The organism is Mycobacterium sp. (genome assembly GCF_052145595.1).
Lineage (GTDB): Bacteria > Actinomycetota > Actinomycetes > Mycobacteriales > Mycobacteriaceae > Mycobacterium.
Genome location: NZ_JBKQOI010000198.1, coordinates 1 through 57,671, shown reverse-complemented (window position 1 = coordinate 57,671; position 57,671 = coordinate 1). Strand labels below are relative to the sequence as shown.

Annotated in this window: 44 protein-coding genes and 4 pseudogenes (1 of these 48 running past the window's edge); 27 read left to right on the top strand and 21 right to left on the bottom strand. The window is 67.2% G+C overall.

Going from position 1 to position 57,671, the window contains the following annotated elements:
• From eccCa to ACLP4W_RS18115, 7 genes and pseudogenes are all read right to left on the bottom strand, one after another.
• Positions 1 to 2,340: pseudogene (eccCa, locus tag ACLP4W_RS18145) on the bottom strand (type VII secretion protein EccCa) (it extends 1,645 nt beyond the left edge of the window).
• The gene (eccB, locus tag ACLP4W_RS18140) at positions 2,337 to 3,965 is read right to left on the bottom strand and encodes a type VII secretion protein EccB (protein WP_442388231.1); all 1,629 of its coding nucleotides are present in this window, start codon (positions 3,963 to 3,965) and stop codon (positions 2,337 to 2,339) included. The pseudogene eccCa and the gene eccB overlap by 4 nt, the downstream one beginning before the upstream one ends.
• Complete coding sequence (gene eccA, locus ACLP4W_RS18135; protein ID WP_442388229.1) at positions 3,962 to 5,824, bottom strand: type VII secretion AAA-ATPase EccA; 1,863 nt, start codon at positions 5,822 to 5,824, stop codon at positions 3,962 to 3,964. The genes eccB and eccA overlap by 4 nt, the downstream gene beginning before the upstream one ends.
• Positions 5,825 to 6,023: 199 nt before the next feature.
• Complete coding sequence (locus ACLP4W_RS18130; protein ID WP_442388227.1) at positions 6,024 to 7,544, bottom strand: PPE family protein; 1,521 nt, start codon at positions 7,542 to 7,544, stop codon at positions 6,024 to 6,026.
• A 143-nt stretch (positions 7,545 to 7,687) separates the two neighbouring features.
• Positions 7,688 to 8,596, bottom strand: a complete 909-nt coding sequence (locus ACLP4W_RS18125) for a class I SAM-dependent methyltransferase (protein WP_442388225.1) — start codon at positions 8,594 to 8,596, stop codon at positions 7,688 to 7,690.
• Positions 8,597 to 8,606: 10 nt separating this feature from the next.
• Complete coding sequence (locus tag ACLP4W_RS18120) at positions 8,607 to 10,184, bottom strand: PPE family protein (protein ID WP_442388223.1); 1,578 nt, start codon at positions 10,182 to 10,184, stop codon at positions 8,607 to 8,609.
• A gap of 107 nt (positions 10,185 to 10,291) precedes the next feature.
• Positions 10,292 to 11,212, bottom strand: coding sequence for an oxygenase MpaB family protein (locus tag ACLP4W_RS18115; RefSeq protein WP_442388221.1), 921 nt, complete (start codon positions 11,210 to 11,212; stop codon positions 10,292 to 10,294).
• 82 nt (positions 11,213 to 11,294) lie between these two features.
• Here ACLP4W_RS18115 and ACLP4W_RS18110 point away from each other — a divergent pair, with 82 nt between their 5' ends.
• A complete protein-coding gene (locus ACLP4W_RS18110; protein WP_442388286.1) occupies positions 11,295 to 11,999 on the top strand; it encodes a TetR/AcrR family transcriptional regulator in 705 nt (234 codons plus the stop codon).
• On the opposite strand, the gene ACLP4W_RS18105 is transcribed toward ACLP4W_RS18110, so the two are convergent.
• Together ACLP4W_RS18105 and ACLP4W_RS18100 are read right to left on the bottom strand one after the other, a co-directional pair.
• Complete coding sequence (locus ACLP4W_RS18105; RefSeq protein WP_442388219.1) at positions 11,932 to 12,480, bottom strand: hypothetical protein; 549 nt, start codon at positions 12,478 to 12,480, stop codon at positions 11,932 to 11,934. The genes ACLP4W_RS18110 and ACLP4W_RS18105 overlap by 68 nt on opposite strands.
• Positions 12,481 to 12,516: 36 nt before the next feature.
• Positions 12,517 to 13,098 (bottom strand): VOC family protein, encoded by a 582-nt coding sequence (locus ACLP4W_RS18100; RefSeq protein ID WP_442388217.1) that lies wholly within the window; start codon positions 13,096 to 13,098, stop codon positions 12,517 to 12,519.
• A 71-nt stretch (positions 13,099 to 13,169) separates the two neighbouring features.
• Between ACLP4W_RS18100 and ACLP4W_RS18095 the strand changes: the two are divergent.
• From ACLP4W_RS18095 to ACLP4W_RS18080, 4 genes and pseudogenes are all read left to right on the top strand, one after another.
• Positions 13,170 to 13,298, top strand: a pseudogene (locus ACLP4W_RS18095) (TetR/AcrR family transcriptional regulator); the annotation flags it as partial.
• The gene (locus ACLP4W_RS18090) at positions 13,295 to 14,425 is read left to right on the top strand and encodes an alpha/beta hydrolase (protein WP_442388216.1); all 1,131 of its coding nucleotides are present in this window, start codon (positions 13,295 to 13,297) and stop codon (positions 14,423 to 14,425) included. The pseudogene ACLP4W_RS18095 and the gene ACLP4W_RS18090, both read left to right, overlap by 4 nt.
• Complete coding sequence (locus ACLP4W_RS18085) at positions 14,422 to 15,384, top strand: 2-hydroxyacid dehydrogenase (protein ID WP_442388284.1); 963 nt, start codon at positions 14,422 to 14,424, stop codon at positions 15,382 to 15,384. Before ACLP4W_RS18090 ends, ACLP4W_RS18085 begins: the two co-directional genes overlap by 4 nt.
• A 49-nt stretch (positions 15,385 to 15,433) precedes the next feature.
• Positions 15,434 to 17,641, top strand: coding sequence for an acyl-CoA dehydrogenase (locus tag ACLP4W_RS18080; protein ID WP_442388214.1), 2,208 nt, complete (start codon positions 15,434 to 15,436; stop codon positions 17,639 to 17,641).
• A gap of 82 nt (positions 17,642 to 17,723) precedes the next feature.
• Here the strand turns inward: ACLP4W_RS18080 and ACLP4W_RS18075 are convergent, their stop codons facing one another.
• On the bottom strand, positions 17,724 to 18,260 hold the full coding sequence (locus ACLP4W_RS18075) for a hypothetical protein (protein ID WP_442388212.1): 537 nt from the start codon (positions 18,258 to 18,260) through the stop codon (positions 17,724 to 17,726).
• A gap of 587 nt (positions 18,261 to 18,847) precedes the next feature.
• Here ACLP4W_RS18075 and ACLP4W_RS18070 point away from each other — a divergent pair.
• Positions 18,848 to 19,183, top strand: a complete 336-nt coding sequence (locus ACLP4W_RS18070; RefSeq protein ID WP_442388211.1) for an ATPase — start codon at positions 18,848 to 18,850, stop codon at positions 19,181 to 19,183.
• Between the two features lies 1 nt (position 19,184).
• Here the strand turns inward: ACLP4W_RS18070 and fadD2 are convergent, their stop codons facing one another.
• Positions 19,185 to 20,876, bottom strand: coding sequence for a long-chain-fatty-acid--CoA ligase FadD2 (gene fadD2, locus ACLP4W_RS18065; protein ID WP_442388209.1), 1,692 nt, complete (start codon positions 20,874 to 20,876; stop codon positions 19,185 to 19,187).
• Between the two features lie 66 nt (positions 20,877 to 20,942).
• On the opposite strand from fadD2, the gene ACLP4W_RS18060 reads away from it, so the two are divergent.
• Entirely contained in the window at positions 20,943 to 22,220 is a 1,278-nt protein-coding gene (locus tag ACLP4W_RS18060; RefSeq protein WP_442388207.1) for a DNA polymerase domain-containing protein, read from the top strand.
• Here ACLP4W_RS18060 and ACLP4W_RS18055 read toward each other — a convergent pair.
• Entirely contained in the window at positions 22,217 to 23,665 is a 1,449-nt protein-coding gene (locus ACLP4W_RS18055; RefSeq protein ID WP_442388282.1) for an MFS transporter, read from the bottom strand. The two genes, ACLP4W_RS18060 and ACLP4W_RS18055, sit on opposite strands and share 4 nt — an antisense overlap.
• Positions 23,666 to 23,801: 136 nt before the next feature.
• Here ACLP4W_RS18055 and ACLP4W_RS18050 point away from each other — a divergent pair, with 136 nt between their 5' ends.
• From ACLP4W_RS18050 to ACLP4W_RS18010, 9 genes are all read left to right on the top strand, one after another.
• A complete protein-coding gene (locus tag ACLP4W_RS18050) occupies positions 23,802 to 24,386 on the top strand; it encodes an acyl-CoA-like ligand-binding transcription factor (RefSeq protein WP_442388280.1) in 585 nt (194 codons plus the stop codon).
• A 56-nt stretch (positions 24,387 to 24,442) separates the two neighbouring features.
• Positions 24,443 to 25,435, top strand: a complete 993-nt coding sequence (locus ACLP4W_RS18045; protein ID WP_442388206.1) for an ABC transporter substrate-binding protein — start codon at positions 24,443 to 24,445, stop codon at positions 25,433 to 25,435.
• 140 nt (positions 25,436 to 25,575) lie between these two features.
• Positions 25,576 to 26,250, top strand: a complete 675-nt coding sequence (locus tag ACLP4W_RS18040) for a 5-oxoprolinase subunit B family protein (protein WP_442388204.1) — start codon at positions 25,576 to 25,578, stop codon at positions 26,248 to 26,250.
• Positions 26,251 to 26,286: 36 nt separating this feature from the next.
• The gene (locus tag ACLP4W_RS18035; protein WP_442388278.1) at positions 26,287 to 27,201 is read left to right on the top strand and encodes a 5-oxoprolinase/urea amidolyase family protein; all 915 of its coding nucleotides are present in this window, start codon (positions 26,287 to 26,289) and stop codon (positions 27,199 to 27,201) included.
• A 35-nt stretch (positions 27,202 to 27,236) separates the two neighbouring features.
• A complete protein-coding gene (locus tag ACLP4W_RS18030) occupies positions 27,237 to 27,782 on the top strand; it encodes a GNAT family N-acetyltransferase (protein ID WP_442388202.1) in 546 nt (181 codons plus the stop codon).
• 608 nt (positions 27,783 to 28,390) lie between these two features.
• Positions 28,391 to 29,788: a nitrate/nitrite transporter gene (locus tag ACLP4W_RS18025; RefSeq protein WP_442388200.1), complete on the top strand. Its 1,398-nt coding sequence runs from the start codon at positions 28,391 to 28,393 to the stop codon at positions 29,786 to 29,788.
• A gap of 77 nt (positions 29,789 to 29,865) precedes the next feature.
• Entirely contained in the window at positions 29,866 to 31,017 is a 1,152-nt protein-coding gene (locus tag ACLP4W_RS18020) for a uroporphyrinogen-III synthase (RefSeq protein ID WP_442388199.1), read from the top strand.
• The gene (locus ACLP4W_RS18015; protein ID WP_442388197.1) at positions 31,008 to 31,796 is read left to right on the top strand and encodes a sirohydrochlorin chelatase; all 789 of its coding nucleotides are present in this window, start codon (positions 31,008 to 31,010) and stop codon (positions 31,794 to 31,796) included. The genes ACLP4W_RS18020 and ACLP4W_RS18015 overlap by 10 nt, the downstream gene beginning before the upstream one ends.
• Before the next feature lie 31 nt (positions 31,797 to 31,827).
• The gene (locus tag ACLP4W_RS18010; protein ID WP_442388195.1) at positions 31,828 to 32,280 is read left to right on the top strand and encodes a TetR/AcrR family transcriptional regulator; all 453 of its coding nucleotides are present in this window, start codon (positions 31,828 to 31,830) and stop codon (positions 32,278 to 32,280) included.
• Here ACLP4W_RS18010 and nirD read toward each other — a convergent pair.
• Positions 32,270 to 32,632 (bottom strand): nitrite reductase small subunit NirD, encoded by a 363-nt coding sequence (nirD, locus tag ACLP4W_RS18005; RefSeq protein ID WP_442388193.1) that lies wholly within the window; start codon positions 32,630 to 32,632, stop codon positions 32,270 to 32,272. The genes ACLP4W_RS18010 and nirD overlap by 11 nt on opposite strands.
• A 14-nt stretch (positions 32,633 to 32,646) precedes the next feature.
• Positions 32,647 to 35,208, bottom strand: a complete 2,562-nt coding sequence (nirB, locus tag ACLP4W_RS18000) for a nitrite reductase large subunit NirB (RefSeq protein WP_442388191.1) — start codon at positions 35,206 to 35,208, stop codon at positions 32,647 to 32,649.
• 224 nt (positions 35,209 to 35,432) lie between these two features.
• Between nirB and ACLP4W_RS17995 the strand changes: the two are divergent.
• A pseudogene (locus ACLP4W_RS17995) lies at positions 35,433 to 35,877 on the top strand (Hsp20/alpha crystallin family protein).
• Between the two features lie 103 nt (positions 35,878 to 35,980).
• Here ACLP4W_RS17995 and ACLP4W_RS17990 read toward each other — a convergent pair.
• The gene (locus tag ACLP4W_RS17990) at positions 35,981 to 36,739 is read right to left on the bottom strand and encodes an isocitrate lyase/PEP mutase family protein (RefSeq protein ID WP_442388190.1); all 759 of its coding nucleotides are present in this window, start codon (positions 36,737 to 36,739) and stop codon (positions 35,981 to 35,983) included.
• A 60-nt stretch (positions 36,740 to 36,799) separates the two neighbouring features.
• Between ACLP4W_RS17990 and ACLP4W_RS17985 the strand changes: the two genes are divergently transcribed.
• The 4 genes from ACLP4W_RS17985 to ACLP4W_RS17970 all read left to right on the top strand — a co-directional run bounded on the left by ACLP4W_RS17985 (position 36,800) and on the right by ACLP4W_RS17970 (position 40,725).
• The gene (locus ACLP4W_RS17985) at positions 36,800 to 37,105 is read left to right on the top strand and encodes a hypothetical protein (RefSeq protein WP_442388188.1); all 306 of its coding nucleotides are present in this window, start codon (positions 36,800 to 36,802) and stop codon (positions 37,103 to 37,105) included.
• Positions 37,106 to 37,184: 79 nt separating this feature from the next.
• Complete coding sequence (locus ACLP4W_RS17980) at positions 37,185 to 38,006, top strand: hypothetical protein (RefSeq protein ID WP_442388186.1); 822 nt, start codon at positions 37,185 to 37,187, stop codon at positions 38,004 to 38,006.
• A gap of 43 nt (positions 38,007 to 38,049) precedes the next feature.
• Entirely contained in the window at positions 38,050 to 39,978 is a 1,929-nt protein-coding gene (locus ACLP4W_RS17975) for a fumarate reductase/succinate dehydrogenase flavoprotein subunit (RefSeq protein ID WP_442388184.1), read from the top strand.
• Positions 39,979 to 40,725 (top strand): succinate dehydrogenase/fumarate reductase iron-sulfur subunit, encoded by a 747-nt coding sequence (locus ACLP4W_RS17970; RefSeq protein ID WP_442388182.1) that lies wholly within the window; start codon positions 39,979 to 39,981, stop codon positions 40,723 to 40,725. It abuts the gene before it with no gap.
• A 25-nt stretch (positions 40,726 to 40,750) separates the two neighbouring features.
• Here the strand turns inward: ACLP4W_RS17970 and ACLP4W_RS17965 are convergent, their stop codons facing one another.
• Both ACLP4W_RS17965 and ACLP4W_RS17960 read right to left on the bottom strand, forming a co-directional pair.
• Complete coding sequence (locus ACLP4W_RS17965) at positions 40,751 to 41,239, bottom strand: flavin reductase family protein (protein WP_442388180.1); 489 nt, start codon at positions 41,237 to 41,239, stop codon at positions 40,751 to 40,753.
• Between the two features lie 75 nt (positions 41,240 to 41,314).
• Positions 41,315 to 42,307: pseudogene (locus ACLP4W_RS17960) on the bottom strand (isopenicillin N synthase family dioxygenase); the annotation flags it as partial.
• Between the two features lie 241 nt (positions 42,308 to 42,548).
• On the opposite strand from ACLP4W_RS17960, the gene ACLP4W_RS17955 reads away from it, so the two are divergent.
• On the top strand, positions 42,549 to 44,384 hold the full coding sequence (locus tag ACLP4W_RS17955; RefSeq protein ID WP_442388179.1) for an acyl-CoA dehydrogenase: 1,836 nt from the start codon (positions 42,549 to 42,551) through the stop codon (positions 44,382 to 44,384).
• Positions 44,385 to 44,718: 334 nt separating this feature from the next.
• Here the strand turns inward: ACLP4W_RS17955 and ACLP4W_RS17950 are convergent, their stop codons facing one another.
• Positions 44,719 to 46,050 (bottom strand): acetyl-CoA C-acetyltransferase, encoded by a 1,332-nt coding sequence (locus ACLP4W_RS17950; RefSeq protein WP_442388177.1) that lies wholly within the window; start codon positions 46,048 to 46,050, stop codon positions 44,719 to 44,721.
• Positions 46,051 to 46,202: 152 nt separating this feature from the next.
• Between ACLP4W_RS17950 and ACLP4W_RS17945 the strand changes: the two genes are divergently transcribed.
• Positions 46,203 to 47,567: a 3-oxoacyl-ACP reductase gene (locus ACLP4W_RS17945; RefSeq protein ID WP_442388175.1), complete on the top strand. Its 1,365-nt coding sequence runs from the start codon at positions 46,203 to 46,205 to the stop codon at positions 47,565 to 47,567.
• 10 nt (positions 47,568 to 47,577) lie between these two features.
• On the top strand, positions 47,578 to 48,420 hold the full coding sequence (locus ACLP4W_RS17940; protein ID WP_442388173.1) for a MaoC/PaaZ C-terminal domain-containing protein: 843 nt from the start codon (positions 47,578 to 47,580) through the stop codon (positions 48,418 to 48,420).
• 11 nt (positions 48,421 to 48,431) lie between these two features.
• On the opposite strand, the gene ACLP4W_RS17935 is transcribed toward ACLP4W_RS17940, so the two are convergent.
• The 3 genes from ACLP4W_RS17935 to ACLP4W_RS17925 all read right to left on the bottom strand — a co-directional run bounded on the left by ACLP4W_RS17935 (position 48,432) and on the right by ACLP4W_RS17925 (position 51,552).
• Positions 48,432 to 49,664, bottom strand: a complete 1,233-nt coding sequence (locus ACLP4W_RS17935; RefSeq protein ID WP_442388276.1) for a chloride channel protein — start codon at positions 49,662 to 49,664, stop codon at positions 48,432 to 48,434.
• A gap of 38 nt (positions 49,665 to 49,702) precedes the next feature.
• Positions 49,703 to 50,344, bottom strand: coding sequence for a TetR/AcrR family transcriptional regulator (locus ACLP4W_RS17930; protein ID WP_442388171.1), 642 nt, complete (start codon positions 50,342 to 50,344; stop codon positions 49,703 to 49,705).
• 65 nt (positions 50,345 to 50,409) lie between these two features.
• Positions 50,410 to 51,552, bottom strand: a complete 1,143-nt coding sequence (locus tag ACLP4W_RS17925) for a glycoside hydrolase family 3 N-terminal domain-containing protein (RefSeq protein WP_442388169.1) — start codon at positions 51,550 to 51,552, stop codon at positions 50,410 to 50,412.
• Between the two features lie 147 nt (positions 51,553 to 51,699).
• Here ACLP4W_RS17925 and ACLP4W_RS17920 point away from each other — a divergent pair, with 147 nt between their 5' ends.
• The 3 genes from ACLP4W_RS17920 to ACLP4W_RS17910 form a co-directional block, all read left to right on the top strand.
• Complete coding sequence (locus tag ACLP4W_RS17920; protein WP_065443914.1) at positions 51,700 to 51,873, top strand: DUF2613 domain-containing protein; 174 nt, start codon at positions 51,700 to 51,702, stop codon at positions 51,871 to 51,873.
• Positions 51,874 to 51,928: 55 nt separating this feature from the next.
• Positions 51,929 to 56,158 (top strand): alpha-(1->3)-arabinofuranosyltransferase domain-containing protein, encoded by a 4,230-nt coding sequence (locus ACLP4W_RS17915; RefSeq protein ID WP_442388274.1) that lies wholly within the window; start codon positions 51,929 to 51,931, stop codon positions 56,156 to 56,158.
• A gap of 85 nt (positions 56,159 to 56,243) precedes the next feature.
• Positions 56,244 to 57,671: lipase maturation factor family protein (locus ACLP4W_RS17910; RefSeq protein WP_442388272.1), on the top strand; the 1,428-nt coding region annotated here is incomplete at its 3' end.

Sequence of the window (57,671 nt, the reverse complement as noted above, 5' to 3'; positions counted from 1 at the left end):
GATCGGTTTGTCCAGCGGGGGCAGCCACAGCTGCGGTGCCCTCGGCCCGTAGCGTGCCAGCTGTTCGCCGATGGTCGCGATCAGCTTGCGCGGCGGGCTGGCCATCTCCTCATCCTCACCGGTGGACAGCACGGTGCCCTGATCGGGCTCCACCCTGTCGGCCGTGAACAGCTTAGGCTCCGGAATGGAGTGCACCACAAGGGACTTGGTGGTTCGCGGAGGTTCGTAGATGCCGTCGACATAGGTGCTGCGGAACTTGATCGGGGTGGCACCGGGGGCCGGCACCAGGAAGCCCCCGCCCTTGTGCTCCTTGCCGGATTCGATGTGATAGGCGTCCTCCCCGCCGATGATCTGGCGGGAGACGCTGGGACTGGCCACCTTCAACCCGATGCGATAGGAGGTGTTCTTGTCGATGTCCTTGATCTTGCCCACATCCAGCGTCTGGGACGCGAACAGGATGTGGATGCGGAACGAGCGGCCCTTGCGGGCCACGTAGTCGAACAGCTCCGCGTATTCCGGGTGGTCGGCCAGCATCAGGGTGAACTCGTCGGCGACCACGAACAGCGTTGGGAGCGGCGGCAGGTCGTGTCCCGCGGTGACGGCGTTCTCGTACTCAGTCACCGAGTTGAACGCGCTGCCCTGGACCCGGCGACCCGCCTCGCGCAGCAGCGTCTCGCGCCGGGCCACCTCGCCGCGCAGCGTGTCGGCGAACCGGTCGGCCAGCGATTTCTTCTCGGCCATGTTGGAGATCACCGCGACAACCTGCGGGAAGTTCCGGAAGCTGTCCGCGCCGGCCTCGCCCTTGAAGTCGGCGTAGATGACGATCAACCGGTCCGCCGAATGGGTTGTCAACAGCGACAACAGGATCGACATCAGGGTCTGCGACTTCCCGGAACCGGTCATACCGATCATCAGGCCGTGCGGACCCATCCCGCCCTCGGCTTCGTCCTTCAGGTCGAACATGAGCGGCTCGCCGGTCGCGGTGACACCGATCGGAACACGCAACTCGTCGTCGCGGCGCCGTGGCGCCCACAGCGCTGGTACGTCCAGTTGCGACGCGTCCGGGATGCCCAGCAGCGTGGTAAAGGTCGCGCCGCGGGTGGCCGCCGAGCGCAACCCGGCATGGGTCGGGTTGGAGTCCCACCGCGACAGTTGACGGGCCAGGTGGGCGGCCTCGTCGGCGCCGAGTCGATCCGCGTTGTCGAGGTAGGGCTGCCAGCCGCCGGTCTGCCAACGTTCGATGGCGCCGCGCGCAACGCGCAGGACCGGCTTTTCGGGATCCGAATACTGTTCGCGGTGCGGGGGTGTGGCCGAGCGGTGCACGACGGTGACTCCGGCCCGGCCCACCGCCAGCGCCGAGGCATTCAGGTCGTAGTCGGGGTCGTCGACGACGATCAGCAGGTGCCGCAGCGCATCGGCGGGCGCACCGGTGAACACCGGGCGGTCGGCGAGCGCGGAGCCCAGCAGCGCGACCAGGTCGTCGGGGTTCGTCGACAGGAAGCGGGCCGGGCCGACACCATCCACCTCGCCGGGAATGTCGACGTGCGGCAACCACTTCAGCCAGGACCAGTCCGGACTCTCCAGATCGCGGGTGGCCAGCGCCAACCCAAGCACCGTCGGGTCGTGCCAGGTCACCGCCTGAGCGATCCAGGCACGCAACGCCGCCCGCACCTCCGGCGCCTCGCCAAGCACCGTGATACGCGAGACCTTGGTCAGGTCGATTCCGGTCGGCACGTCGCGGACGGTGCGCTGGGTGTCCAGCAGGCCGCGTAATGCGCTGTGCGACACCGGTTCCAGGTCGATCTCGGCTGCGGTGTCGTTAACCCGCAGCGCGGTGGCCAGGGGCACCTGGTGACGGCCGGCCCGCAGCACCAGGAAGTCGGGGTCGTGCGGGTCGCGCTCCCACTGACGGCGGGATCCGGGCACCGTGGCCAATGCCGTCGGATCGGGGTGGGACCACTGCGCGGTCGCGCGCTGCTCGGCGGCCTGGGTCCGGATGTTGTCCCGCACCACCGACAGGTAGCGCAGATAGTCGGCGCGTTCGGCGTCGACCTCCTCGGTGCGCGTCTTGTTGTCGTTGCCGCGATACATCGCCGTCGCAGCCAGCAACAGCACGAACGGGAAGAACAGCGTCTGCGGGGAGATCAGCCGCATCCCGGTGGCGAACAGCGCGACCACCATGCCGACGATCAGGATCACCAGCACATAGGGCATCGCCCGCCGCAGAAACGACGGCGGAATCACCCGCGGCAGCTCGGGCGGCGGCTCGATGGTGATGGTCCCCTTGCGAGTGACCGGTGGCGCCAGCCGTCGGCGGGCCTCGAAAATGAGTCGGCTCATCGGGGCGCCCCCTCGGCTTCCCGTTCGGCTGAAGCCACGCGGCCGGGCTTGCTGTCGGGTGCTAGGCCGTCGTGTGCCAGCAGCGCGTCGGCGCGCGATAACGTCGGCCCATTCGCAAAGAGTGACAACACCGACCACGGGATGGCGACCGGAGGCTGGCCCAGACCAAGGGCCTCAACCGTTTTGCCGTGCCCGCCCGCTTCGGGTCCGTTGTCGGCCTCGTTGTCGATGCCGTAGCGGACCCCGGTGTCAGACACCCAGAACAACGACCCGGTGGCCGGTGAGCCCGCACCGCCGCCCACGCTCTGGGTGAAGTACCCGGTGCCCGGCGCCAGGGCGACGCGGGTGGCCGTTCCCTGCGAGCCACCGCCGACCAGGTCGACGGTATGGATCGAATCGGGCACCGGCAGAACCGAGCCGGCCAGCAGGCTCAGCGAGCTGGTGGCGGCCCCGGCCGGCTTGCTCCAGTGAGCGCAGGTGACAGGATCCTTGGCCGCATCGATCAGGGCGACCTGCTGGTCGGGGTAGTGGGTGGTGTCCAGCATCCGCGATGCCGGCAGCTTGGCCACCTCATCGGCGCCCAGCCGCGGCGGTTGGTCCAGGCCATAGGAATTGGTGTTGCGCAGGATCGCGGCAAGCACCGGGGAGATGGGCTGCAGGCCGTCCGGCAACACCGCGTAGTAGCGCACTGCGCCCAAAGAACGTTGGTCCAAGGCGTAGGACAGCACTACCGCCCCGATCGGCGCCGACACCGAAAAATTCGCCGGGGCACCAGCATTCGGGATGCCCGGTGCCGTCAGGGCCGGCCCTCCGGGTATCGCGTTGAACAGCCCCGACGCGATGGGCCGTGGCGTGGGCACGTCCGAGGCTCCCAGACCCAAAGCGTTGGTGACCGCGTGGTTGGCCAGGTCGATCTGGCTACGCTTGCCGTCCCACAGCAGCCAGGTGCCGCTGCCGTTGTCCACCAGGACCGCCTGCCCGGATCCGAGCGCGGCCGCGCGTGCGCCGCTGCCGTCGGGCGGCCCCGCGATCACCGCGACGCCCGTGCTGTGCGCGGACCGCGCGGTTCCGCTCACGGCGTCGCATACCGTCCAGTTCGCGTCGTGCGAGGCGTTCTGCACCATGCGCTCCGGCGCACCCGGGATGCCGATCAGGTTGCCGCGCGGAAACCGGTCCAGCTCACTGCTTTTCACCGTGGTGGGATTGACCGGCCGGCCGACGATCAACCGCGCCGAGGTCAGGTTGAGCACCGGGTGCAGGTCGTCGCCGACCCGTACGTACAGCGCGGCGGTGGACCGGTCGGCAAGCACCGCGTTGTTTCCCGCCGAGCCGGCGGGCCGGATCATTGAGAACACGAAGCAGCCCGCCAGGCCGGTGACCAGGATGAGCGCGCCCATCAGCACCGCGCGCGACTGGGTGCGCAGCGGGTCGACGAGCATCCTGGTGTCGTGCAGCGCGATACCGGAGGCGATCCGGCGCATCACGAAGCGCCAGCCGGTCACCTGATGGCGGGTGACGAAACCGCGGCGATAGACCACCTTGTCGGGGTTATCGTTGGCCGGAGTTCGTGAGGCAAACGAACGTCGCGCTCCGTCCCACTCGCGGTCCGTCTGACTATTGGTCATGCCGGCACCGACAGCCCGAGACCACGCAGCAGCGGCTCCACCGACTTCTCGACGTCCTGGTCGGTGATCGTCATCAGTTCCTCGTCACTGAATTCGCCGGTTCCGGCGTGTTCCGAATGGTCGAGCCGGAATTCGCGTTCCTCTTCGGAGCGTTCGACGATGTTGCGGACGAACCGGCCGTTGCCGGCGATGTCGAGGCTGCGCCGCGAGATCCCATTGGCGTCGGGTGTCGACTCCGCGGCCAACCTCGAGAACAGCGCCTCCATGTGGTCGAGCGCGTCGGGTTCGAAGAGGCTGTCGCGTTGCTCGGCCATCTTGTGTGCGATCTCCGCCAGCTCCGCCGGCGTGTAGGAGGGGAAGTCGATGTTGCGGGTGAACCGCGACCGCAAGCCCTCGTTGGTGTCCAGGAACTTGTCCAGGTCCGCCCGGTAGCCGGCGATGATGACCACCAGCCGGTCGCGATCGTTTTCCATGCGGGCCAATAGGGTGTCGATGGCCACCAGCCCGAAGTCGTTCTTGGCGCCGGTGGCCACCAGGGCGTAGGCCTCGTCGAGGAACAGCACTCCGTCCAGCGCGCTGTCGATGATCGCGTTGGTCTTGGCCTCGGTCTCGCCGATGTGCTGACCGATGAGGTCGGCGCGGTGCACCTCTTTGATGTTCTCCCGCTTCAAAAGGCCTAGGCCGCAATAGATCTTGGCGACGACGCGAGCAATGGTGGTCTTACCGGTACCGGGCGGCCCGGCGAACACAAGATGGTGGGTGCGCTGCGCCACCGTGAGCCCACGCTGCTTGCGCACCAGCTCCATGGCGACCGAACTCTTCAGCCGGGAAACCTGGTTCTTGACCTCGTCCAGTCCGATGAATTCGGCGAGCTGGCGTTCGGCCTCGTGCAGCAGCGCGGCCTTGCGCTCGTGGGCCGCGGGGTCGACGAAGTCCTCCGCGCTGGGCTCGGTGCCGGTGTCCCAGGGATCGGAGCGGGCCTCGATGCGGGCCGCCGTGGTCGTCACAATCCCGAAACTGGTATCGGACAGGGCCTGCTCGATCTGCTCGTTCTCGGGGTGAGCCGCGTACAGATCCTGCAGCACCTCGCTCGCCGACTCCTCGTCGACGTGCGCGCGCAGCACCAGTGCCTTGGCCAGCGCGCCGTCGACCGCCGCCACCGCGACGGGGCCCTCGGGTTCCTCGAGATACGACAGCGCCGGGGCGAACATGGCCAGCCGGGCGAGCGCGGTGCCCAGGGTGATCTTTGCCGCGTGCGAGAAGGTGTCGTCGAGATCGGAGTCATTGACGATCGGGGTCAGCAGCTTGACGACGTCCGACCAGCGCTCGGCGCGGTAGTTGATGACGACGGCGACCCAGCGGGCTTCGCGCCAGCTCGGGCGGCGTTCGAGGAGGCCGGTCACGATCCGGTTGGCGTCGGCAAATCGTCCGGCGCCCCCCGTCGAAGCCAGCGCGGCCGCATAGGCGAGGTGGAAATCGTCCGGGTGGGTGGCGCGGAACTGCAGGTACAGGCCCGTGTCGTAGCGGAAGCCCAGGGCTCCCGGTGCCAGTTCCACCTGGCGCTGCAATCTGCCGGCCGCGGTCGCGGTGCGCGAAACGGCCTCGAGCACTCGGAGGGAGACGTCGCCGGCGGCGGCCAGGCCGGTCCAGGCGTCGCACTGGTCGTGTGCGATTCGGGTCAGCGCGGTGAAACCCGAGCGAGCGGCGGCCAGGTCGGCTGGACGCTGGCGCTCGTAGACCGCGATGCCGAGCGCGCGGCAACAGGTAGCGAACCGGCTCACAACGTCGCCGTCAACCCTGCCGTCCAACCGAGAATCGACAGGCGCAGCCCCGAGCATGCCGATGTCACCGCGTTCCACGGTCGCTCGTTCTCCTGTATATAGTGTCGCCTAACCTAACCCGCCTGAAGTTAGCATTGCATAAGCTAAGTGTCGAGGCTCCACGAGCCCGTCGGCTCACGACTCGGCCCCCCTTTCGGTGGCATTTCCGAGGCACTGACCAGGGTGTTCTGGGCGATCATCCGGCGTCTTTCCGGCGGGGTTCACTACGCAGCGGAGCTTACTGAAAATCGTTATCATTTTCAAAATTCTGTGGTCGGCGTTCGTGGTCCCAGGTGCCAGGCACCATGGGCACCGACGGCCCGCCGCCGAATCCGTCGCCGGCCAGCGCTACCAACCCGGCCGCCTCGGCGGCGTCCCTGCGCGCCGTGCCGGCGAACCCCAGCGGCCCGGCCCCCTGACCCGATGCGGCCGCCGAGGTGACCAACTTTCCCGGGTCAACGAATCGGTCGGGGTGTGCACCGCCGCCGGCATCCATGAACTCGTAGCGGTAACCGCGGTGTTGGTCGGCCATCGCCACCCGGCGCCGCCGCCGCGCCCTTTCCTCTTGTCGTCCTGCCGCCGCGGCCGTCGCGGCGGCAGCGGCGATATCGGGCTCCTGCGCCTTTCGCCGTGCGCTGGCACTCATATCCGTGCTCGACCCGATGCCGGGGCCTCCCACCAGGTAGGGGAAGGCGCCTCCCGCGATACCGGCGGGCGGTGGTGGTGGGGCTCCGGCAGCCGGCGCAGTCACCGGCGCGGGAGCCGAAGCCGAGGCGGGGGTCGGGGCGGGTGCCGGGGCGGCGGCAGCAGCGCTCGGGAGCGGAGAGCTGACAGCCGCCGGCACGCTGGGCACCTCGGGCATTGGTGCAGCCCCCACCGGGACCGCCGTGGGCTGAATCCCGGACAGCCCACTCAAACCCGCGAAGCCGCCCAGGAAACCGACGTTGGCGCCCGGCAGCGTGAGCGCCAACGCCTGAACCTCGGGGGCGAAGGCCTGATACGCCTCGGCCGCGTGGCCAACCTCATCGGCCACCAGCGCCGGAATGTCGGACTGCAGCTGCGATATTGACTGCGACGGATTCTCGGGAAATTCTTTTAAATCCCTTCCCAGGGTTCGGAAAATCTCGAGAAACCGGTTTTCCCACCAACTCAGCTGGTACGGGTTGCCGGCGTCGTTGTCGATGATGCCGCCGCCGCTATCGCCGCTGCCCTCGTCGGCGGCGTGCAGGATCTGTGGCGCCGGTTCGGTCTGCGGCGCCGAGGCCACCGCCGCGCCGGCGACCGTCTGATAGGTGCCCATCGTGGTGGCCGCCTGGATCCACATCCGGACGTAGTCGGCCTCGTTGAGCGCAATGGGAATGGTGTTGATCCCGAAGAAGTTCGTAGCCACCAGTACCGCATGAATCGCGTGGTTGGCGGCCAGCTCCGGCAGGGTCGGCATCGCGGCCAGCGCCGTGGTATAGGCGGTCGCCGCGGTCTCGTGCCGGGCAGCCGCCGAAGCGCTGTTGGCGCTGGCCCGCATCAGCCACGCCAGGTAGGGCGCGTGCGCGGCCACGTACTGCGCGGCGGTGGGCCCTTCCCACGCCCCGGCCTGCACCGCACCCAGGATCGCGGTGAGCTCGTCCGCCGCGGAGGCGTATGCGGCACTCAGCGAATTCCATCCCGCGGCGGCGGCCAACAGGCCACCCGGTCCGGGGCCGCCGCTGAGCTGAGCTGAATGGATCTCCGGGGGTAACGCCATCCACACCGGCGCGGTCATAGCAGCGACTCCTTACCGATCGGCTGGATTCAACGGCCGCCGAGGCTGTTGGGCGGCGAAACAAGCACGCAGGTAGTAGTCGGCCGACGGCTTAAGAAAGTTCCCCGAAGGAGGGTGTTTGGCGGTGCCGAGCTAGGTGCTGATCAGGCCTTGACCGCGCTGACCAGGGTGTTGCGGGCGATCATCGGCCCGGCTTCGGTTTCCGGTCCGGGCACCGGCCGGCCCACCTGGTGCAGGTAATCGGTCAGCGGGGTGCCGACCGCGGTCCAGCCCCGCCGGCCGAACCATTCGGTGGCCGGCGCGCACTGCTCGTTGTAAACCAACTGGAAGAAGGGACGCTCTTCGGTGCCGTTGGCCATCGCGGCGCGTTCTTCTTCTCGCTTGGCCTCGAATTCGTCCTGCTCAAGGGGGGCGCCATCCTCGATCGCGACATGGCTGCCGTGGCCGGCCAGGCCGTCGACGCCGGTGAACAGTTGCTCCTGGGCGCTGGCCGGAAGATAGATCAGCAGGCCCTCGGCGATCCATGCCGACGGCTTGGCCGCATCGAAACCACTGTCCCGCAAGGCTTGTGGCCAGTCCTCCCGTAGATCGACATCGATCTCGCGACGCTCGGCGCGCGGCTGGGCCCCGTGGCCGGCGAGCACCTCACGCTTGAAGTCCAGCACCTGCGGACGATCCAGCTCGAAGATCGTGGTCGCGGCCGGCCAGTCCAGCCGGTAAGCGCGGGAGTCCAGGCCCGCGGCCAAGATGACCACCTGCCGCACGCCCGCGTCGGCCGCCCGGCGGAAATATTCGTCGAAGTACTTCGTGCGAGCGCCCTGGAAGTTGACGAAATGCACGCCGAAGTCGTCGGACTTCAGCGGGTGGCCGGGTTCCTTGCCGTCGAGGACGTCGGCCGCTGGACCGCCCACGGCGCGGCAGAACAGCTCCGCGTACGGGTCGACGGCCAACGGGTCGGGTTTCTGCGCCTCAAGGGCTCGCGCGGTCGCTACGAACAGCGCCGTTGAACCGACACTTGTTGTGATGTCCCAGGTATCGCCTTCACTTCGCACCCAACCGACATTACGCCGACGGCCCAAGGGCACCCGAGTCCCAGGTGCCCGGCAACATCGGCATCCGGGGGCCGCCCCCGAACTCGCCACCGGCAAGTGTGGTCAAGCCCGCCGCCTCGGCGACCGTTTCCCTGGGTGCCGTGCCGGCAAACCCCAGACTCCCCGCGCCCCGACCTGACGCCGCCGTCGACGCGGGCTCGTCCCAGTCCGGGTCGACGTCGACGTTCATCTCCATGAACTCATCGCCGTGTCCCCGCCGCCGCGCCCGTTGGCGCCGCCGCGCCCGTACCTCCTCCCGCGCGGCCGCGGCGACCGCCGCCGCAGCGGTATCGGGTTCCGGTGCTTTCCTTTTGGCGGCCGAACTCGCGCTGGCGCTCATCCCTGACCCAAACCCGATGCCGGGTGGAGCGAAGATATAGGGGGCCACAAAACCGGCGCCGGCGGCGACCGGCGGCGCCGGCGGCGCGGGGCCGGCCACCGTGCTCGCGGTGGGGCTGGCCCCGGGCGCGGGTGCCGAGGCGGGTACTGCGGCCGACGCGGCGATCGGGGCCGACCCGGCCACCGGCAACATGGCGGGCGTGGCCGCAACGGGCGCCGGCGCCGGTACGACCACCGGCTGGGGCGGTGCGGCCAGCCCGGCCAGCCCCGCGAAGCCGCCCCCGGCACCGAAGGGGGCAACCGCCGCGCCAGCCGCGACCGCCCACACCTCCGGCTGGCTTGCCAGGTACGGAACAATCTCGGCTATGTGAGTCGGCCAGTCGAACAGCTCGAGGCTGACCAGGTATTGAAAAGCCATCACCGGATTTGTCTGGAGGTACACGAAAAACTGTTGAAAATCCTCGAAAAGTTCGAGACTTCGCACCACCCAGAAGATCGGTTGGCCCGGGTCCACATACGAGTCGTAGTCGAGGCCGTTGACCGTGCCCGCCGCGGGGTTCCAGTTCACCCCGAAGTTCTGCAGGATCTGCGAAATGACGTTGTCTATCGGGTTGTCGACCGTCGGGTCGTGGGCAACCGTGTTATTCGAGACCCCGTCGAGGAAGTTCTTCAGGATCGGCGGCACCGCGGGGCTGTCCTGAAGCGACGTAAGCACGTCAATGGCGTCGGCCTGAGCTTGATAGATGGCCATCGTGATGGCGGCCTGAATCCACATCTGCACGTACTGCAGCTCGTTGAGCGCGATCGGGATCGCGTTGATCCCAAAGAAGTTGGTCGCCACCAAGACCCCGTGCACGACGTGATTGGCGGCGAGTTCAGGCAGGGTCGGCATCGCCGCCAATGCGGCGGTGTAGGCCGCGGCCATGGTCTCGTGTTGGGCGGCCTTTTCCGCGCTGTTCGCACTCGCCTGCGTCAGCCACGCCAGATACGGGCCATGCGCGGCGATATACGACTCGGCGCTCGGCCCCTCCCACACGCCGGCCTGCACTCCCCCCAGGGTTGCGCTGAGTTCTTCTGCAGCTGAAGTGTATTCAGCGCTCAACGAGTTCCACGCCCCCGCCGCGGCCAGCAACGATCCGGGTCCCGGGCCGCTGCTCAGCAACGCCGAGTGCACCTCCGGCGGTGACGCCATCCAAATCGGCGCGGCCATTGGCACTCCTCGGGCTGAGAGGGTTTACCGGACCCTTAACAGATCGAGACGAGCCTAATGAAAATGATTGTCGTTATCAAGCCGGGCGCTGAGTCCAGCCGCGGGCGCTAGACCAAGGGCCGTCCCGTCCTGATCCGGCGGTCGACATCCCACAGCAGGACGTTGAACGGGAACCGTCGGAGGAACCGCGGCATCATCCCGTTCACCGTGCGCAACACGGCCATCAGCCGGTCGAAGCGCCGTTGGTGGGTCGCGTCCCACGGCAACCGCATCTCCTCGCGAAATCGTTGCGGCAGAAAGCCGGTGGTGATCAGCAACGCGAAGTCGTCCGAGACGCGCTGCAGTTGTCGCGGCAGCGTTACCCCTCGAATCCGGCCCGCGGCAATGGGATACAGGTAATCGCGGACGGCGTCGTCGATGTGCACCTTGGCCAGCGACTCTTGCCAGTACCGGTCGAAGGCCGCCCGGTCGGCCGGCCACATCTCCGGCGGCACCTGCAACGTGGTGGCCAGCGTCATGCCCTCGCGGTAATGGCGGTCGGCATCCTCGTCGGCAAGTTGACCGATGAAGGTGCGGTAGACGTCGACGCCGCCCTTGTACAGACAAGCCCCGACCCACCGTTGCAAGTCAACGTCAAAGGCGTTGTACTGCACCGGGCTCTCGGCGGTGGAGTACACCTGGGCATGCGCCCGGTTCACCGCCCGCCGGAAGGCGTCCTTCTGGGCATCGCTACCGGCGGTCGCCACGGCGAGGTAGGTGAAGGTGGTGCGGGCCCGTTTTATCGGATGCAGGTCCGCCCGGCCGCTTTCGACACGGCTCTCCAGCACGCCGTAGCCGACACCGGGCCGCGCCAACTGCATGATCACGTTCGCGGGGCCGGCCAGGAGCGCCACGCCCATCAAACCCTCGTCCATACCCGACGCGTGCCTGCGCCGGGCGCGCTGCGTGCGGGGCGGGTCGGCGGTGGCGCGCTCGACATGGCGAATCGGCTCGTATGGCGCCTCGTGAACCGCCTTGTGAATTGCCATAGTATTTCCTCCCGCGCATCCCCCCGCTAATTGTGCGAACGCTTGTTTCCTGATGTTGTCGGTGTCGGGCGTCGGTGTCAAGATGGTGGTTGTGCCCGATGCTTCGAGCGTGCGGCCCTACCGCGGCGTAAAGGCCGCCGAGCGGCTGGCCGCACGCCGCAGCCGGCTACTGGCGGCCGGCCTGGACCTGCTTGGGGCAGAGCAGCCGGATGTCTCCGCGCTGACCGTTCGCGGCATATGCCGCCAAGCCGGCCTGGCCGCCCGATACTTCTACGAGAGCTTCACCGACAAGGACGAATTCGTCGCCGGGGTATTCGATTCGGTGGTCGCCGAGCTGGCCACCACCACCCAGGCTGCCGTGGCGGCGGTGCCGGCACACGAGCAGACGCGCACCGGGATGGCCAACATCGTGCGGAGCATCGCCGGCGACGCCCGCATCGGGCGCCTGCTGTTCAGCACGCAGCTGGCCAACCCGGTGATCGTGCGCAAACGCGCCGACTCCAGCGCGCTGTTCGCCATGCTGTCCGGCCAGCATGTCGGTGACGCACTGCGGGTCCCGGCAAACGAGCGCATCAAGGCGGCGGCACATTTCGTGGTAGGCGGCGTCGGACAAACCATCAGCGCCTGGCTGGCCGGCGACGTCTGCCTCGAGCCGGACCAGCTCGTCGATCAGCTGGCGGCGCTGCTCGACGAGCTCGCCGAGCCGAGCCTGTACCGCCTCAGGGAAACAGCGGCACCTGCCACAGCCGCACCTCGGGGTCCAGCAGCCACAGACGCATCATTGTGAGTCGCATGATGCGTTGCGCGCCGCGGATCATGAAGATCGCCAACGGCACCTCGATCAGCAGCGCCGTGACCATCGACAACCAGATGTCATCGGGTCCGGCCGTCATGATGTCGAACCACGCGTCGCAGATCAGCAGCACCCCGGAGGTGAAGGCCGCAAACAGCAGCACCTGGCGGCGCAGGTACCCGAATATCGCCGTCGCCAGCATGAACGCGACCAACAGAATGTCGAAGCCCACCCACGTGACAGGCCAGTTGTGGGCAACGTAATTCGCCGGCAGCGTCCAGGAGAGATAGCCAAGCCAGGGGACCATTGCGATCGAGCAGCCGACCATCAGACGCAGCCGGATCCGCCGGACCCGAGCGAGGAACAGCGGGTCGATCACGTCGCTCAGGGGTTGCTCCAGCCGGGAGATCAGCTCCCGCCGCTGCTCGGGCGTCAGCGCCGCGATCTGCGCGTCGGTCAAAATGCGGTCGGTCATATTTGACATCCCCCGGCTCGGACGCGGTTCTGCCGATTAGCGTCCGGCGGCCACCGGAGGTCGCCGGTCGGACGCGGTCTTCGGTATCGTCTGGGCGTCACTGGCATCGAATTCTTTTACCCAGCAAGCGAATTCAAGCGTGATGCCGTCGGGGTCCTGAAAGTAGAACGAGCGCACGTACACCCCGGGATGCACCGTCGCGGACACCTGCCTTTCGCTTTCGTCGTGGTTTAGCACCGGACCCACCCGCACACCCTTGTCCTTGAGCCGCTGCCGGTAGGCATCGAACTTCTCCGCCGGCACGTGGAATGCCAGGTGGTTCATGGTGCTCACCGCGCTGGTGATGTCCCCGATGCCGGGGATGGCACCCGGCGACGAGATGCCCGGCACCCGGTCGGGGGCGCCGGCGAACCAGAAGAACGCGACGCAGTCGCCGTTGCCGGCGTCGAAGAAGAAATGCTGCCCCGCACCGTTGGGCAGGTCGAGCGATTTGATCAGCGGCATGCCGAGGATGTTGGTGTAAAAGTCCACGGTGCGAGCCATGTCCGCACACACCAGCGCGACGTGGTTGATGCCGCCGAGCTCGAATTCCGTGTTGGTGTTGTGCGGCTTGATCATCTCGCGGCTCCTATCGGTCCCCGGGAGTGCAGGTCCTGGCCAAGCTCGATATCTGAATCTAACATCAGATTCAGTTCTGCTACATCCAGCTCGCCGGAACGGGTTCGGCCGGAAGTGAACCCGACGACGCGGCGTGCATCCAGACGCTGTCCAACATCTACTATCGAGCCATCTACGCCTGCGGGGGAGAACCGAAGTGACTCACACCGGCGCCGCGGGTGTTGTCCGGGAATTCGTCGGGTTGCCGTCGCCCACCGCTGGGCGCGCCCCGGCCGGCGGCCATCCATGCCAGGGGCTGTACCACCACGGGGTGGGCCGCAAGCCGAAGGTGGCGATGATCGCCACTCACTACCAGATCGACTTCTCCGAGCATTACCTCGCCGACTATATGGCCACCCGCGGCATCGGATTCCTCGGCTGGAACACCAGATTTCGCGGTTTCGAAAGCAGCTTTTTGCTCGATCACGCGCTGGTCGACATCGGTGTCGGGGTTCGCTGGCTGCGCGAGACCCAGGGAGTGGACACCGTTGTGCTGCTAGGCAATTCGGGCGGAGGTTCGTTGATGGCCGCCTATCAATCGCAGGCCGTCGAGCCGAATGTGACCCCCCTGGAAGGCATGCGGCCCGCGGCCGGGCTGACTGAATTGCCCCCCGCCGACGGGTACGTGGCCACCGCCGCTCATCCCGGACGCCCGGATGTGCTGACGGCCTGGATGGACGCCGCCGTCGTCGATGAAAACGACCCGGTGGCAACGAATCCCGACCTCGATCTGTTCAAGGAGCACAACGGCCCGCCGTACCCGTCGGAGTTCGTCGCCCGCTTCCGCGAAGCGCAGACCGCGCGCAACCACGCGATCACGGATTGGGCCGAGGGGGAGCTCAAACGTGTTCGTGCTGCGGGGTTTTCCGATCGGCCGTTCAGCGTGATGCGAACCTGGGCCGATCCCCGCATGGTCGATCCCAGCATCGAGCCCACCACGCGTCAGCCGAACATGTGCTATGCGGGCGTCCCGGCCAAGGCGAACCGCTCCGCGCACGGCATCGCCGCGGCCTGCACGCTGCGCAACTGGTTGGGCATGTGGAGTCTGCGGGTGGCGCAAACCCGCGCCGAGCCCCACCTGGCTCGCATCACCTGCCCGGCCGTGGTGATCAACGCCGAGGCCGACACCGGAGTCTTTCCGTCGGATGCGCAGCGCATCTACGACGCGCTCGCCAGCACCGACAAGGCGCAGTTCTCGATCGATACCGACCACTACTTCACCACCCCGGGCGCGCGCGGGCAGCAGGCCGATACCATCGCCAAGTGGATCGCCAAACGGTGGCGCTGAGAGTTCTCGCCCATTTCGTTCCCGGAAATGGAGTGCTTGATTTCGTTGCACCGGAATCGGATTGGCTTGACATCAGATGGTGCGCCGAAGACGACTCCCCCGAATCGCAAGAGGGCTTTTATCGGGAGCTGCCCGACGCGGAGGTGATCTGGCACGTGCTTCGGCCGCTGTCGGGCGCCGATCTGCGGCGTGGCGCCCGGCTTCGACTGGTGCACAAACTCGGGGCCGGAGTGAACACCATCGATGTCCAGACCGCGACGGAATGCGGGATCGCGGTCGCCAATATGCCGGGCTCCAACGCGCCGTCGGTGGCCGAGGGAACGGTGCTGCTGATGCTGGCCGCGCTGCGCCGGCTCCCGGCGCTGGATCGCGCCGTCCGCCAAGGGCACGGCTGGCCGGCAGATCCAGAACTGGGCGAGACGGTGCGCGATATCGGCGGCTGTACCGTCGGGCTGGTCGGCTACGGCAACATCGCCAAACGCGTGAGCGAAATCGTTGCGGCGATGGGCGCCACCGTCCTGCACACCAGCACCCGCGACGACGGGCGGCCCGGCTGGCGGCGGCTGCCCGAATTGCTGGCGGCCAGCGACATCGTCTCGCTGCACCTGCCGCTGACGGCGCAGACCCATCATCTGCTCGGCCGGGACGCGCTGGACCAGATGAAACCGAATGCGGTGCTGGTCAACACGTCACGTGGTGCCGTGGTCGACCAAGACGCTCTTGTCGACGCGCTGCGAGGTGGGCGGCTGGCCGCGGCGGGGCTGGACGTTTTCGAGGTCGAGCCGGTGGCGCCCGACAACCCGCTGCTCGGCCTGGACAACGTGGTGCTGACGCCGCACGTCACGTGGTACACCGCCGACACCATGCGGCGGTATCTGACCGAGGCCGTTGCCAACTGCCGCCGACTGCGCGACGGCGAGCCGTTGGCCTATGTGGTCAACCAACCGACCGGTTGTTAGCTTGGAAGGCGTTGGCCCAAACGGACCAGAAAGCCATGGAAGGCGACCAATGCCGATCGCAATAACTCCTGAGCATCGAGACCTGGCCGATTCGGTGCGATCATTGGTGGCGCGTGTCGCGCCGTCCGAGGTGCTGCATGCGGCCTTAGAGACCCCGATCGACAACCCCCCGCCGTACTGGCAGGCGGCCGCCGAACAGGGGCTGCAGGGTGTTCATCTGGCCGAGGCCGTCGGCGGGCAAGGCTTCGGCATCCTGGAGCTGGCCATCGTGTTGGCCGAGTTCGGCTACGGGGCGGTGCCCGGTCCGTTCGTGCCGTCGGCGATCGCCGGCGCGCTGATCTCCGCGCATGACCCGGAGGCCAAGGTGCTCGGCGAGCTGGCAACCGGGGCGGCCATTGCCGCCTACGCGCTGGATTCCGGACTGACCGCGACCCGGCACGGGCCCAATGAAGAGACGCTGGTGATCCGCGGCGAAGTCCGCGCGGTTCCCGCGGCGGCGCAGGCCTCTGTGCTGGTGCTGCCGGTGGCGATTGACAGCGGCGACGAGTGGGTCGTGCTGCGCGCCGACCAGCTCGAGATCGAGCCGGTGAAAAGCCTGGACCCGCTGCGGCCAATCGCGCACGTGCGCGCCAACGCGGTCGAGGTTGGCGACGATGCCGCGTTGAGCAATCTGAGCATGGCGACCGCGCACGCACTGATGTCCACGCTGCTGTCCGCCGAGGCCATCGGCGTGGCGCGCTGGGCAACCGATACGGCGTCGCAGTACGCCAAGATCCGCGAGCAGTTCGGCAGGCCGATCGGCCAGTTCCAGGCCATCAAGCACAAGTGCGCCGAGATGATCGCCGACACCGAGCGGGCCACCGCGGCCGTGTGGGACGCCGCCCGCGCGCTCGATGAAGCCGCCCAAAACAATTGGGACATAGTCGCTTCCGGTGTCGAGTTTGCCGCCGCTGTGGCGGCGACGCTCGCGCCGGCGGCCGCCCAACGGTGCGCGCAGGATTGTATTCAGGTGCACGGCGGAATCGGCTTCACCTGGGAACACGACACAAACGTCTACTACCGGCGGGCGCTGATGCTGGCCGCCTGCTTCGGCCGCGGTTCGGAGTACCCGCAAAAAGTGGTGGACACCGCGACCAGTACGGGGATGCGCGCGGTGAACATCGACTTGGATCCCGACACCGAAAAGCTGAGGGCCGAGATCCGGGCCGAGGTCGCCGGGCTCAAGGCGATGGAGCGCGAGCAGCGCAGGGTCGCGATCGCCGAGGCCGGCTGGGTGCTGCCCTACCTGCCCAAGCCGTGGGGCCGGGCTGCCAGCCCGGTGGAGCAGATCATCATCGCCCAGGAGTTCGCCGCGGGGCGGGTCAAGCGGCCGCAGGTCGGCATCGCGGCGTGGATCATTCCGTCGATCGTCGCGTTCGGGACCGAGGAGCAGAAGCAACGCTTCCTGCCGCCGACGTTCCGCGGCGACATGGTCTGGTGTCAGCTGTTCTCCGAGCCGGGCGCGGGATCGGACTTGGCCGGGCTGACCACCAAGGCCACCCGGGCCGACGGCGGCTGGCGCATCACCGGCCAGAAAATCTGGACCACCGCGGCGCAGTTCTCGCACCGGGGCGCGCTACTGGCCAGGACCGACGCGTCGGCACCGAAACACAACGGCATCACCTACTTCCTGCTGGATATGAAGAGCGAAGGCGTCACCGTCAGGCCGCTGCGTGAGCTCACGGGCAACGCGATGTTCAACACCGTCTACATCGACGACGTGTTCGTGCCCGACGAGTGCGTGCTCGGCGAGGTCAACCGGGGGTGGGAGGTCAGCCGCAACACCCTGACGGCGGAGCGGGTTTCTATAGGAAGCACCGACGCGAACTTCCTGGCGACGCTGCCCGAGTTCGTCGAGTTCGTTCGTGACGGGCAGTTCGACCAGGTCGCCCAGCACCGGGCCGGGCAGTTGATCGCCGAAGGCCATGCCGCCAAGGTGCTGAACCTGCGCTCGACGCTGTTGACGCTGGCCGGCGGCGACGCCATGCCGTCGGCGGCGATCTCCAAGCTGTTGTCGATGCGCACCGGCCAGGGTTATGCCGAATTCGCGGTGTCCTCCTTCGGCACCGACGCCGCGATCGGCGACACCAACGAGCCCCCGGGCAAGTGGGGCGAGAACCTGCTGGCCAGCCGGGCCACCACCATCTACGGCGGCACGTCGGAGGTGCAGCTCAACATCATCGCCGAACGGCTGCTGGGCCTGCCCCGCGACCCGTAAACAGATCGATGCCGACCTGAGGGCGGTCCCAAGTCGGCATCGATCAGTTTGTTGTTGCTAGTGCCGTGGCGGTGGCGCTAGCTCACCACCACGAGCTCCACCACGGCCGGAAGCCCAAACCAGGGGGACCCCAACCACCATTGCCCCAACCGGGGTGGCCCCAGCCGCGGCCTACGCCGCCGCCCCAGCCGCCGCCCCAGCCGCCACCGTGGCCGCCCCAGCCGCCGCGGCCCCAGTCGCCGCCGTGGCCACCCCAGCCGCCGCGGCCGCCCCAACCGTTACCGCCCCAACCGCCACCGTGGCCGCCCCAACCGCCACCGTGGCCGCCCCAGCCGCCACCGTGGCCGCCCCAGCCGCCGCCGTGGCCCCCTCCGGGGCCGCCCCAGCCGCCGCCGTGGCCTCCGCCGCCGCCGCCGTGGCCCCCTCCGCCACCAGGCCCTCCCTTAGTGGGGATGCCAGGCGCGCCGTGCGGTCCGGCGATTGCAAAGCTGGTGCCGAGGGTGGGCTGCGGAGCGGCCTGCGCGACGGGGACGCCACCGAACAGCATCGCTCCGGTCAGCATGCCGGCGCCGACCGCACCAAGCGCGGTGTTGCGAACCGAAAGCAGTGAAGTCCACATTTGTGAGCTCCTTCCATAGAACGGATCAAATGGTCAAAGCCAAAAGAGTTCTAATAAGTCATATGAATAGTATGCCAATTGCGAGCACGGCCGCAAGATCAGCTACGCAATATGGTGCACAAAAATGAATGGACTATGTTGTGGTTTTGGCGCTATTTGTATGATTTCTACTTTTCCGCAGTTACTGCCTTCAGTATCTCCACCTCTAGACAAACTAACTTGTAGAAAGGCATCTACTGAAATACGCGGATGCACAAATGCGTATTTATTGAGTTAATGATGGCCATGCGGAACGATCATTATCTGCGGGCGCCAGTTTGCTATTACCGAGGCACAATAGCAAACAGCATATAAGCGCGCGACTTGCCGTACGGTCCATCAGCCATACCGTTTCAAACCGTTTCAGTGGTTCGATCGCGCGGCCCAGCTTTGCACCGGCGGCTCCGTCGGAGTCGCGGCCAGAATCGCAACGGAATCCCGTCGTCCGCGGCGCGGCGCGAGTCCACGCGGTGCTATCAATGAGAAGGTGCTCAACGACGCGCATACTGATAAGCGGATCTACTGATTGCACCCCAGAGAGGGTCGCTTTGATGAGTACCCCTAGCCGCAACGAGCCCGGTGCCCAACGGTTCCTCGCACACCCCGTGACGCCCCCCCAGCCTGGGCAGACGGGCCCCACCCAGCGCATCACCGGTTTCCGGCAGGCGCCCCCTGCGCCAACGCGCGACCGACGAACGCGGCGGACCGTCGATCTACCGCTCGCCACGCACCGCGCTCTCGACATCTGGCAGCGCGAGGCCGCCGACCGCATCGGAGTCGCGCGCGTGACCGGACAAGAGGTCTTTACCGCGCTCATCGATCAACTGCTGATCGACCCCAAACTCTCGGCTGAGATCATGCGCGCCATTCAAGCCCGCAGGTGAGCTAGTCGATCTCCATTTCGCGCAACTCGCGCTTGAGGATCTTGCCGGTCGGGTTGCGCGGCAGCTCTTCGAGGAAGATCACTTCCCGCGGCACCTTGTAGCGGGCCAGGTGGTCGCGCACGTAGTGCTTGACGGTGTCCTCGTCGAGGGTGGCGCCTTCCTTCCTGACCACGAAGGCGCGCAACCGGTGGCCCCACTCCGTGTCCTCGACTCCGACCGCGGTCGCCTCCACCACCTCCGGGTGTCCGCTGATCAGGTCCTCGACTTCGGCGGGGAAGACGTTCTCGCCGCCGGAGACGATCATCTCGTCGTCGCGGCCGCTGACGTACAGCAGGCCGTACTCGTCGAAGTAGCCGACGTCGCCGGAGGACAACAGGCCGTCGATGATCTGCTTGCCACCGCCGCCGGTGTAGCCCTGGAACGGGAAGGTGTTGCCGACGAAGATCCGGCCGACCTCGCCCTGCGGCAACTCCTTGCCGTTGTCGTCGATGATCTTGACCTTCACGCCCTTGACGACCGGACCGACCGTCGCCGCGTTGCGTTCCAGGTCCTTGGGTCCGGCGATGGTGGCGAACGCGATCTCGGTCGAGCCGTACATGTTGTAGATGACCGGACCGAGGTCTTTGAGCGCGCGGGAGGCCAGCTCGGCCCCCAATTGCGATCCGGATACGAACACGATCTTCAGGCTGGACAGATCGGGCTTCTTGTCCATCTTTTCGAGCGCATCGAGAATCCGTGACAGCATCACCGGGACCACCACCATGGCCGTCACCTTGTGCTTCTCGATGTCTTCCAGCACCAGCGGCGGCTTGAACTTCCGCCGCAGCACCAGCGTCGACCCCAGGAACATCGCGATGGTGGCGTGCAGGTAACCCAGCGCGTGGAACATCGGCGCCGGCAGCGACGTCACCTCATTCGCCTTGAACGGGACGTGCGACAGGATGCCGCCGACCGGCGCCAGGGTCGGCGGGGTGCTGCGGTTCGCACCCTTCGGGGTGCCGGTGGTCCCGCTGGTGAGGATGATGATCGACGCGTGCTTGTTCGCCTTCGGGGCGGGCGACTTGCTGCTGCGTGCGATCAGCTCGACCAGTGTCTCGTCGGTGCTGCCCGATGGCTCGTCCGCATCTGGATTGACACCAAGCGCCCGCAGCTTGCCCAGCGGCGGCTCGGCCTTGCTGACGGCCTTGGTGTACTCGTCGTCGTAGATGATCACCTTGGCGCCTTCGCGCTCGGACACCTCTTTGATCTGCGGGCCGGAAAACTCGCTGTTGAGCAAGATGATGCGAGCGCCCACCCGGGCGGCGCCGTAGTTGGCGAGGACAAACCAGCGGTGGTTGCGCGCCAGGATCGCGACACCGTCCCCGGCGCGCACGCCCTTGGCAAGCAGGCCGTTGGCCACCGCGTGGGCGCCCTCGTCGAGCTCGGAGTAGGTGAATTCTCCCTCTTCGTCGATCAGCGCCGCGCGATCGGGGGTGCGCCTGGCGTTGAGCGACGGCAGCATGCCGAACTCGCCCCACTTGTAAATGTCGGCCGCCATCGAGGCGTAGTTCTGCGGCGGCTCCAAGCGGAATGCGCCCGAATCGATGATCCTGCGCACGTAGTGCAGTTCGGCCGAGCCGCGTTCCAGGTATTGCTGAACTTTGGCCATGATGTTGGCCGGGGCCTGACCGGCAAGGTCAATAAGGTTAGGCATAACCTCAACCCTATGTGACGTCCGTCGCAATGCGGCCAAGAAGTTCCCCCGAATTACCATGAACCCATGGCCGGTCCGGTGTCACTCGAGGTGGCCGGGCGCCAGGTCGCGATCACCCATCCGGACAAGGTGGTCTTCGAACGCCAAGCCGGCCTTACAGGGCATACCCGCCATACGGGCGGGCCGTACACCAAGCTCGACCTGGTCCGCTATTACCTGTCCGTCGCCGACGCGGCGCTGCGCGGCGTGGCCAACCGGCCGATGATCCTGAAGCGCTTCGTCAAGGGGATCTCCCAGGAAGCCGTTTTCCAGAAGCGGGCGCCCACCAAACGCCCGGACTGGGTCGACGTCGCCGAACTGCACTATGCGCGGGGCACTTCCGCCGCCGAAGCCGTGATCCATGACGCCGCCGGACTGGCGTGGGTGATCAACCTGGGGTGCGTCGACCTCAACCCGCATCCGGTGCAGGCCGGCGACCTCGACCACCCCGACGAACTGCGAGTCGACCTGGATCCGATGCCCGGGGTCGCGTGGCAGCGGATCGTCGACGTCGCCCTGGTGGCCCGCGAGGTGCTGGAGGACTACGGCCTGGCCGCGTGGCCGAAGACGTCCGGGTCGCGCGGCTTTCACATCTATGCCCGGATCGCGCCGCGCTGGGAGTTCCGTCAGGTGCGCCTGGCCGCCCAGACCGTCGCCCGCGAGGTCGAACGCCGGGTGCCCGACGCCGCGACCAGCCGCTGGTGGAAGGAAGAACGGGAAGGGGTGTTCGTCGACTTCAACCAGAACGCAAAGGACCGCACTGTCGCGTCGGCCTACTCCGTGCGGGCGACACCCGATGCCCGGGTGTCGACGCCGCTGCATTGGGACGAGGTCGCCGACTGCAGACCCGAGGCGTTCACCATCGAGACGGTGCCGGGCCGGTTCGCCGAAATGGGTGACCCGTGGGCGGGAATGGACGACGAGGTTGGCGAGCTTGACCGGCTGCTGATGCTGGCCGAAGAAATGGGACCCCCGGAGCTTGCGCCGAAGGGCGCGCGCGGGACCGGCAAACGCACCGACGGCAGGCGAATCTCGGCCAAGCCGCTCATCGAGATCGCCCGGACCAAGACCAAGGATGAGGCGATGGCCGCGTTGGACACCTGGCGCGACCGCTATCCCGCCGCGGCCGAGTTGCTGCAGCCGCCCGACGTCCTGGTCGACGGCATGCGCGGACCGAGTTCGATCTGGTACCGGATCCGGATCAACCTGCAGCACGTTCCGGCCGACCAACGCCCGCCACAGGAAGACCTGATCGCCGACTACAGCCCTTGGACAAAGTATGAGCCGAAGTACCAGAACGGCTAGACCCCGCGCTGCCCCATCCCGGTTTTCTTGCGCAGGTAGACGTACCAGGTGACGAACAGCAGGGCGACGAAGAACGCCACGTAGAACCGCAGCGCGGGCTCGATGCTGCCCAGGTGAGACTTCGACGAGGCGTAGGCCAGCGGCACGGCGAAACCGCCGAAGGCGCCGACCGACGAGATGACGCCCAGCGCGCCGGCGGCTTGGCGGCGCATGTACACCATGGTGTCCGGGTCGCCGCCGGCCAGCTCGCCTTTGACTTTGAAGATCCGCGGGATCATCCGGTAGGTCGAGCCGTTGCCGATACCGGTGGCGACGAACAAGAACATGAAGCTGGCAAAGAACAGCGGCAGATTTTTGGCGTTGACGGACCAGAGCGCCGCCGCCGCGCCGGCCGCCAGCATGACGAAGCTCATGGCGGTGACTCGGGCCCCGCCGATCCGGTCGGCGAGCCTGCCGCCCAGCGGGCGGACGACCGATCCGATGCCCGCTCCCAAAAAGGCCCAGGCCAAAGCGATATCACCGCGCCCGAACACAGTCTTGAGCAGGGTCGGGAACGCCGCCGAGTAGCCGATGAAGGAGCCGAACGTACCGATGTACAGCAGCGACATGATCCACGTGTCGGGATGCCGCAGCGACTGCCACACCGGCTTCACTTGGGCTTTCAGGGCCTTCCTTTTCAGGCAGGCCTCGGTGAGGTTGTTCATGAACAGGAATGCGCACACCGCCGCCACGACGGCCAACGGCACGTAGAACAGCCCGGCGCGCGACAGTGCTATCCCAGCCGCCCCGCCCCCAGCGATCACGATGGGCGGAATGATCTTCTGCACCACGGCCACACCGATGTTGCCCCCGGCCGCGTTCAGGCCCAGCGCCCAGCCTTTGTCCTTCTCCGGGTAAAAGAACGAGATGTTGGCCATCGACGAGGCGAAGTTGCCACCGCCGAAGCCGGCGGTCGCGGCGACCGCGACCAGCACCGCGAACGGGATGTGGGGGTGGCCCACCACCCAGGCCAGCAACAGGCAGGGGATCACTAGCAGTGACGCCGAGAAGGTCGTCCAGTTGCGGCCGCCGAAAATCGGCACCGCAAAGGTATAGGGCAGCCGCAGAAAAGCGCCGACCCCGCTGGGGACGGCGACCAAACACAAAGCCTGGCTTGCGGTCAGCGCCCAGCCGGACGCGGCGGGGTGGCTGGAATGTCCAGGCGGACCCGCGGACGTCATTTGAACGACCACGATGCTCCACAACATCCACACGCTGAACCCGACGTGCTCGGCGAAGATCGAGAAAATCAGGTTGCGACGGGCGATGGCCTTGCCCGTCGCCGCCCAGAACGCGGGGTCTTCCGGCCGCCAGTCGTCGATCCAATGGCGTCTGGGGCGCCCGCGGTGAGGCTCGCGCGGCGGCGCAGGCGCTAAGAGTCCAGTGCTGGAATCCGGAGTGGTCATGGTCACGGCCCCGACGTTAAGGACGGACTGTTACCGGTCGAGGTGTGCGCAGTTACGTCGGAGATACGTGGAGATCGCAACGGCGGTCGGGCTGCTGTCAGAACTTTTTCCCCCGCGCATCTGGGAGAATTGGCCCATGCAGGCGACCGAGGCGCCCCTGGGGCTGCGGGAACGTAAAAAGATCAAGACCCGCCAGGCCATCAGGCGCGAGGCGTTCCGGCTGTTCGACGCGAACGGCTACGCCGCCACCACCGTCGAGCAGATCGCTGACGCGGCCGAAGTGTCGCCCAGCACCTTCTTCCGGTACTTCCCGTCCAAGGAGTCGCTCCTGCTCGCCGACGACCTGGACCCGCTGGTATTGGAGGCTTTCAAGGCGCAGCCGCCCGACCTGTCGCCGAGCCAGGCCATCCGACGGGCCTACCAGGCGACCATGGCGGGCCTGTCACCGGAACAGTTGGAGTTCGAAAACACCCGGCAGCGGCTGATCTTCTCGATACCCGAACTCAAGGCCGCGATGTACGACGAGTATTACCGCACCGTCACCGTCATGGCCGAGGCACTCGGCCACCGAATCGGCCGTCCCGCAGAAGATTTCGAGGTCCGCGTGTTTGTCGGCGCGATGGTCGGCGCCATGATGGCGGCCTACGACAGCGCGCCGAAGACCGCCGACACGATCTATCGAGCCCTGGATTTTCTGGACGCCGGCATGCCGCTGAGCTGACCGGCTCAACCGCGCGGCGGTGCGGGTGCGAGCGAAGAACACGATAATCTCACGCGATGAGCGGATGGAATCGGCGGGGATTCTTGCAGCTCGCAGGGGCTGCGGGGATGGTCGCGGTCACCGGGGCGTCGGGGGCCTGCTCGTCACACAAACCGGCGTCCGGCGGCCCCGCCGGATCGGTGACGGTCAACCATCTGTTCGGCCAGACCGTCATCAAGGAGCCACCCAAGCGCGTGGTCAGTGCCGGCTACACCGAGCAAGACGACCTGCTCGCGGTCGGCGTGGTGCCCATCGCGGTGACCAACTGGTTCGGTGACCAGCCGTTCGCCGTGTGGCCGTGGGCCCAGCCCAAGCTCGGCGCGGCCCAACCGGTGGTGTTGAACCTGGACAACGGGATTCCGGTCGACCAGATCGCCGGGCTCAAACCCGACCTGATCGTGGCCATCAACGCCGGCGTGGACGCCGATACCTATCAGAAGCTGTCCGCAATCGCCCCGACCGTCGCGCAGGCCGACGGCGACGCGTTCTTCGAGCCGTGGAAGGACCAGGCCACCGCCGTCGGCCAGGCGGTGTTCCAGGCCGACCAGATGAAGTCACTGATCGACGCCGTGGATCAGAAGTTCGCGGCCGTCTCTCAAAAGAATCCGCAATGGAAGGGCAAGAAGGCCTTGCTGATGCAGGGCACCCTCTGGCAGGGCACCGTGGTGGCAACCCTGGCGGGCTGGCGAACCGACTTCCTCAACGAAATGGGTCTGGTCATCGCCGATAGCATCAAACCCTTCGGCAGCGACCACCGCGCCGTCATCCCACGCGATCAGATCAAAGCGGTGCTCAATTCCGCCGACGTGGTGATCTGGACGACCGAGAACCCCGACGACCAAAAGGCGCTACTGGCCGACCCCGACGTGGCGGCTTCGCAAGCGACCGCCCAAAACCGCCACATCTTCACCACCAAGGACCAGGCCGGCGCGATCGCCTTCTCCTCGCCGCTGAGCTACCCGTTGGTCGCCGATCAGCTGCCCCCACAGATCGGCAAGATCCTGGGTTGAATCCCCGCCGGACGGACGGTGCCTGTTTGGAGGCCTGTTTGGAGGCCTGTTTGAGCATTCGCTAAGGCACCTCTGGCAGTGCTCGAAAATCCTCGTCGGTTCCCTCGCCTGGGCCCCGACTCCGGGGTTACCGTCGAGTAATGAGCGTGACGGGGGTTTCAGTCGACATTTCCAAGGACGTGCCAACCGACCTGGTCGGCAATATCGTCCTGGACTACGGCGACCAAGCGCTGATGCTGCAATGTGGCAGCACCGCTGAGGTATTGGCAAGGGTGGATGCGTTGCGTGCGGCGGCATTGCCCGGTGTGGTCGACATCGTCCCCGCCGCTCGCACCGTGCTGGTGAAACTCGACAACCCCCGCCGCCAAGGGGTCACCCGTCAGCGGCTGCGCAAGATGCGCGTCACCGCCGATGCGGCCGCTCCGGCGCATGGCAGCGCCGACGTGGTGATCGACGTCGTCTACGACGGCCCAGACCTCGCCGCGGTTGCCAGCCACACCGGCCTGACCACGGCGCAGGTGATCAGCGCCCACACCTCCACCCTGTGGAGGGTGGGATTCAGCGGGTTCGCACCGGGTTTCGCGTACCTGGTCGACGGCGACGCACGGCTGCGAGTTCCGCGCCGCTCCGAGCCGCGGACTTCGGTCCCGGCCGGCTCGGTCGCCCTCGCCGGCGAATTCAGCGCGGTGTATCCACGGCAATCGCCCGGCGGCTGGCAGCTCATCGGCCGCACCGACGCGTTCCTGTGGGACCTCGAGCGGCCCGCCCCGGCGTTGCTGACGCAGGGCATGTGGGTTCAGTTCCGGGCCGTGTGACGGGAGCTGAAGGAGAGAGCCGTGACAAACCCGGAAATCAGCCTGGAAATCCTGCGCACCGGACCGTTCGCCGTCGTCCAGGACCTCGGCCGGCCGGGACTGGCCCACCTCGGGGTCAGCCGGTCGGGGGCCGCCGACCGGCGCGCGCACATGCTGGCCAACCGGCTGGTCGCCAATCCCGACGACCGCGCCACCGTCGAAGTGACGTTCGGCGGTTTCTCGGCCCGGGTGCGCGGCGGCGACGTTGATATCGCGGTGACGGGCGCCGACACCGATCCAACCGTCAACGGAATTAAATTCGGCACCAACAGCATTCACCATGTCCGCGAGGGCCAGGTGATCTCCCTGGGCGCCCCGCGTGCCGGACTGCGGACATACCTCGGGGTGCGCGGCGGGATCTGTGTGGAGCCGGTGCTGGGCTCGCGCAGCTACGACGTGATGTCGGCGATCGGCCCGTCCCCGCTACGGGTCGGAGACCGGCTGCCGGTTGGCGAGCACACCGACGATTACCCCGAACTCGACCAGGCTCCGGTGGCCGCCGTCGCCGAGCATCTGGTGGAACTGATGGTGGTGCCGGGCCCGCGCGACGACTGGTTGGTCGATCCCGACGCCTTGGTGCACACGATCTGGATGGCATCCAGCCGCAGCGACCGGGTCGGAATGCGGTTGGAGGGCCGCGCGCTGCAGCACCGCTACCCGGACCGGCAGCTGCCCAGCGAGGGCGCCGCACGTGGCGCGATCCAGGTGCCGCCCAACGGGTTACCGGTGATTCTGGGACCGGATCACCCGGTGACCGGCGGTTACCCGGTGGTCGGCGTCGTCACCGACGAGGACATCGACAAGGTGGCCCAGGTGCGGCCCGGTCAGTACGTGCGGCTGCACTGGGCGCGACCTCGGAGTGCGCTGGGCAGCCCGCGACATGCGAGCGCCGCGGGCTGGCCGTCCTCGTAGCGCCGACCTCTAGACAGGGCTGGTAGACAAGGACTGTGCAAACCCAGGTACACACAGCCCGCCTGGTCCACACCGCCGACCTCGACAGCGAGACTCGGCAGGGCGTTTACCAGATGGTCACCGCCGCCTTCGCCGGAGATTTCACCGAGAACGACTGGGAGCACGCACTGGGCGGAATGCACGCCCTGATCTGGCGGCACGGTGCGATCATCGCGCACGCCGCCGTGGTCCAGCGGCGATTGATCTACCGTGGCAACGCGCTGCGCTGCGGTTACGTCGAAGGCGTCGCGGTACGGGAGGACTGCCGTGGCCAGGGCCTGGTGCACGCCCTGCAGGACGGCGTCGAGCAGGTGATCCGCGGCGCCTACCAAATCGGCGCCGTCAGTTCGTCAGCGCAGGGCCGCAGCGTGTACGCGGCGCGTGGCTGGCTGCCCTGGCGCGGCCCGACGTCGGTGCTGGCGCCCACTGGGCCGACCCGCACACCCGACGACGATGGCGCGGTGTTCGTCCTACCGGTCGGGATCAGCCTGGACACCGCTGCGGAATTGATGTGCGACTGGCGCGCCGGGGACGTTTGGTGAGGCGGGATTTCGGAGTTTCCTTGCAACACACGGTGATCCGCTGATCACGCGCCGTCGGCGGCTGGCGGACCGACTTCCTCAGGACCACAGGGCAGTTGCCGGCCGTTCCGTGTCCCGGAACCATTTTCGATTCGGTAAAAGAACCGCGTAGCACGAAATGTATTCCAGCTCACACTAAATTCCACACCCGCACGAAATCACTTGACGTGCGGCAATTCACGGGCAATTAACCGACGGGGGCCACTGGGGGACATTGCCGCTCGCGGGGCTGTCTGACCTGCGGGTTTTCCCAGGCCGATTGTCCTTCAGGGATTTACCAGATAACTCAGATTCAACTAACAGGCGATATCGGGCGTATCGAGTTGACGGACTTCCATCCGCAATGTGAGCATCGAAACACACGGCAGGGCATGCCTCTTCGTTCGAGGCGCCCAAAGCACGGGTTGAGCTGAGCTGCTCTTGGCTCGACGGCCGGATGCGCCGGTTGGTGGGACAGCCTGACGAGGGGGACCTGGATGCGCGCGCCTGCGGTTTGCGCCGGCCCGTCATCTCAACGCGCCCAGACTATTTCGCCGACCGAAACTCCGTCGAGGAAAGGTGAAGACGGCATGGGCCGCGACCGCCGCATCACGGAGTGGAATCCGGAAGACACCGCGGCGTGGGAGGCCGGCAACAAGAAGGTCGCCCGCCGCAACCTGCTCTGCACGGTGGCAGGCGACCATGTCGCCTTTTCGATCTGGACCCTGTGGCCCGTGATGGCGCTGTTCATGCCCGCATCGGTCTATGGTTTCTCGACCGGTGACAAGCTGCTCCTGGGCGCCGTCGCCACCCTGGTCGGTGGCTGCGCGCGCATCCCCTACACCTTGGGAATCGCCACCTTTGGCGGGCGCAACTGGACGGCGTTCTCGGCGCTCGTGCTGCTGATCCCGACGGTCGGCACCATCGTGTTGCTGGCCAACCCCGGGCTGCCGCTATGGCCATATGTGTTGTGCGCGGCGCTGACCGGGCTGGGCGGCGGCAACTATGCGGCCTCGCTGGCCAACGTCAACGCGTTTTACCCCGAGCGGCTCAAGGGCGCGGCGCTGGCCGTGAACGCCGGCGTGGCCAACCTCGGGGTCGCGGCGATCCAACTGGTCGGACTGCTGGTGCTGGCCACCGCGGACCACGAGGCGCCGTACTGGGTGTGCGCGGTCTACCTCGTGTTGCTGGTGGTTGTCGGTATCGCGGCGGCGCTGTTCATGGACAACCTCCACCACGGGACCGAGGTGAACACCATGCGCTCGATCCTGTTCGAGCGCGACACCCACCTGATCTCGCTGCTCTACATCTGCACCTTCGGCTCCTGGATCGGGTTTTCCTTCGCGTTCGGGCAGGTGATGCAGGTCAACTTCCTGGCCAGCGGGGAGACCGCCAAGCACGCGGCGCTGCACGCCGCGCAGATCGCCTTCATCGGACCGCTGCTGGGGTCGTTGGCCCGGATCTACGGCGGCAGGCTGGCCGACCGGCTCGGCGGCAGCCGCGTCACCCTCGGCGTGCTGGCCGGCATGATCCTGGGCGCCGGTCTGCTGGTCACCATCAGCTCCTTTGACGATCACAACGCCGCGGCCCGCTCCGCCAGCATGATCGGCTACGTCATCGGCTTCATGGTCTTGTTCATTCTGTCGGGGATGGGCAATGGCTCTGTGTTCAAACTGATTCCTTCGATCTACGAGGCCCGCAGCCGCTCGCTGCAGGTAGGCGAAGCCGACCGCCGCCACTGGGCCCGCGCGAGGTCGGGATCGCTGATCGGCATCTGCTCGGCGGTCGGCGCACTCGGCGGCGTGGGAATCAACTTGGCGCTGCGCCAGTCCTACCTCAGCAGCGGCACCGAGACGTCGGCGTACTGGATGTTTTTGGTCTCCTACGTCGTCGCTGCGATCCTGACCTGGGCGATGTATGTCCGCCGGCCGTCCTCGGCCCCGCGGGTTCCGGGTTCCGTCGCCGAAGCCGAGCCGGCCGGGGTGTGATGGTCGTCGCGGCGGGGGCAATGCGTCAGCAATTGCTTGGTAACGCAGCCGAAATGTCCCAGGAATACACAGGTCATATGGCCCAGCCGAAGTCCGCGCCGTTGACCGGCTACCGGGTCGCCGTCACGTCATCCCGGCGCGCCGAGGAGCTGTGCGCACTGCTGAGCCGCCAGGGCGCCGAGGTCTGCAGCGCCCCCGCGATCAACATGATCGCGCTACCCGACGATGACGAACTGCACAGCAACACCAAGGCTTTGATCGCCGAGCCGCCCGAAATCCTGGTGGCGCACACGGGCATCGGCTTTCGCGGCTGGCTGGCCGCCGCCGAGGGGTGGGGGCTGGCCAACCAGCTCATCGCGTCGTTGTCGTTGGCCCGGATCGTTTCACGCGGACCGAAGGCGACCGGTGCACTGCGCGCCGCCGGCCTGCACGAGGAGTGGTCTCCGGATTCCGAATCCTCACAGGAAGTGCTGGAATATCTGCTCGAATCGGGGATATCCGGGATGCGTGTCGCCATCCAGCTGCACGGCGCCGCCGACGCTTGGGACCCGTTCCCGGAGTTCATCGGCGGGTTGCGTTTCGCGGGCGCCGAAGTGGTGCCCATCCGCGTGTACCGTTGGAAACCAACACCGTTGGGCGGCGACTTCGATCAGCTCGTCACCGGAATTGCACGACGACAATTCGACGCGGTCACCTTCACGTCGGCGCCCGCAGCGGCGGCGGTGCTGGAACGCAGTCGCGAGCTCGACATCGAAGACCAACTGCTGCAAGCCCTGCGCACCGATGTGCATGCGATGTGCGTCGGCCCGGTCACTTCCAGACCGCTGATCCGGAAGGGCGTTCCGACGTCATCGCCCGAGCGGATGCGGTTGGGGGCCTTGGCCCGGCACATCGCCGAGGAGCTACCACTGCTGGGGTCGTGCACCGTGACGGCCGCGGGCCACGCGGTCGATATCCGGGGAACCTGCGTGCTGGTAGACGGTTCGATCAGGCTGCTGTCGCCGTCCGGGATGGCGGTACTGCGCGCGCTGGCGCAACGACCCGGCGACGTCGTCGCGCGTAATGACCTGTTGCGGGTGCTGCCCGGCCATAGCAACGACCCGCACGCGGTCGACACGGCCGTGCTGCGGCTGCGAACAGCTTTGGGAGACAAGAACATCGTCGCAACGGTGGTCAAGCGTGGTTATCGGCTGGCCATCGACGACCCGGGTGGTCACCGATGGATTTGATCCTGGCCGCGCACGGCACCCGCAGACCGGGTGGTGTCGCGATGATCGGAGACCTTGCGGCGCGGGTGAGCGCGCTTCTCGACCGCAGGGTGCAGGTCGCGTTCGTCGACGTGTTGGGACCCACACCCGGCGAGGTGCTGTCCCGGGCGGCGTCCACCGGCCGGCGCGCCGTCGTGGTGCCGGCGTTTTTGTCGCGCGGATATCACGTGCGCACCGATCTGCCCGCCCACGTCGCGGCCAGCGGACACCCGAATGTCGTCGTCACCCCCGCTTTGGGGCCGAGCGGGGAGATCGCGCGGATAGTCGCCGACCAGTTGGCGAAATCCGGTTGGCGACTGGGTGATTCGGTGATCCTCGGCGCGGCGGGCACCACGGATCTCAGAGCGCGCGCCGATCTGCACGTCACCGCGACGACATTGTCCGCGCTGGTCGGATCGCGAGTGCGGCTGGGATTTGCGGCCACCGGCGACCCGAATGTCAACGACGCGGTCGCCCGCGCCCGGCGTGACGGCGCGCGCCGCGTCGTGGTCGCCTCCTATCTACTGGCCGACGGCCTTTTTCAAGGACGACTGCATGGCTGCGGCGCCGACCTGGTCAGCCAACCGCTGGGTGCTCATCCCGGACTGGCTCGGCTGATCGCGAACCGATTCCGCCGGGCCGTGCCCGGGCTGGAGTCCCCGACGACGTGGCACGCGTCGCGTGTTCGATGGGGCACTTTTGCTTTGCCGGCCGCGCCGGCGTTCGTGGCGAAAGGGCACGCCGACGCCCGCGGCGCTTGATCTTTGATCACATTGGGGCGATCCTGACACCATGCCTCGTCGGGAAGAGCCGTCACGCGGGCTCCTCGATCCGGTCGCGAAGATGCTGCGGTTGCCCTTCGGCACACCGGAGTTCATCGATCGGATCGTCACCGGAGGGGTCAACCAGGTCGGCCGCCGGACGTTGCAGATGCTGATCACCACATGGGATGCGGCCGGCGGTGGCCCCTTCGCGGCCAGTGCGATCGCGTCCACCGGGCTGGCCAAGACCGCCGAAATCGTCGAGTCCATGTTCATCGGCCCGGTTTTCGGCCCATTGCTGAAAATCCTCGGTGCCGACAAGGTCGCCGTGCGGGCATCGCTGTGCGCCTCCCAACTGGTGGGCCTGGGCATCATGCGTTACGGGATGCGCTCGGAGCCGCTGCACTCGATGCCGGTCGATGCGCTCGTCGACGCGATCGGCCCGACGATGCAGCGCTACCTGGTCGGCGATATCACTCGCTGAGAGCGATCCGCCCGATCTGAATCTGGCCCTCGGGTGTGACGCGCACCTGGTACACCGGCACCGAGACCCGCGGGTCGTCCAGGCAAGAACCGTCCTCGAGCGCGAAAGCCTGCTTCAGGATGGGTGATTGGACCGTGGCACGGCCCCTGCGGTCTCCGACGATGCCACGCGAGAGCACTGCCGCCCCGGAAAACGGGTCGACGTTGCCGATCGCGTGCACCGACCCGTCGTCGAGCCGGAAAAGCGCCGCCTGCGTGCCGTCGTCGAGGAGCACACCGACGCCACGACCGGGAATGAGGTGGTCGTACGCGCAGGCGGACGTCCACACCTGAATGTCGTTGAGAAGTGTCATAGTTCCTCCCGAGTTCAGCGGATCCGCGGCATGCCGATGGGCACAGGCACTTTGCGCCCGGCACGCTCGGTGAATGCCACCGTCGAGTCGACGGCATCCGGGGCATTGACAAAGGAGACAAACCGCGACAGCTTGTCTGGATCCTTCAGCACGCCCTTCCATTCGCACTTGTAGTTCTGCACATGCCGCTCCATTGCGGCCTCGAATTCGCCGGCCAGGCCCAGCGAGTCCTCGCACACCACCTCGCGCACGTGATCCAGGCCGCCGTCCAGCGATTCGACCCACGACGCCGTGCGCTGCAGCCGATCGGCCGTCCGGATGTAGTACATCAGGAAGCGGTCGACGTAGCGGACCAGCGTCTCGGTGTCCAGGTCGCTGGCCAGCAGCTGAGCGTGCTTGGGGGTCATGCCGCCGTTGCCGCCGACGTAGAGGTTCCAGCCCTTCTCGGTGGCGATGACGCCCACGTCCTTGATGCGCGCCTCGGCACATTCGCGCGCGCAGCCCGACACGCCGAGCTTGATCTTGTGCGGCGCCCGCAGGCCGCGATACCGCAGTTCCAGGTCGATGGCCAGCTGCACCGAATCTTGCTGGCCATACCGGCACCAGTCAGTGCCCACGCAGCTCTTCACCGTGCGCAAGGCCTTGCCGTACGCATGCCCGGATTCCATGCCGCCGTCGACCAGCCGCTTCCAGATCTGCGGCAACTGGTCCACGCGGGCGCCGAACATGTCGATCCGCTGGCCGCCGGTGATCTTGGTGTAAAGCCCGAATTCCTGGGCGATCTGGCCGATCAGAATCAGATGCTCCGGCTTGATGTCACCGCCGGGGACCCGGGGCACCACCGAGTAGCTGCCGTTCTTCTGGATGTTGGCCAGGAAGTGGTCGTTGGAATCCTGCAGCGAGGCTTGCTCGCCTTCGAGAATGTGGTCGGAACCGGTCGACGCCAAGATGGAAGCGACCACGGGTTTGCAGATGTCGCAACCCTTTCCGTGACCGAAGCTCTTCAAGAGGCCCGAGAAAGTCCGGATTTCGGTGGCGGAGATGATCTCGAAAAGCTCCGCCCGCGACTGGCTGAAGTGCTCGCACAGCGCCTTGGACTGTTCCACGCCTTCGGCCTCGAGCAGCTGTTTGAGCAAAGGCACGCACGACCCACACGAGTTGCCGGCCGCTGTGCACGACTTGAGCGCGGGAACGTCACCGCAGCCGTTGCCGATCGCGCCCTTCAGATCGCCCTTGGTTACGTTGTTGCACGAGCAGATCTGCGCCGAATCCGGTAGCGCCCCAACTCCCAAGGCCGCCGCGCCACCGGACTGCGCCGGCGCGATCAGCGCGAGCGGATCCCCGGGCAGCTGGCTGCCGACCATGGGCCGCAACACCCCGTACGAAGAGGCGTCGCCGACCAGCACCCCGCCGAGAAGGGTCTTGGCGTCGTCGGACAGCACCAGTTTGGCGTATGTCCGCTTTACCGCGTCGTTGATGGCGACCTCTAGACAGTTCTCGGTTGCTCCCATGGCGTCGCCGAAGCTGGCCACATCGACGCCGAGCAGTTTGAGCTTTGTCGACAGGTCCGCTTCGCCGAACTCCGCGGCGCCGTCCAGCAGCCGGTCCGCCACCACCTCGGCGGAGGTGTAACCGGGTCCGACCAGGCCGTAGCATCGCCCCCCGATCGCGGCGACCTCGCCGACCGCGAAGACGTCAGGATCGGTGGTCCGGCAAGACAAGTCGGTGAGAACGCCGCCCCGCTCCGCGAGCGTCAAACCCGCGGCCGCAGCCAGCTCGTCGCGCGGCCGGATGCCGGCCGCGAAGATCACCACGCCGGCGTCGATGATGTCGCCGTCGGTCAGCCGCACCCGCACCGACGTCGAGCCGTCCGAATGCTCAACGGATTCGATCGATTCGGTACCCGTCCCTACGTGCACCGCGAGCCCCAACTCGGTGATCATCCGGGCCAGCAGTGCGCCACCGGCCTCGTCGATCTGCTGGGCCATCAATCGCGGCATCATCTCGATGACGTGCGTCTGCAACCCGAACTGGCGCAGCGCATTAGCGGCCTCGAGTCCCAACAGGCCGCCGCCGATCACCACTCCCGCGGTGCTGTGACCGGCCTCCAGCGTGCGCCGGGCGTCGGCGCGGATGGCGTCGAGGTCGTCGAGCGTGCGGTAAACGTGACACGGCGGCAGGTCATGGCCGGGCACCGGCGGGACGAAAGCGTAGGACCCGGTGGCCAGCACCAGGGCGTCGTAGCCGTGCCGTTCGCCGTCGGCGGTGACCACAGACTTTGTCGCGCGGTCGATTTCGGTGACGCGCGTGTTGAGCACCAACCGAACCCGCTCGTCGCCGGCGTAGTCGTTGCCGGGCAGCGCCAGCAGTTCTCGGTCCCAGCCTTCGGTGTAAGAGGTCAAGCCGACGCGGTCATACGCCGCGTCGGCCTCTTCAGCCAAAACCGTTATGCGCCAAGATCCCTTGGTGTCGCGGGCCCGGAGCGCCTCCACCAGTCGGTGGCCCACCATGCCGTGCCCAACCACGATGACGTGACGCGCAGCACAGTGCGCGCGCGCATTTGGGGTTGGGGCCATGGCACGAGGATAGGGGCCCCAAATTAAGGAAAAATCGCAAAATGTGACGCTGGCGTGACGGCGGTCTCACTCCTTCCAAATGCCTGTGTGATGTTTGTTCGCTCGCGGCGAACGTCCAGGTGGAACTTAAGCGGGGTCGACTCATGTTTTGAGGAATAGCCGACCGGCAAGGCGCCGGTCACAGCCAACTCACAAGGAAGCATAAGGAAGCAGAGGGAGAAGCCATGAGCAATCTCGCATTGTGGTCGCGACCGGCCTGGGACACCGACCGGTGGCTGCGCGACTTTTTCGGCCCCGCCGCGACGACGGACTGGGCCAAGTCGGTGACCAGCGGTTTTAGGCCGGCCGCGGAGATCGTCAAGGATGGCGATGACGCGGTTGTACGCCTGGAACTGCCGGGTGTTGACGTAGAATAAAGACGTCAACGTCGAGGTCGACAAGGGCCGCCTGGTAATCCACGGCGAACACCGCGACGAGCGCGCCGAAGAGGAAGAAGACGGCCGCACACTGCGCGAGATCCGTTACGGATCGTTCCGCCGGTCGTTCCAACTGCCCGCGCACGTCACCAGCGAGGCCATCACGGCTTCGTACGACGCGGGTGTGTTGACGGTGCGGGTCACCGGTGTTTATGCCGGGACTCAGGCAAAGCGCATCGAGATCACCAAGTAATTTCGCGCTGAAGCAAAGTCAATCCGGCGGAGCCGATCGGCTCCGTCGGATTGACTCAACCTTGTTGGCCCGCAAGATATTTCCTCGCTGTATGCCCGTGCCGCTAGGCCCAGCGGGCCAGCAGCTCCTTGGCCCGGGCCGCCAGCGCGGCCTGCAAGAAAGGCCCGAAGCTGATCCGGCCGACACCCAGCGGGCCGAACGACGCCGGGTCGTCCTGGTCGGGCAGCGCGATCGCGTTGATCGGCAGCGGCAGGTCAGTGGCCAAGCGCCGCAACGCCTCCGGGTCGTGGCGGCCCACCGGGTACAGAACGTCGGCGCCCGCGGCGGCGGCTTCGGTAAGCCGCGCGACAGCCCTTTCGAGACGATCCGCGTCGCCACCATCGTTGCGGATGAAGAGGTCGGTGCGGGCGTTGATCACGACATGCACCCCGGTCGCGTCGGCGGCCGACCGCAGCGCACCGACGAGTTCGGCGTGTTCGGCGGCGGACCGCAGTCGCTTGCCCTCGGAGTGCACGGTGTCCTCGATGTTGAGCCCGACGGCGCCGACGCTCAGCAGCCCCTCGATCAGGCGCGCCGCCGGCAGCCCGTAACCGGACTCGATGTCCACCGACACCGGCGCGTCGACCGCGGCGGTGATCTGGGAGACGCGGGTCAGCACGTCCTCGAACGACATGCCCTCGCCGTCGGGTTTGCCGATCGAATCGGCCAGCGGATGGCTACCCACGGTGAGTGCGGCAAACCCGGCGTCCGTGGCGAGTCGGGCCGACCAGGCGTCCCACACCGTCGGCAGGACCACCGGGTTGCCCGGCTGGTGCAACTCGAGCAGAGCCGTGGCACGTTCGGCGATGGTTCGAGCTGCCACGCTGTGGATAGTATCGAGGGCGTACTGTGATCCGAAACACCGTCCGCTCGAGGAGATCCGTTGACGAGTCCCACCGGTACGGCTGAACTCGCCGAACTTCACGACCTCATCGGCGGCCTGCGGCGGTGCGTGAGCGCCTTGAAGGCGCGCTACGGCGACAGCCCGGCGATGCGCCGCATCGTCATCGACGCCGACCGGATACTGTCCGACGTCGAATTGCTCGATACCGACGTGTCCGAATTGGACCTGACCCGCGCCACCGTGCAGCATTCCGGAGAGAAGATCGTCATCCCCGACACCGAGTACGACACCGACTTCTGGCGCGATGTCGACGATGAAGGTGTCGGAGGTCACAGCCGGTCTTGACAACCCAAGCCCCCCGAAAATAAGGGGGTTCGCTCTGTGTACCCTTCGACCTGACAGCCCGTTCGAAGAGGAACACTAGATGAGCGCACCCACGGCGACCCGTTCTGAGTCCGGCGTTTTCTCGGCTACCCGCGCACAAATTCCGGAACGGACGCTGCGCACGGACCGCTGGTGGTTGCCGCCGCTGGTCACCAACCTCGGTCTTTTGGCGTTCATCCTCTACGCGACCACCCGGGCCTTTTGGGGCAGCAGCTACTGGGTGGACAAATACCATTACCTGACGCCGTTCTATTCGCCCTGCGTCAGCGCGTCGTGCGAGCCGGGCGCCAGCCATCTGGGTGTCTGGTTCGGCCACTTCCCGTGGTGGATTCCGTTGGGAATGCTGGTATTACCGTTCCTGCTGGGTTTCCGGATTACCTGCTACTACTACCGTAAGGCCTACTACCGTTCGGTGTGGCAGTCGCCGACCGGCTGCGCGGTGCCCGAACCGCGTGCCCACTACACCGGCGAGACCCGACTTCCGCTGATCATTCAGAACAGTCACCGCTACTTCTTCTACGTCGCGATGGTGGTTTCGGTGATAAACACCTACGACGCGATAATGGCGTTTCATTCGCCCTCCGGTTTCGGGTTCGGTTTGGGCAACGTCATTTTGGTGGTCAATGTCTTGCTGCTCTGGACCTACACCATCTCGTGCCATTCGTGCCGGCACGTCACCGGCGGCCGGCTGAAGCATTTCTCCAAACACCCGGTGCGGTATTGGATCTGGACACAGGTCAGCAAGTTGAACACCCGGCATATGCAATTCGCATGGATCACGTTGGGGACCCTGGCGCTCACCGACTTCTACATCATGCTGGTGGCCAGCGGAACCATCACGGACTTCAGATTCATTGGCTGAAAAGCCGTTTCGGGACTAACAAGAAAAGCTGAGCGAGGGTTTCATGGTTGAGGTCGAACGGCACTCCTACGACGTGGTCGTGATCGGTGCCGGCGGCGCGGGGCTACGCGCGGTCATCGAAGCGCGCGAGCGCGGCCTCAAGGTCGCGGTGGTGTGCAAATCCCTGTTCGGCAAAGCCCACACGGTGATGGCCGAGGGCGGTGCTGCGGCGGCCATGGGTAACGCCAACCCGAAGGACAACTGGAAGACCCACTACGGCGACACCATGCGTGGTGGGAAGTTCCTGAACAACTGGCGGATGGCCGAACTGCACGCCAAGGAGGCGCCGGACCGGGTGTGGGAGTTGGAGACCTACGGCGCACTGTTCGACCGCACCAAAGACGGGAAGATCAGCCAGCGCAACTTCGGCGGGCACACTTATCCGCGGCTGGCGCACGTCGGTGACCGCACCGGCCTGGAGCTGATCCGCACGCTGCAGCAGAAGATCGTCTCGCTGCAGCAGGAGGACCACGCCGAATTCGGCGACTACGAGGCGCGGATCAAGGTCTTCGACGAATGCACGATCACCGAGCTGCTCAAAGACAGGGACGCCATCGCCGGGGCGTTCGGCTACTGGCGTGAAAGCGGCCGGTTCGTCTTGTTCGAGGCCCCCGCGGTGGTGCTGGCCACCGGCGGGATCGGCAAGTCGTTCAAGGTGACCTCGAACTCATGGGAGTACACCGGCGACGGGCACGCGCTGGCGCTGCGGGCCGGCGCGTCGCTGATCAACATGGAGTTCGTCCAGTTCCACCCGACGGGCATGGTCTGGCCGCCAAGCGTGAAAGGAATCCTTGTCACCGAGGGCGTTCGCGGTGACGGCGGGGTGCTGAAGAACTCCGACGGCAAACGGTTCATGTTCGACTACATCCCGCCGGTGTTCAAAGGCCAATACGCCGAAACGGAGCAAGAGGCCGACCAGTGGCTCAAGGACAACGACTCGGCCCGTCGCACCCCGGACCTGCTGCCGCGCGATGAGGTCGCGCGCGCGATCAACTCGGAAGTCAAAGCCGGCCGGGGCAGCCCGCACGGCGGGGTCTTCCTTGACATCGCGTCCCGTTTGACGCCCGAGGAGATCAAGCGCCGACTGCCGTCCATGTACCACCAGTTCATGGAGCTGGCCGGGGTCGACATCACCAAGGAGCCGATGGAAGTCGGGCCCACCTGTCATTACGTGATGGGCGGTATCGAGGTCGACGCCGACACCGGTGCGGCCACGGTCCCCGGGCTCTTCGCGGCCGGCGAGTGCTCCGGCGGTATGCACGGCTCCAACCGGCTGGGCGGCAACTCGCTGTCCGACCTGCTGGTGTTCGGCCGGCGCGCCGGCCTGGGGGCCGCCGACTATGTGCGCGCCCTGAGCAGCCGCCCGGCCGTCGCCCAGGACGCCATCGACACGGCGGCCAAGCGGGCGCTAGCCCCCTTCGAGGGACCGACCAATGGCGCCGCGGCCGAGAACCCCTACACCTTGCATTTGGAACTGCAGCAGTCGATGAACGACCTGGTAGGCATCATCCGCAAGTCGGAAGAAATCACCGAGGCCCTCGGCCGACTCGACAAGCTGCGTGAGCGGTTCAAACACATTCACGTCGAGGGGCATCGCCAGTACAACCCCGGCTGGAATCTGGCGATCGACCTGCGCAACATGCTGCTGGTCAGCGAATGTGTGGCCAAGGCCGCGCTGGAACGCACCGAGAGCCGCGGCGGGCACACCCGCAACGATCATCCGTCGATGGACGCGTCGTGGCGCAAGGTGTTGCTGGTCTGCCGCACAGCCGGCGGCGACGACGTGATTCCGGACATCGCCATCACTCGCGAAGACCAGGTGCCGATGCGGCCCGATCTGCTGGAGCTCTTCGAGATCTCCGAGCTGGAGAAGTACTACACCGACGGTGAGCTGGCCGAGCATCCAGGACGGACCCCCGGGACGGAGAAGTAAATGAGCTACAACGCGACCATGCGGGTGTGGCGCGGCGACGAGGCCGGCGGCGCGCTCCAGGACTTCACGGTTGAGGTCAACGAGGGCGAGGTGGTGCTCGACATCATCCATCGCCTGCAGCAGACCCAGACGCCCGATCTCGCGGTGCGGTGGAACTGCAAGGCGGGCAAGTGCGGATCGTGCTCGGCCGAAATCAACGGCTACCCCCGGTTGATGTGCATGACCCGGATGTCCACGTTCGACGAGGACGAGGTCGTGACCGTGACGCCGCTGCGGACGTTCCCGGTAATCCGTGACCTGGTCACCGACGTTTCGTTCAACTACGAAAAGGCCCGCGAGATACCGTCTTTCGCACCGCCCAAGGAACTGCAGCCCGGGGAATACCGGATGGCGCAGGTCGACGTGCAGCGCTCGCAGGAATTCCGCAAGTGCATCGAATGCTTCCTGTGCCAGAGCGTCTGCCACGTGGTCCGCGACCACGAGGAAAACAAGAAGGCGTTCGCCGGGCCGCGCTTCCTGATGCGGATCGCCGAGTTGGAAATGCACCCGCTGGACACCCGGGACCGGCGCAACGATGCCCAGCAGGAGCACGGCCTGGGCTACTGCAACATCACCAAGTGCTGCACCGAGGTATGCCCGGAACACATCAAGATCACCGACAACGCGCTGATCCCGATGAAAGAGCGGGTCGTCGACCGCAAGTACGACCCGGTGGTTTGGTTGGGTAACAAGCTGTTCCGCCGCTGACGGGCTGGCGGCTCGCCTTGTGGCGTCAGGCGCCCAACCGGCGGAACACGCTGCGGTGGAACACGATGGGTGCCACCTCCGGGTCCACCGTCACCTCGTTGACCCGCAACACCACAATGGTGTGATCCCCGGCCGGGATCAGTTGCTCGATGGCACTCTCCAGCCACAACGCGGTGCCTTTGATGAAGACCGCGCCGGTGGTTCTGGACACCGTCTCCAAACCGGCGAACCTGTCACCGGTCTTGGCGGCCAAGGTTCGGGCGGCCTCGTCGTGGGCCTCGCCGAGCACGCTGATGCCCAGCATCGGCACGCCTTTGAGTTTGGGCCACGTCGTCGACGTGTTCTGCACACAGAACGACACCAGTGGTGGGTCCAGCGAGACAGGCACAAAGGTACTGGCCGCCAAGCCTTCCCGGATTCCTTCGATCTCGGCGGCAATGGCCACCACGCCGGATGGAAAGTGGCCGAAGGCCTCACGAAGGGTGGACGGTGTCAGCTTGTTCGTCGAGCTCACCGGACCTCATTCGCCCCTTGAAGTCGAAGACGGATTTCTTCCGCCCGACCCTACCTGGCGGCCCGTCGATCCGCCGCCACTTCCCGGCGAGTATCCGTGCGCGGCGGCCACATCCGGGTGGGCCCGCAATCTGCTCTTCCAGGCGTTGCGACCGTAGACCGAAAAGATCGGATCCGACGGGTCGTGAACGTTCTCTGCGAGTGCCGCTAATTCTTCGGGCAGCGACAGCATCGGGATCTGTGCGTCCAGTCGCGGATTGAAGAAATACGGCACCGAAATCCGTTCGGCCGCCGGGCCGTGCAGGTTCACCCGGTGCGCGGTGGCTCGCAGGTAGCCGCCCGTCGCCAGCTCGAGCAGCTCGCCGATATTGACGATGAACGCGCCCTCCAATGGCGGCACGTCGACCCAGCCCCGTTCGCTGCCCCTGGCCCGCCGCACCTGCAGGCCGCGGCTGCCCGGCTCGGCCAGTAGCAGCGTCAGCACCCCGGCGTCGCGGTGCGCACCGACGCCCTGGGAGCTGGCCGCGCGGGCGGGGTAACGGACGATCTTGATCAGCGTGGCCGGCGTCTCGGCGAAGGCGGAGTCGAACAGGTCCGGTGGGCTGCCCAGCGAGGCCGCCCAATGCCCGAGCAGGCTGCGGGCCACCGACGAGAGCGCGGCATCCCATTCCTCGATGATCCCGGGCAACTCGGGCAGGGCCGCCGGCCACTGATTCGGGCCCTGCAGCCACAGGTAATCCGGCTTGCCGGGCCCACCGATCGGGGGTCGTTCGGGCCCGATGTCGATCTGCTCGCGCCAGTCCACCTCGCCCCGGGTCAGCTCGCCACCCAGCCGGGTGTAGCCGCGAAAATGCGGACTGCGCACCATCGCGACGGCGTCCTTGTCGGCTTCCGGAAGCGCGAACAGCCGGCGTGCCACTTCAAGCACCCTGCGCCCGAGCCCGTCGGGCACCCCGTGGCCGGTCAGATAGAAGAACCCCACCTCATGAGCGGCCTCGCGCAGGCCTTGGCGCAGTCGGTCAGGGTCGGCCCGCAGGTCCACCACGGGCAAGGCAGTGACGTCTTTCATCGTCTTTAATCGTCTTTCATCGTCTTTCATCGTCTTTCAGAGGTCCATCATCGTCGCAGTTCACAGGGATATCCGGAGCCGCAAACAAGCCTTCCCAACCGGTTGGTTAATTAGACAATGAAATTTAGCTCACACTCGCTTGCGCCGGACTGGCTAACGGTTATAGTTTAGTCGTGTTACTGGTGGGTAACTTAGACCTAGTACCCAACCACAAGTGGCATTCTCAACGAGGAGGAACGTAGTGAGCCACTACAAGAGCAACGTCCGCGACCAGGTGTTCAACCTGTTCGAAGTGTTGGGCGTTGACAAGGCGTTAGGCCAAGGCGAGTACAGCGACCTGGACGCCGACACCGCCCAGGAAATGCTCACCGAGATCAGCCGCCTGGCCGAGGGACCGGTCGCGGAGTCGTTCGTCGAGGGTGACCGCAACCCGCCGGTTTTCGACCCCAAGACACACTCGGTGACCCTGCCGGAGTCGTTCAAGAAGTCGGTCCAGGCAGTGCAGGAAGCCGGCTGGGACAAGGCCGGCATCGACGAGGCCCTCGGCGGCATGCCGATGCCCAAGGCACTGTTGTGGGCGCTGCACGAGCACATTCTCGGCGCCAACCCGGCGGTGTGGATGTACGGCGGCGGCGCAGGCTTCGCCAACATCCTCTACCACCTCGGCACCGAGGAGCAGAAGAAGTGGGCCGTCATGGCCACCGAGCGCGGCTGGGGTTCGACCATGGTGCTCACCGAGCCGGACGCCGGTTCGGACGTCGGCGCCGGCCGCACCAAGGCCGTCCAGCAGGAGGACGGCTCCTGGCACATCGACGGCGTGAAGCGGTTCATCACCTCTGGTGACTCCGGCGATCTGTTCGAGAACATCTTCCACCTGGTGCTGGCCCGCCCGGAGGGCGCCGGTCCCGGCACCAAGGGCCTGTCGCTGTTCTTCGTGCCCAAGTTCCTGTTCGACTTCGAGACCGGCGAGCTGGGCGAGCGCAACGGCGTGTTCGTCACCAACGTCGAGCACAAGATGGGCCTGAAGGTCTCGGCGACCTGTGAGCTGTCGTTCGGCCAGCACGGCGTGCCCGCCAAGGGCTGGCTGGTGGGCGAGGTGCACAACGGCATCGCGCAGATGTTCGAGGTCATCGAGCAGGCCCGCATGATGGTCGGCACCAAGGCGATCGCCACGCTGTCGACCGGCTACCTGAACGCACTCGAGTACGCCAAGTCCCGCGTCCAGGGTGCCGACCTGACCCAGATGACCGACAAGACCGCACCGCGGGTGACGATCGCGCATCACCCCGACGTGCGTCGGTCGCTGATGACCCAGAAGGCCTACGCCGAGGGTCTGCGCGCGCTGTACCTCTACACCGCGACGTTCCAGGACGCCGCGATCGCCGAGGCACTGCACGGCGTGGATGCCGACCTGGCCGTTAGGATCAACGACCTGCTGCTGCCGGTTGTTAAGGGCGTGGGCTCCGAGCAGGCCTACGCGAAGCTCACCGAGAGCCTGCAGACGTTCGGCGGGTCGGGCTTCCTGCAGGACTACCCGATCGAGCAGTACATCCGGGACGCCAAGATCGACTCCCTCTACGAGGGCACCACCGCCATCCAGGCGCAGGACTTCTTCTTCCGCAAGATCGTCCGCGACAAGGGTGCGGCGCTGGCCCACGTATCCGGTGAGATCCAGAAGTTCGTCGACAGCGAGTCCGGCAACGGCCGGCTGAAGTCCGAGCGCGAGCTGCTGGCCAAGGCCCTGGCCGACGTCCAGGCGATGGCGGCCACGCTGACCGGGTACCTGGTGGCGGCCCAGCAAGACGTCACCAGCCTGTACAAGGTGGGCCTCGGTTCGGTCCGCTTCCTGATCAGCGTCGGTGACCTGATCATCGGCTGGTTGCTGCAGCGTCAGGCCGCGGTTGCCGTGCAGGCGCTCGACGCCGGTGCCAGTGGCGCGGAGCGGTCCTTCTACGAGGGCAAGGTCGCGGTGGCGTCGTTCTTCGCGAAGAACTTCCTGCCGCTGCTGGCCAGCACCCGCGAGGTGATCGAGACGCTGGACAACGACATCATGGAGCTCGACGAGGCCGCCTTCTGACGGAGCCGGCTAGCCGGCCGATAAATCAAGGTCCCCCGCTTCCCCAGGGAGGCGGGGGACCTTTCCACCTTGCGGACCAATCTGCGTACCAAAAAGACCGCCGCTGGATCCCCTCACTCCAGCGGCGGCCCTTTTCGTGCGCCAGTCGGTTGTGCCTATTCGACCGGCGACCGACTCAGGGACGCCCCGTGTTGCCGTCGGGGTCGGGGGGTCAGACCACAACACGGGGCTGTCCGGACTAGCGGATACCCAAACACCGCCCGCCATTAACCGCATGTGACATATTTCATCGCGCCCCTTCAGGGTGGGTCCGACGCGGCTTCCGGCCGACGGGTCAGGCCTCGAGAATCGCGGCGACACCCTGGCCGCCGGCAGCGCAGATCGAGATCAGCGCGCGCAGTGGACCGCCGCGTTTTTCTGCCTTCTTCGCCTCTTTCTTTTCAAAGAGTTGCTTGGCGGTCTGAGCGAGGATCCGCCCGCCGGTGGCCGCGAACGGGTGACCGGCGGCCAACGACGACCCGTTGACGTTGAGCCTGGATCGGTCGATCGACCCCAGCGCGGCGTCGAGGCCCAGCCGCTCCTTGCAGTACTCCTCGGACTCCCACGCCTGCAGATGGGTCAGCACCACCGACGCGAACGCCTCGTGGATCTCGTAGAAGTCGAAGTCACTCAAGCTCAGCCCATTGCGGGCCAGCAGCCGGGGTACCGCGTAGGTCGGCGCCATCAGCAGGCCGTCGCGCCCGTTGACGTAGTCGACCGCTGCCGTCTCGGCATCCACCAGGTAGGCGAGCGGAGCCAACGAGTGGCCGGCGGCCCAATCCTCGGAGGCCAGCAACGCGACCGAAGCACCGTCGGTCAGCGGGGTCGAATTGCCCGCCGTCATCGTCGCGTCACCGGCCTTGACGCCGAAAACCGGGCGCAGGGTGGCCAGCTTCTCAACGCTGGCGTCGGGGCGCAGGTTATCGTCTCGGTACAGCCCCAGAAACGGCGTCACGAGGTCGTCGAAGAAGCCCCGATCGTAGGCTGCGGCCATGTTGCGGTGGCTGGCAACGGCCAACTCGTCCTGGTCGACGCGTTTGATCCCCAGCTGCTTGGCGGTGATGGCGGCGTGCTCGCCCATCGACAGGCCGGTGCGCGGCTCACTGTTGGCCGGAATTTCCACACCGAGGGTGGCGGGCAGCGTGCCGACCAGCTTCAGCCGTTGAAGATTGGACTTGGACCGGCGCAACTTCAGCAGGTGCCGGCGCAGGTTATCGCCCAGGGCGATCGGCGGGTTGGAGGTGGTGTCCACCCCGCCCGCGGCCGCCACGTCGTAGCGGCCGGCCGCGATGCCGTCGGCCGCGGCGATCGCTGCCTGCAGGCCGGTGCCGCAGGCCTGCTGAATGTCGAACGCCGGTGTGTGCGAAGACAGCTCGGAGCCCAGCACGCATTCACGCATCAGGTTGAAGTCGCGGCTGTGCTTGAGAACGGCGCCGCCGACCACGACGCCGAGTCGTTCGCCGGCCAGCCCGAACCGGTCCACCAGCCCGCCCAGAGCCGCGGTGAACATGTCCTGGTTGGACGCCTCGGCGTAGGCGCCGTCCGATCTGGCGAACGGAATGCGATTGCCGCCCAACACGGCGACTTTCTGCCTGGACGGGCTGGTCTTCGAACTCGCAGGGGCCACTATTTCTCTCCGGTCATCAGTTTTGGATCGGCCGTTGGACGCCATACTACCGACTGTTCTTACTCTGCAGTAAGTTCGTCCCCGATACGGTTGCCCTAAACGGACACTCCCGGACCTAGAACGAACCTCGAAAGAAAAAGGAAGGCAGCTCAGTGGCTCCCAAGCGCTCGTCCGATCTGTTTTCGCAGGTTGTCAACTCCGGCCCCGGATCGTTTGTGGCAAAGCAACTTGGTGTTCCGCAACCCGAGACACTTCGCCGTTATCGGCCCGGCGATCCGCCACTGGCCGGATCCCTGCTGATCGGAGGTGACGGCAGGGTGGTCGAACCGCTGCGTGCGGCGCTGGACAAGGACTACGACCTGGTGGGCAACAACCTGGGCGGCCGCTGGGCCGACCAGTTCGGCGGGCTGGTATTCGACGCCACCGGCATCACGGCGCCGGCCGGCCTGCGGGGGTTGCACGACTTCTTCACGCCCCTGCTGCGTAACCTCGGCCGCTGCGCACGAGTCGTCGTCGTCGGCACCACGCCCGACGCCGCCGCCGGCACCGACGAGCGGATCGCACAGCGCGCGCTGGAGGGCTTCACCCGCTCGCTGGGCAAGGAGCTGCGCCGCGGTGCCACCGTGGCGCTGGTGTACCTGTCGCCGGCCGCCAAACCGGCCGCGACCGGCCTGGAATCCACCTTGCGGTTCATCCTGTCGGCCAAATCGGCCTACGTCGACGGCCAGGTCTTCTATATCGGGGAGGCCGACTCCACACCGCCGGCCGACTGGGAACGACCGCTGGACTCCCAAGTCGCCATCGTGACCGGCGCGGCCCGTGGCATCGGTGCGACGATCGCCGAGGTGTTCGCCCGGGACGGGGCCCGCGTCGTCGCGATCGACGTGGAATCCGCCGCCGAGACCCTGGCCGAGACCGCCAGCCGGGTCGGGGGCACCGCGTTATGGCTCGACGTCACCTCCGACGATGCCGTCGACAAGATCACCGAGCACCTGCGCGACCACGACGCCGGCCACGCCGACGTCTTGGTCAACAACGCCGGCATCACCCGCGACAAGTTGTTGGCCAACATGGATGACGCCCGCTGGGACGCCGTCTTGGCCGTCAACCTGCTTGCCCCGCAACGGCTTACCGAAGGCCTGATCGGGAACGGCAGCCTCGGCGAGGGCGGCCGGGTGATCGGGTTGTCGTCGATGGCCGGCATCGCGGGCAACCGCGGCCAGACCAACTACGCCACGACCAAGGCCGGGATGATCGGCCTGGCCCAGGCGCTGGCGCCGACGCTCTACGAAAAGGCCATCACCGTCAACGCCGTCGCACCGGGTTTCATCGAAACCCAGATGACCGCCGCCATCCCGCTGGCCACCCGCGAGGTGGGCCGCCGAATGAACTCGCTGCTGCAGGGCGGGCAGCCGGTCGATGTCGCCGAGACCATTGCCTACTTCGCCAGCCCGGCTTCAAACGCGGTGACCGGCAACGTCATTCGGGTTTGCGGCCAGGCCATGCTGGGCGCGTGAGGAGAACGCGATGAACCAGCCAAGCGGCCTGAAGAACATGCTGCGCGCGGCGGCCGGGGCCTTACCGCTGCTGCCCCGCGGAGGGCAACCGCCCGGCCGCACGGTGGCGGTCGAGGAATTGCCCATCGACCACGCGAACGTGGCCGAGTACGCGGCGGTCACCGGGCTGCGCTATGGCAACAACGTCCCGCTGACCTATCCGTTCGCGTTGACCTTTCCCGCGCTGATGTCGTTGGTGACCGGATTCGACTTTCCTTTCGCCGCAATGGGATCGGTGCACACCGAAAACCACATCACGCAATACCGCCCGATCGGGGTGACCGACACGGTCGGCGTGCGCGTGCATGCCGAGAACCTCCGCGAACACCGAAAGGGCCTGCTGGTAGACCTGGTGACGGACGTCAGCGTCGGCAATGACACCGCGTGGCACCAGGTGACCACCTTCCTGCACCAGCAACGCACCAGCCTGTCCGACGAGCCCAAACCGCCGCCCCAGAAACAGCCGAAGCTCCCCCCGCCCAGCACCGTGCTACGGATTAGCCCCGGCCGCATCCGGCGCTACGCCGTCGTCGGCGGCGATCACAACCCGATCCACACCAACCCGATCGCCGCCAGGCTGTTCGGATTCCCGACGGTCATTGCGCACGGGATGTACAGCGCCGCAGCGGTATTGGCCAACATCGAGGCTCGGCTCCCGGACGCGGTGACGTATTCGGTGCGGTTCGGCAAGCCGGTGCTGCTGCCCGCCACCGTCGGGCTCTACGTCGACGACCGCGATGACGGCTGGGATCTCTCGTTGCGCAACATCGCCAAGGGATATCCGCACCTGACCGGTACGGTCCGGGCTCTCTAGCCCGGATGCCGCTACCGGCGACCCAGCGCAAGCACCTTCAATCCGTATGCGCCGCAAGCGGTCACCAGGAAGACCAGGAAAAGCCAAAGCGGGGGATGGGCGAGCTCCCAGACGAAGATCGCCGCCCAGATCGGTGAGTCCTGGGTGACCGCGAGCACCCCGGCGGCGCCGGCCAGCGAGACCGCCGGCCCGTGCAGGTGTGTCCCGGCCGCCCAGTTGATCGTCAACACGAGCGCCGCGCCGGCCGCCGCGCCGGTGGCCAGCGACGGGGTGAGCATTCCGCCGGCCCCACCGGCGCGCAGGAACATCGCGGTCAGCAGCGGTTTGAGTACCAGAATCGCCAATGCCGCAGACAGAGTCAGCCCGCTGGCGAGGCTGACGGTCAAAATGCTTCGACCATTGCCCGGCAATTCGGGCCACCGGACCGAGCAGATACCCATCACCAAGCCCGCGCCAGCCAGCGCGGGCACCAGCACCCAGGTCCGCATCTGGCCGGCCGGCCGCGCGGCCGCCATGAGCCGGTTGAACGCCAATCCCACCGCCAGGGTCAGCGGCGCCAAGATCAACGCGTGTGCGGTCAGCAGATACGACGACTCCGCGCTGGGCCAGTCCAGTGCGGGTTGATCATGCGTGACGGCGGAGCCGATCGCGACGGCCAGGCTGGATGTGAGCAATGCCGCACCCAGCGCCCGCGGATGCCAGCTGTTCAGCATGATCCGTGCGGAGAACAGCGCGCCGCCCAGCGGAACGGCGTAGACGGCTCCGAGCCCGGCCCCGGCCGCGCACGCCAATAAAATCTCGCGATCGCCGCTGGAGAGGCGCCTGAGCCAGCCGGTGGCCAAATCGCCTAACGCCGCCGCGAATTGGCGCGGAGCTCCTTCCCTGCCGAGGGAAGCCCCGGAGCCGACCAGCACGACCTGCAGCAGGGCATCGATGCTCCATGACAGCCGGGGTATCCGCTCACGGCGGGCGATGGTCTCGGCCAGTGGCGGCACGGCGGCTCTGCGGCGCAGGATCCACCAGCCCAGCCCCGCCAGCCCGCCGCCGACCATGGGCCCGAGGGCGCGGCGCACCGGACTGCTGCCGGTGATCCCGACGAGCAATGTGCCGAATGTGTAGTGGTACGTGAGGTGTTGAACGAAGCGCAGCACCGCCGTCGTCGACAAGCCGGCGACCCCGGCCAGCAATCCGACGATGATCACCGCGCAAAAGAAGTCGAGGTTGCGGCGAGCCACCGGACGAATGTATGTCACTCGCCGCGCGGGCGCCTGACGGCGCCTTTTCAGCCGACGGCGGCGTTGGGGCCGTCGGCCCCGGCCGCGGCTTCCCGATCCTCCGGCGCGCCCCTGAGGCCGTGCCAGAACAGATCGATCATCAGCTCGGCCGCCTCATCGACGTCGATGTCGCCGGTGCTCAGCCGGGTGGCCATCGCCTCACCGGCGCCCACCAGCGCCACGGCCATCATCTCGTACTCACGGTCCGGTCGCGGGTTGCGACTGCCTGCCCGCGTCAGCCCGGCGACCAGCTCGATGATCTCCTCGCGGCCCTCGCGCACGGTGTGGGCGAACGTCTGCGAGCTAATGGCCTGCGTGTACATCACGATCCAGGACGCCCGGTTCGCGTCGATGTAGCGCAGGAACGACACGATGGTGTTGCGCAGCAGGTCCCTCGGGCTCTGGGTGAAGTCGATGTCGGCGCGCACCGCGTCGATGAACCGGCTCATCTCGCGGTTGAGGCAGGCGCCGAACAGGTCCTCCTTGGAGCCGTAATACAGGTACAGCATCGGCTTGGAGATCTGCGCCTCGGCCGCGATGGTGTCCATCGAGGTCTCGTGGTAGCCGTTGATCGAGAACATCTGCACGGCGGCGTCGAGCATCTGCTGCTCCCGGACAGCTCGCGGTAGCCGCTTGGTACCACCCGCCATCGCTGTGCCTCTCTAGCCCGTCTATCTGACTCCAGGGTAAAGAATGCGTTGCCGCCGCACACGCGTTAGTGCCCACACTTGGGGCTGTGACCCTTCATCGTCGCCACCCGGACTACCGAGGAGTCGACGGCGGGCATCGTCAATTCGCCTGCGGCCACTGCTTTTTCGAGCCGATCCAGGACCGCGGGGACCTCGTCGGTGGTGACCCACAGTGCGACGTCGATGCCGGCCTGCAGGGAGCGAAGCACCGCCTCCGATACCCCGAACCGATCGGAGATCGCGGCCATGCTGGACAAGTCGTCGCTGAACACCGGGCCGTCGAAGGGCGGGGCGCCGTAGCCGGTGCCGTTGCGAAGCAACTGCACCGCCGCCGGGCTCAGACTGGCCGGGAGGTCGTCGGTCAGGCCGGGAACCTGCAAGTGGCCGACCATCACCCCGACCGGGGCCGCGGTCACCAACGTCCGGTAAGGCACCAGGTCAACGCTTTGCAGGTCGCTCAACGGCGGCGTGACCACCCCGCCCTGGTGCGAATCACCCGAGCCATGCCCGTGACCGGGGAAATGCTTGAGCACCGGTAGCAGCCCGGCGTCCCGCAGACCCTGCGCGTAGGCCCCGGCGTAGGCGGTGACGGTATTGGGATCGCCGCTGAATGAACGGTCCCCGATCACGCCGTCCGGGGCGTCGGTGACGTCGACGACCGGGGCGAAGTCGATGGTGATGCCCAGGTCACGCATCTTTTTGCCGCGGTCGGCCGCCAAATCGTGAACCTGGGTGACCGTTTGGGTCTGCGCCAGCTCCCGGGGCGACGGCGCCGGGCCGAGCAGCGCGCGCAACCGCGACACCCGGCCACCCTCTTCGTCGACGCTGACCGCCAGCGGTAGCGGCCCCGCCTTGGACGCGATGTCGGCCAGCGGGCCGTTGAAGATCGACAGGTCGGTCCAGCTTCCGATGAAAATGCCGCCGACGTGGTAGCCGTTGACCACGGCCCGGGCGTCGTCGGCGTTCTTCACGCCCACCATGAGCAGCTGGGCCAACTTGTCGCGGATCGGCATGGCGGTCGGGTCCCCGCACACCGGCGGCGCGGGCGCGGCCGCCGGCTTGCTGGCCGTGGTCGACGAGGGGCTTGCAGGCCGTGCGGCATGGTGGCCGCAACCTGCCACCAGCGCCGAAGCGGCGGCGAGCACGGCCAGGGCGCGCGGAAAAGGCATCGGGCCATGTTTTCACGGCCGGGCCCCGGCCTTCGGATCCGGGGCGCGTGACGGCGCTTCTGCTAGGTTGGCGCTAGGTTGCAGCGCACGACCGCAAACCCCCGCAAACCCCCCTGCAAGCCCCCGCAAAACCGCTAGGAGCAATCGATGAACCGGATCATCGCGCCCGCCGCTGCGAGCGTGGTGGTTGGTCTGTTGTTGGGCGCGGCCGCGATCTTCGGGATCACTCTGATGGTGCAACAGGACACAAAGCCGCCACTCCCCGGGGGCGATCCGCAGTCGTCAGTGCTCAACCGGGTCGAGTACGGCAACCGTAGCTAGCCGCGCGGCGGGGGCGACGCGGGCGCAGCCTGCGGGACCGGCCCCGGCCCCGCCGCTGTCCCGCCGGTGGTTGCTGTTGGTCGGGGCCACCGCGCTGGTGTTGACGTTTGCGCAATCCCCCGGGCAGATATCCCCGGACACCAAACTCGACCTCACCGTCAACCCATTGCGTTTCCTGGCCCGCGCCACCAACCTGTGGAACAGCGAACTGCCCTTCGGGCAGACGCAGAACCAGGCCTACGGCTACCTGTTTCCGCACGGCACCTTCTTCCTGGTCGGCCATCTGCTGGGAGTGCCCGGATGGGTGACCCAGCGGCTGTGGTGGGCGTTGCTGCTCAGCGTCGGCTTTTGGGGCCTGCTGCGGGTCGCCGAGGCGCTGGGCATCGGCAGCCCGGCGTCACGCGTGATCGGCGCGGCGGCGTTCGCCCTGTCGCCGCGCGTGCTGACCACGCTGGGATCCATCTCGTCGGAAACGTTGCCGATGATGCTGGCGCCGTGGGTGTTGCTGCCCACCATCCTGGCGTTGCGGGCTGCGAAGACGGACGGGACAAATAGGTCGGTGCGCGCCCTCGCCGCGCAGGCCGGGTTCGCCGTCGCATTGATGGGCGCGGTCAACGCCATCGCGACGCTGGCCGGTTGCCTGCCCGCGGTGATCTGGTGGGCAAGTCACCGGCCGAACCGGTTGTGGTGGCGCTACACCGCGTGGTGGGTATTGGCCCTGTGCCTGGCCACGCTGTGGTGGATCGTCGCGCTGGTTTGCCTGCGCCACGTCAGTCCCCCCTTCCTGGACTTCATCGAATCCTCCGGCGTGACAACGCAATGGTCGTCACTGACCGAGATACTGCGCGGCACCGACAGCTGGACCCCGTTCGTGGCGCCGACCGCCACCGCGGGCGCGCCACTGGTCACCGGATCGGCGGCCATCCTGGGCACCTGCCTGGTCGCGGCGGCCGGGCTGGCGGGGCTGGCCAGCCCCGGGATGCCGGCCCGGGGACGGCTGGTGACGATGCTGTTGGCCGGGGTGGTGTTGATGGCCGCCGGCTACAGCGGCGGGCTGGGCTCGCCCCTGGCCCACCAGGTGCAGGCGTTCCTGGACGCCGGTGGAGCGCCCTTCCGCAACGTGCACAAGCTGGGGTCGGTGATCAGGATCCCGATCGTGCTGGGCATCGCGCAGCTGCTGGGCCGGGTACCCCTTCCCGGCTGCGCGCCGCCGTCGGTGTGGCTGCGCGCGTTCGCTCACCCCGAGCGCGACAAACGGGTCGCGGTAGCGGTTGTGGTCCTGACGGCGTTGATGGTCAGCACCTCGCTGGCGTGGACGGGTCGGCTCACGCCGCCGGGCGCGTTCACCGCGATACCGAAGTACTGGCACGAAGCCGCCGAGTGGCTCGACGAAAACAACACGGGGACACCGGCTCCCGGACGCGTGCTGGTGGTCCCGGGAGCGCCGTTCGCCACCCAGGTGTGGGGCACCAGCCACGACGAGCCGCTGCAAGTGCTCGGGAGCAGCCCGTGGGGGGTGCACGACTCGATCCCGTTGACCCCGCCGCAGACCATCCGGGCGCTGGATTCGGTGCAACGCCTGTTCGCGGCCGGTCAACCCTCGGCTGGCCTAGCCGATACCCTTGCCCGCCAAGGCATTTCCTATGTGGTGCTGCGCAACGACCTGGATCCCGATACGTCGCGCTCGGCACGCCCCATCCTGGTGCACCGCGCCATCGAAGGCTCGCCGCGACTGCGGAAGGTGGCGCAGTTCGGCGCACCGGTGGGACCCGGCACGCTGGCGGGCTTCGTCGCCGACAGCGGGCTGCGCCCGCGATACCCGGCCGTCGAGATTTACCGAGTGATCTATCGCGTCGTCGTTGATGGTGACCCCGGCGCGCCCTACTTCGTCGACACCGACGGGCTCGCCCGGGTCGAGGGCGGGCCGGAGGTGCTGCTGCGTCTCGACGAGCGGCGACGGCTGCTGGGCGGGCCGCCGCTGGGCCCGGTGCTGATGACCGCGGACGCGCGGGAGGCCGGATTGCCGGCGCCCAACATCACCGTGACCGATACCCCGGTGGCCCGCGAGACCGACTACGGCCGCGTCGACGAGCACTCGTCGGCGATCCGGGCCTCCGGTGACGCCCGCCGTACCTACAACCGAGTTCCCGACTATCCGGTCCCGGGCGCCAACACGGTATTCGGCGCCTGGACGGGCGGGCGGATTACGGTGTCGAGCTCGTCATCGGATTCCACAGCGATGCCCGACGTCGCACCGGCGACCTCCCCCGCCGCCGCCATCGACGGTGACTCGGCGACCGCGTGGGTGTCCAACGCACTGCAGGCCGCCGTCGGGCAGTGGCTGCGGGTGGATTTCGACCACCCCGTGACCAACGGCGCCATCACCGTCACGCCGAGCGCCACCGCTGTCGGCGCCCAGGTTCGCCGCATCCTGATCGAGACCGCCACCGGCAGCACCACCCTGCGGTTCGACGAGCCGGGCAAGCCGCTCACCGCGGCGCTGCCTTACGGCGAAACCCCCTGGGTGCGGCTCACCGCCGCCGGCACCGACGACGGGTCCGCCGGCGTGCAGTTCGGCATCACCGATCTGTCCATCACCCAGTACGACGCGTCCGGATTCGCCCACCCGGTCAGCCTGCGGCACACCGTGCAGGTGCCCGGGCCGCCGGCGGGTTCGGCGATCGCCGGCTGGGACTTGGGATCGGAACTGCTCGGCAGGCCGGGCTGCGCCCGGGCACCCGACGGCGTGCGCTGCGCGGCGTCGATGGCGCTGGCGCCGGAGGAGCCGGTCAACTTCAGCCGCACGCTGACCGTGGCGGCCCCGGTGTCGGTCACGCCGACGGTGTGGGTGCGGCCGCGGCAGGGACCCAAACTGGCCGATCTGATCGCCGAGCCGAACACCACCCGGGCCCAGGGTGATTCCGACGTGGTGGACGTCCTGGGCTCGGCCTATGCGGCCGCCGATGGCGACCCGGCCACCGCGTGGACCGCGCCACAGCGGGTGGTGCAGCACAAGACCCCGCCCACGTTGACCCTGACGCTGCCGCGGCCCACCGAGGTCACCGGGCTGCGCCTGGTTCCCACCCGGTCAACGCTGCCCGCGCACCCGACGATGGTGGCCGTCAACCTGGGCGACGGCCCACAAGTGCGTGAGTTGAAGCCAAGCGAACCGCAAACCCTGTCACTCAAACCCCGGGTGACCGACACCGTCAGCGTCAGCCTGCTCGACTGGGAAGACATCATCGACCGCAACGCGCTGGGCTTCGACCAACTCAAGCCGCCAGGGCTGGCCGACGTCGCGGTGCTGGGCGCCGACGGCAACCCGATCGCGCCCGCCGACGCCGCCCGCAATCGCATCCGTGAGATCACCGTCGACTGCGAGCACGGCCCGGTCATCGCGGTCGCGGGCCGGTTCGTGCATACCTCGATCCACACCACCGTCGGCGCCCTGCTGGATGGCGAACCGGTTCGGGCGCTGGCCTGCGAACACGAGCCGATCGCGCTGCCGGCGGGCCAGCAGGAGCTGTTGATCAGCCCGGGCGCTCAGTTCGTCGTGGACGGAGCCCAGCTGTCAACACCGAGTGTCGCCGAATTACCCGAAGACACCGGCCCCCCGCCGGTTCGCGCCACCACCGGAGCGTGGGGTCCGAGTCGTCGCGAGGTGCGCGCCCCCGCGTCGGCCACCTCCCGGGTGCTGGTCATCCCCGAAAGCATCAACCCCGGCTGGGTGGCGCGCACCAGCACCGGGGCCCGATTGACACCGGTCGCCGTCAACGGGTGGCAGCAGGGCTGGGTGGTGCCGGCGGGGAACCCGGGCACCATCACGCTGACCTTCGCCTCCAACGCGCTTTACCGGGCCGGGCTGGCGGTGGGGCTGGCGTTGTTGCCGCTGCTGGCCATGCTCGCGTTGTGGCGCACCCGGCGGGGGCGTGACGGCGACGAGCCCGCACGACCATGGACATCGGGGCCCTGGGCGGCGGTCGCGGTGCTGGCGGCCGGGGCGGTCATCGCGGGCGCGGCCGGGGTGGTGGTCGTCGGCGCCGCCCTCGCCCTGCGGTACGTCCTGCGCCATCGGCAGCCGTGGCGCGACGGTGTGACGATCGGGCTGAGCGCGGGCGGGCTGATTCTGGCCGGGGCGGCACTCTCTCGGCATCCGTGGCGGGCGGTCGGCGGTTACGCCGGCCATTCCGCGAATGTGCAACTGCTGGCACTGATTTCGCTTGCCGTGCTCGCCGCTTCGGTAATCACCGTGCCCGAGTGGGTGCGCCGACCTCGTAACGAATGACATTCGGCTGTTGGCTACCGGTTTTCCTGCTGGTTGACTGGCTATACAGCTCCGTATGAACGCCACCGTCCAAGGAGTTATCGCCATGGGATGGTTCTCGGCACCCGAATACTCGCTGGGCAGACTGGTGCTCGAGCGCGGCGTCGCGGCCATCTACCTGATCGCGTTCGTCGCGGCCGCACTACAGTTCCGGGCCCTGCTCGGCGAGCACGGAATACTGCCGATACCACGGTTTTTGGCCGGACAGTCGTTTTGGAGAACGCCGAGCGTCTTTCATCTGCGTTATTCCGACCGGCTGTTCGCCGGCGTCTGCTGGCTCGGCGCGGCGCTGGCGGCTGCCATCGTCGCCGGGGTGGCCGACCTGGCGCCGCTGTGGGCCGCGATGCTGATGTGGCTGACGCTGTGGGTGCTCTACCTTTCCATCGTCAACGTCGGGCAGGCCTGGTATGCGTTCGGCTGGGAGTCGTTGCTGCTCGAGACCGGGTTTCTGATGGTCTTTCTCGGCAACGACCGGGTGGCGCCGCCGATGCTGACGCTATGGATGGCGCGGTTGCTGCTGTTCCGGGTCGAGTTCGGCGCCGGCCTGATCAAGTTGCGCGGCGACCCGTGCTGGCGCGACCTGACGTGCCTGTACTACCACCACGAGACCCAGCCCATGCCGGGGCCGTTGAGCTGGTTCTTCCATCACCTGCCCAAGCCGCTGCACCGCGTGGAGGTGGCGGGCAACCATTTCGCCCAGCTGATCGTCCCGTTCGGGCTGTTCGCGCCGCAACCGGTGGCCGGCGTGGCCGCGGGGTTCGTCGTGGTCACCCAGCTGTGGCTGGTGGCGTCGGGCAACTTCGCCTGGCTCAATTGGCTGACGATCGTTCTGGCGTTCAGCGCCATCGACGACTCGTCGGCAGCCACTCTGCTGCCGGTTCCCGCGCACCCGGCGTGGCCGCCGTCGCCGCTGTGGTTCGCCGGGCTGGTGATTGCGTTCACCGGCGCGGTGCTGTTATTGAGCTACTGGCCGGTGCGCAACATGCTCTCCTCGCGACAGCGAATGAACATGTCGTTCAACCCAGTTCATCTGGTCAACACCTACGGCGCCTTCGGCAGCATCGGCCGCTCCCGGCGAGAGGTGGTGATCGAGGGCACCGATGAGGAAAGGCTCACCCCGCAGACCGTCTGGAAGGAATACGAATTCAAAGGCAAGCCCGGTGCGCTGCGCAAGCTTCCCCGTCAGTGGGCGCCGTATCACCTGCGCCTGGACTGGCTGATGTGGTTCGCGGCAATCTCGCCGGGCTATGCCCAGCCGTGGCTGACGCCGCTGCTGCAGCGGCTGTTGCGCAACGATCGGCCGGCGCTGCGCCTGTTGCGACGCAATCCCTTCCCGGATGCACCGCCACGCTATGTGCGCGCGCAGCTCTATCGGTACCGCTTCACCACACTGACCGAGCTGCGCCGCGAACGGGCGTGGTGGCACCGCACGCTGATCGGCGGATACGTCCGGCCCATGACGCTGCAGAAAGTG

Bases quoted from the DNA above. Each gene is read 5' to 3' on its own strand.
- ACLP4W_RS18075 (WP_442388212.1), bottom strand. From the start codon at position 18,260: ATGTGGACTTCACTGCTTTCGGTTCGCAACACCGCGCTTGGTGCGGTC.
- ACLP4W_RS18120 (WP_442388223.1), bottom strand. From the start codon at position 10,184: ATGGCCGCGCCGATTTGGATGGCGTCACCGCCGGAGGTGCACTCGGCG.
- ACLP4W_RS18040 (WP_442388204.1), top strand. From the start codon at position 25,576: ATGAGCGTGACGGGGGTTTCAGTCGACATTTCCAAGGACGTGCCAACC.
- ACLP4W_RS18110 (WP_442388286.1), top strand. From the start codon at position 11,295: ATGGTGGTTGTGCCCGATGCTTCGAGCGTGCGGCCCTACCGCGGCGTA.
- ACLP4W_RS18130 (WP_442388227.1), bottom strand. From the start codon at position 7,544: ATGACCGCGCCGGTGTGGATGGCGTTACCCCCGGAGATCCATTCAGCT.
- ACLP4W_RS18020 (WP_442388199.1), top strand. From the start codon at position 29,866: ATGGCCCAGCCGAAGTCCGCGCCGTTGACCGGCTACCGGGTCGCCGTC.
- nirD (WP_442388193.1), bottom strand. From the start codon at position 32,632: ATGACACTTCTCAACGACATTCAGGTGTGGACGTCCGCCTGCGCGTAC.
- ACLP4W_RS18115 (WP_442388221.1), bottom strand. From the start codon at position 11,212: ATGGCAATTCACAAGGCGGTTCACGAGGCGCCATACGAGCCGATTCGC.
- ACLP4W_RS17940 (WP_442388173.1), top strand. From the start codon at position 47,578: ATGAACCAGCCAAGCGGCCTGAAGAACATGCTGCGCGCGGCGGCCGGG.
- ACLP4W_RS17975 (WP_442388184.1), top strand. From the start codon at position 38,050: ATGGTTGAGGTCGAACGGCACTCCTACGACGTGGTCGTGATCGGTGCC.
- ACLP4W_RS18055 (WP_442388282.1), bottom strand. From the start codon at position 23,665: ATGACCACTCCGGATTCCAGCACTGGACTCTTAGCGCCTGCGCCGCCG.
- ACLP4W_RS17920 (WP_065443914.1), top strand. From the start codon at position 51,700: ATGAACCGGATCATCGCGCCCGCCGCTGCGAGCGTGGTGGTTGGTCTG.
- ACLP4W_RS18045 (WP_442388206.1), top strand. From the start codon at position 24,443: ATGAGCGGATGGAATCGGCGGGGATTCTTGCAGCTCGCAGGGGCTGCG.
- ACLP4W_RS17970 (WP_442388182.1), top strand. From the start codon at position 39,979: ATGAGCTACAACGCGACCATGCGGGTGTGGCGCGGCGACGAGGCCGGC.
- eccB (WP_442388231.1), bottom strand. From the start codon at position 3,965: ATGACCAATAGTCAGACGGACCGCGAGTGGGACGGAGCGCGACGTTCG.
- fadD2 (WP_442388209.1), bottom strand. From the start codon at position 20,876: ATGCCTAACCTTATTGACCTTGCCGGTCAGGCCCCGGCCAACATCATG.
- ACLP4W_RS17930 (WP_442388171.1), bottom strand. From the start codon at position 50,344: ATGGCGGGTGGTACCAAGCGGCTACCGCGAGCTGTCCGGGAGCAGCAG.
- ACLP4W_RS18010 (WP_442388195.1), top strand. From the start codon at position 31,828: ATGCCTCGTCGGGAAGAGCCGTCACGCGGGCTCCTCGATCCGGTCGCG.
- ACLP4W_RS18015 (WP_442388197.1), top strand. From the start codon at position 31,008: ATGGATTTGATCCTGGCCGCGCACGGCACCCGCAGACCGGGTGGTGTC.
- ACLP4W_RS18080 (WP_442388214.1), top strand. From the start codon at position 15,434: ATGCCGATCGCAATAACTCCTGAGCATCGAGACCTGGCCGATTCGGTG.
- ACLP4W_RS18105 (WP_442388219.1), bottom strand. From the start codon at position 12,480: ATGACCGACCGCATTTTGACCGACGCGCAGATCGCGGCGCTGACGCCC.
- ACLP4W_RS18060 (WP_442388207.1), top strand. From the start codon at position 20,943: ATGGCCGGTCCGGTGTCACTCGAGGTGGCCGGGCGCCAGGTCGCGATC.
- ACLP4W_RS17980 (WP_442388186.1), top strand. From the start codon at position 37,185: ATGAGCGCACCCACGGCGACCCGTTCTGAGTCCGGCGTTTTCTCGGCT.
- ACLP4W_RS18100 (WP_442388217.1), bottom strand. From the start codon at position 13,098: ATGATCAAGCCGCACAACACCAACACGGAATTCGAGCTCGGCGGCATC.
- ACLP4W_RS17925 (WP_442388169.1), bottom strand. From the start codon at position 51,552: ATGCCTTTTCCGCGCGCCCTGGCCGTGCTCGCCGCCGCTTCGGCGCTG.
- ACLP4W_RS18050 (WP_442388280.1), top strand. From the start codon at position 23,802: ATGCAGGCGACCGAGGCGCCCCTGGGGCTGCGGGAACGTAAAAAGATC.
- ACLP4W_RS18025 (WP_442388200.1), top strand. From the start codon at position 28,391: ATGGGCCGCGACCGCCGCATCACGGAGTGGAATCCGGAAGACACCGCG.
- nirB (WP_442388191.1), bottom strand. From the start codon at position 35,208: ATGGCCCCAACCCCAAATGCGCGCGCGCACTGTGCTGCGCGTCACGTC.